This window comes from Pseudoalteromonas sp. XMcav1-K, from assembly GCF_044005875.1.
Classification (GTDB): domain Bacteria; phylum Pseudomonadota; class Gammaproteobacteria; order Enterobacterales; family Alteromonadaceae; genus Pseudoalteromonas; species Pseudoalteromonas spongiae.
In genome coordinates this window covers 1-57,671 of sequence record NZ_JBIPJE010000050.1, presented here as the reverse complement: position 1 = coordinate 57,671, position 57,671 = coordinate 1, and the positions used below count along the sequence as shown (strand labels likewise).

Sequence of the window (57,671 nt, the reverse complement as noted above, 5' to 3'; positions counted from 1 at the left end):
GAAAACCCATTAGCCGCAGTAATGATGGGCTTAATTTATGTTAACCCTGAAGGGGTTGACGGTAAGCCTGACCCACAAAAAACCGCCCACGATGTGCGTGAAACCTTCGCCCGTATGGCAATGAATGATGAAGAAACTGTGGCGCTTACCGCAGGTGGTCACACCGTAGGTAAATGTCATGGTAATGGTGATGCAGCGAAACTTGGCCCTGAACCAGAAGCAGCTGATATTAACGAACAAGGCCTTGGTTGGAATCATCAAGAAGGTAATGGCTTAGGTGCAGATGCAATAACCAGTGGCCTTGAAGGTGCATGGACAACTAATCCTACTCAGTGGGATAACGGCTATTTCGAATTACTACTTAACCATGAGTGGGAACTTAAAAAGAGCCCTGCAGGTGCATGGCAATGGGAACCTGTCGCGATTAAAGAAGAGGATAAGCCGCTCGCGGTTGATGGCAACGGCAAACGCAATAATCCCATTATGACCGATGCTGATATGGCCATGAAGGTTGACCCAGAATATCGCAAAATTTCAGAGCGATTTTATAACGACCCAGCTTATTTTTCTGAGGTGTTTGCACGTGCATGGTTTAAATTAACGCACCGTGATATGGGGCCAAAAGCGTGTTATATCGGCCCTGATGTACCAAAAGAAGATTTAACATGGCAAGATCCTATTCCAGCTGGCAATACGGCGTATGATGAGCAAGCGGTTAAAGCGGCAATTAAAGCCAGCGGTTTATCTATTGCTGAAATGGCGACAACCGCATGGGACAGCGCGCGCACTTTCCGTCACTCAGATAAACGCGGCGGCGCGAATGGCGCGCATATCTGCTTGCAGCCAGCTAAAGATTGGCAAGGCAACGAGCCTGAAAAACTTGCTAAGGTGCTAAGCGTGTATCAAGCAATTTCAGATGAGCACAATGTAAGCGTTGCTGATGTGATTGTGCTTGCGGGCAATGTTGCAATTGAACAGGCGGCAAGTGCAGCCGGCTTTACAGCAAGTCTAACCTTTAACAAAGGCCGTGGTGATGCATCTCAAGAGATGACCGAAGTAGACTCATTTGCTTATTTAGAGCCTGTACATGACGGTTTTAGAAATTGGCAGCAGCAAAAATTTGCAGCAAGCCCAGAAGAGTTATTACTTGAACGTGCTCAACTATTAGGATTAACAGCACCAGAAATGACGGTGTTGGTGGGCGGTTTACGGGTATTAGGCTGTAATTATGGTGGTTCTCAAGCCGGTGTGTTTACCGATCGCGTTGGGCAACTTACTACCGACTTTTTTGTCAATCTAACAGACATGCGTTATGAGTGGCAGCCAACAGGCGATAATCAATACGTACTGCGTGATAGAGCGACTAAAGAAGATGCTTGGCAAGCTACGCGCGTTGATTTAGTGTTTGGCTCAAACTCAATTTTGCGTGCGTATGCAGAAGTGTATGCACAAGATGATAATGGTCAGAAGTTTGTAGATGACTTTGTAGCGGCATGGAATAAGGTAATGAATGCCGATCGCTTTGATTTAGCAAGCTAGCATTTCGCCAAATAAAAAAGCCTTTCTATTTAATTGAATAGAAAGGCTATTTTAATTGTTTTTTGAAGATATAAATTAACTTTTTTGTTTTTACCATAGGCATGTTTCCTTAAATTTTGGTTTCACTTCATCTTATTTAAATAATAAGTAACTACCACCTACAGCAACACCCGTTACAATCGCCGCTGTCATACCTGCAGTTACTAAACCAACTACCACAAACGCGGTTAAAGCTGCTGTCATTACAATATCAAATACGTTGTTCATTTTTTTATCTCCGAGTAGTTTTAAAGTTATTTAGTTAACATGTATGTGCCGCCAATTGCTGCACCTGCCATAATTGCGGTTGTCATGCCTGCTGTTACAAGACCAGCTACTACAAATGTTGTTAAACCAGCTGCCATTAAAATCTCGATTGCGTTTGATGTATTCATTGTTCAATTTCCTTTAAGTTTGAGTAAAGCGTGTTGCTTGAGTTAAATAATAGGCAATTGAGGAGAGGATTCTTTTGCTTTGTGATGTTTGGTCAATCGCGGTGATATTTGGTTTTATTAAGTGATGAATGATTTTGAATTGAAGGAGAGTTGCTATGTTGCGATACTTTTTCAAAAGGTAAGTCACAATAAAAAGGTGCTCTAAAGCACCTTGTTGCGTTTTATAATTGCGCTAAACGTAGTTAGTTTTAGGTTTATTCAAGCATGCTCGCCAGCCACGGAGGTTGTGAGTGCCAGTGATATGTTATTTTTATGTGGCGTTAGGCCGCTTTTATGTTTTTTGTTTATTAACGCATTGCAAAGTTTACAAACACGGCTGTTAGCATAAACCCCACACCGACAAAAAAGCCTATTAACGTAGCTTTTACTAAGGTCGACTTTTTGTTTTCTTCTGTTTTATCGCTCATAGTTACATTCCCTATTTAAATTAAAAATGTAGTGTTAGGTGTTTTAGTATTTATTTGAGTGTAAAGATCAACACGTTCTAAAAATCATCAATATTTTGTACACGATTTTGTGTGTTTTGTAACCTAGCATATGCTGCTTTTTCAACTTTTTTTATCGGGTTTTAAAGCGAATGAAGGTTAAGTTTTGCTTTATGGAAGTGAGACAACTCTTATGGTTAAAAACAGGCCGTCTGCAGTTTAGTTAACGTGATACCTTACGAAATCGCATCCGTGTATTTAAATTAACAATGATAAAACAATTGCGCAGTGAATCATCTCACATGGTTTCACTTATCAGCTTGCGCTTTTACGTTCGGAAAAAGCAAACAAAATAGCCTTTCTATGTAATTGTATAGAAAGGCTATTTTGTTTGCTTTTTGAAGGTATAGAACATTATTTGGGTTTTTGTCATAGGCAAATATCCTTTAATTATTATGGCTTAGATTAAATTACTTAAATAATAAGTAACTACCACCCACAGCAACACCCGTTACAATCGCCGCTGTCATACCTGCGGTTACTAAACCAACTACCACAAACGCGGTTAAAGCTGCTGTCATTACAATATCAAATACGTTGTTCATTTTTTATCTCCGAGTCGTTTTAAAGTTATTTAGTTAACATGTATGTGCCGCCAATTGCTGCACCTGCCATAATTGCGGTTGTCATGCCTGCTGTTACAAGACCAGTTACTACAAATGTTGTTAAACCAGCTGCCATTAAAATCTCGATTGCGTTTGATGTATTCATTGTTCAGTTTCCTAGTTAATACCAATTCACTTAAGTAGTTGATCATCCTAGCGGACTAAATATCATGCTAACAGCGTTAGAATTTATCAATGTAGAACAACTACATAAGAAAAATTCCGCCTTGTTATCATTTCATTTATCCAGCGCTATCCCTGATCACATACTTAACAGAATTGGTATAAGTTTGAGTAAAGTGTGTTGCTTGAGTTAAATAATAGGCAATTGAGATGAGGATTCTTTTGCTTTGTGATGTTTGGTCAATCGCGGTGATTTTTGGCGTTATTTAGGGATAAAGGAATTGTGTTAGTGGCTAACGGTTAGTTTTCGTCTTGTATAAACAAAAAACCGATGCGGGTGCATCGGTTTTTTAGCGTTTATTTATTCGCGTCGTTATTCTTCGACTAACACTTGCTTGCCTTCGCTATTTACAACCAGCAGGTAAGACTCACCAAAGTCGCCGGTGCATAAATCGATTGCCCGGCCATTAATGGTTAAATCAAGGGCGCAATTATCGAGGGTTAAAAAGTCAGATACTTTGCCGCGTTCAGTGGTCATCACTTGGCTACCTTTTAATGTAACGGGGTAAACACCATTAGCGAAAATGCGTACGTTGAAGGTGTTGGCGTTATCACGTTCTTTTTTCTTAAGTAAGGTGATGTGTTTTTCAACACCATTTTGCCAAGCGATTACCCAATGTTCGTCATCGTCGCTTAGCGTTGTATGCATTTTTACTTCATTTTGACTGCTCATAGCTGAGCGCATACCAATGTTTACCATGTTCATTACCGCTGGGAAGTCATAGTTGTATTCGCTTGAATAACCATTAACTTGAACATTACCAGCCACGCGGTTTTTACTATCAAATAAGCCGCTTGAACCTGCGGTGATGGTGCGTTTTTGCAAATGAAAGTCGACACTGTAATCCATTGCATTGATAAACGAAAACTCTGCTTCATGGGTTAATGCATCGTCTAAATCATCTGTGATTGAATCACTACAGCCAATTGCCCCAAAACACAGCGCACTGACAATAAGTGCTACCTTCCCTGAATTTTTAATCATAATATCCTACTTTCAATGTACCCCAAAAAAATCTAGCGCGATAATAACATAGTGCTAGTTTAAAAAGCGTGAAGATGGCAATAAACACGTTAGTCTTGTGTAAGAAAGTATTTAAATTTATTACAGATTCTTACGTTTATAGGCTAGGCGCAAAGATGCCCTCAATAGAGGGCATAGCATATTTATAGTTAGTCCTTGTTATGCAATATGCGATAAAGCGCTGGCAAAACAAAAAGTGTTAGCAAGGTGGATGAAATCACCCCGCCAATAACCACAGTCGCAAGCGGCCTTTGCACTTCTGAGCCAATGCCAGTGTTTAGAGCCATTGGAATAAAGCCAAGTGAGGCAACAAGGGCGGTGGTAAGTACTGGGCGCAATCGCGTTAGCGCCCCAGTTATAATGGCGTCATTTAAACCAAGTTGATTTGCTCTTAACTCGCGAATAAACGATACCATTACTAAGCCATTTAAAATCGCAATACCAGACAGGGCAATAAAGCCCACAGCAGCCGAGATTGAAAACGGAATATCTCTAAGGAATAGCGCGAAAATACCGCCCGTAAGCGCCAGTGGTACACCGCTGAAGATAATCATTGAGTCTTTAAATGATCCAAGAGCGATTAACAACAGCGCCACAATAATCGCTAAGGTTAAGGGTACAACTAAGGTTAAACGCTTGGTTGCTGATTGCAGTTTTTGGTATGTACCGCCGTATTCTACCCAGTAACCTGCGGGAATATCGGCATTTTGTTCAATCGCCATTTGCACATCTTTAACAAATCCGCCCAAATCGCGGCCACGCACATTGGCTGTTACCACAATGCGGCGTTTACCATTTTCACGGTTAACCTGATTTGCCGAGTTTACTTTTTCAATGCTCGCGACTTCTGACAACGGCACATAATCGCCATTAGCTAAGGTAATGGGGAGGTGTTTTAGGTTATCGATATCTCGGCGTTTATCATCGGGTAAACGCACAACAATATCAAAGCGACGGTCTCCTTGATAAAACTTACCAACATCCACCCCGCCCATGCTAATGGCGATTTGCTGTTGTAAATCGGCTTTGGTTAGAGCGTATCGCGCTAACATGTGATCAGTTGGATTGATGGTTAAAATGGGCAAGCCTTTAATTTTTTCCACTTGCACATCGCGAATACCAGCAACGTTTTCAATTGCACTTTCAATGCGCTGGCCAACAATCGCAAGGGTATCAAAATCATCGCCAAAAACCTTAATCGCAAGCTCAGAGCGCACACCCGAGAGCAGTTCATTAAAGCGCATTTGGATCGGTTGTAAAAACTCATAACGGTTACCTGGAATGGTTTCAACTAGTTGCTCAAGCTCCGCTACCAGTTGGGTTTTTGGCTTAGTTGGGTTAGGCCATTCTGCACGCGGTTTTAGCATAATGAAGACATCTGCAACGCTAGGCGGCATCGGATCGGTGGCCACATCGGGTGTACCAATTTTTGAAAAGACACTTAACACTTCGGCTTTTTCAGCAATTTTTTGCTCTAACAGTTCTTGCATTTTAATCGACTGAGTAAGCGAGGTGCCCGGTATGCGCATGGCATGCATCGCAATGTCACCTTCATCTAAATTTGGCACAAATTCGCTGCCGAGTTTGGTACTCATAACGCCAGCAAATGCCATAAGAGCAAGAGCGCTGCCAACAACTACCCAACGCATTTTTAACACAAAGGTTAAGATTGGCTGATAAAGCGCAGTGCTTGCCTTCATTACGATATTTTCTTTTTCTTGTACTGGCTTTTTAAATAACAGGGCAATACATGCAGGTACAAACGTAATTGATAAAACCATGGCACTCACTAGAGCAATTACCACTGTCATTGCCATCGGGTGGAACATTTTGCCTTCTACGCCGGTTAGGGCAAAAATAGGTAAATACACTGCGGTAATAATAAACACACCAAACAGGGCTGGGCGGATCACTTCACGGGTGGCATCAAATACCAAGGCCAAACGCTTGTTTAATGGCAAGGGCTGCGCTTGGTTTTGACCATTGTGAGCTTGGCTTAAGCGGCGCATACAGTTTTCTACGATAATAATTGCGCCATCAACCAGTAGGCCAAAATCGAGCGCGCCTAAACTCATTAAGTTAGCACTTACTTTACTTTGTACCATGCCTGTAATAGTCATTAACATGGCAAATGGGATCACCATCGCGGTGATAAGTGCTGCTCTAAAATTACCGAGTAATAGAAACAAAATCACAATGACCAGCAGTGCGCCTTCAAGCAAATTGGTTTTAACGGTATCGAGGGTTTTATTCACCAGTTTTGTGCGATCGTACGCAGGGTTAATCACCACCCCTTGCGGTAAACTTTTACTTATTTCTGTTAAGCGTTCGCCTACCTCTTTTGCCACTTTTTGACTGTTTTCACCAATTAACATAAAGACGGTGCTGAGCACCACTTCATGGCCATTTTGCGTTGCTGCACCTGAGCGTAGCTCTTTACCTTCAATCACATCGGCAACATCTTTAATGCGAACTACCGCACCTTGCAAATTCGTAACGGGTACATTTTCAAGCTGGGCTAAATCGCTTAATTGACCTGGAATGCGCACTAGCCACTGCGAACCATCACGTTCAATAAAACCTGCTCCACGGTTTTGGTTATGGCTGCCAATAGCATCAATTACATCTTGTTGCGACAAGCCAAATGCCAACAGTTTTTCAGGTTTTATGGCAATTTGAATTTCGCGCTCAAAGCCGCCAATGGGGTTTACTTCAACAACGCCTTCTACTTGCACAAGTTGTGGGCGAATGATCCAGTCGTGCACGGTGCGTAAATCGGTTGCGGTGATTGGGCTACCATCGGGGTTAGTTGCACCTGGCAAGGCATCAACCGTAAACATAAAAATTTCACCTAGCCCAGTCGAAATAGGGCCAAGCTCTGGCTCTACACCAAAAGGCAACTCAGATTTTGCCGAAACCAAACGCTCATTTACTAATTGGCGGGCAAAATAGATATCGGTGTCATCACTGAATATGGCAACCACTTGCGATAAACCATAACGTGAAATAGAACGTGTGTAACTTAAGTTGGGAACACCAGCCAATGCGGTTTCAAGCACGTAAGTAACGCGTTGCTCTACTTCCAGCGGGGTGTAACCGGGCACTTCGGTATTGATAACGACCTGCACATTGGTAATGTCGGGCACGGCATCGATGGGTAGTTTGGTAAACTGCCAAGCCCCCAGTGCTGCAACTAACATTACCATGGCAAGTACTAACTTACTTCGCTCAATCGCGAATTTTAAAATGGACTCTAGCATAAGTAATTACTCACTTTTAGTGGTCGTGCGATGCGCCTGACTTTTCAATGTCGGCTTTTAAGATATAACTGTTGTCGGTGGCATATTCGCTGCCTACATCAATGCCACTTAACACTTCAACCCACTCATCGCTGCTGCGTCCAAGGGTCAACATGCGAACCTCAAATTGGTCGCCAAATTTGGCAAATACCACATTAAAATCACGAAATGCATGCAGTGCTTTTTTCTCAATTGCCATTGGTACCGTAAAGCTTTCAAGGGTGATGTCGGCGCTAACAAATTGGCCTACTTGCAGTTGGTTATTGGGGTTGGGAATGAAGGCGCGATAGGTTTTTGCTTGATTGCCAGCAACTGAAAATAGACTGTCTTTAATAGTGGTATTTATTGGCGTATTTAAGCCATTTACATTAACGCTTACTGCTGCGCCTTGGCTGATTTTTGCTGCGTCGTTTGGAAAAACTTGAAGCTCGGCAACAAGCTCAGTCATATCGGTAATTTCTATTAAGCTGCGCCCAGCCGTTTGCTCACCAAGCCCAACGTTTTGTTTAGTTACAATGCCATTAATCGGGGAAATAACGCGGTAGCTTTGTAAGCTGTCGTTACTTTGAATGGTCATTATGTGCTGACCTTTTTTCACCTGCATACCCAATAGCGCAGTGAGTTTGGTAATTTCACCATCAAAACGCGCGCTTATTTGGCGTTTTGCGCCTGCTGGCAGGGCGAGTTTGCCATACACCGGCAAAGTTTTTGTCAGGGTTTTTGCTTGCACGGTATTGGTGTTAATGCCCAGTTGCTTAACAATGGGGGCAGCAATTTGAGTGCGTCCTTCAAAATTATCAAAATGCCATTCATAGACTTCACCTTGATAAGTGGCGCTTATTTCAACGCTAAATGAGTGAGGTTCGTTAATCGGTGACGTACCCTTTAAAAAGGCGCCATTTGGTTTAAATGAAATGGTGTCTTTTTTGCCACCTAGTCGACTAAGGGTAACGGTAACGTCCGCATCAACGGGTGCGACTGTTTTTTCGCGATCTTTTACAAATACTCGGTATTCGGGTGCTTTTCCTTGTTCAACGAGTTGTATCTCCAAAGAGAAGTCACCCGTTTTGAAAAGTCGTCCACCGTTTGGCCCTGTAACTTCATCGCTGTGCTCGCTATCATCTTGCTGGTGGTCGTGGTCGCTTCCGGCAAGCGCATCAAAATTTGGCACAATGAGTAATATGCTCACTAAAAATGCATTTAATAGATTTGATAATTTCATCGCAATCTCACTTAATTGTTAGGCTAGCGCCGGTTAAGCGCTCAAGTTCAACATTGAATCGTTGAATATTGGTATAGGCTTGTATCAGCTCCAATCGGGCTTGTAATAACTCTTGTTTTACTGCATACCAATCTGTGTATCGGTAGCGCCCTTGCTGATAGGCAAGCTCGGCTTGTTTACTTGCGGTTTCGAGGGCGGGAAGTGATTCTTTTAAAAGCGCATTGGCAATATGGGTATTGTGGGTGAGCTTGTGGTTGAGTAGCAGCGCTTGGGTTTGGGCGCGCGCAAGCCAGGCTTTTGCCTCGGCTGCTTGCTGCTGTTTACTGGCGTTAAGCGATGCAATTTTCCCTTCGCTACGAGACGCACCCCCTAACGGAATTGAAACGCCAGCACTTAGTGAAAAGTCATTAAGCGCTTGATCGCGACTAATGCCTGTATTGATTTGCCAAGCGGGCTTACTCTCAGCTTGTGATAGTGCAATTTCTGATGAGATTACCCGTTGTTTTGATGCAAAGAGTGAAAAACGCGGCGTGTTTTTTAATTGCGCTTTGGCATCTTCCAGCGAAAGGGCATTTGGTAATTGGGTTAAATCGCCCGTGACATCAAATTCAGTAGTACCTTGCCACTGGGCTGCCAACTGTGATTTTGTTGCTTCAATTTCAAAGTAAAGATCTTCAACTACTAATGTTTGCTTTGCTAAATCAGCCTTTGCGCGGTATTTATCAATACTGTTTACGCGACCTGCTTCGACCCGTTTGGTAATCTCTGATAGGGCTTTTTTGGCTTGTTTTTCCGCCAGAGTTGCCAGTTTTAACTGGGCTTGCTGCGCTAATAAGGTAATAAATAAATTGGCCGTTTCGGCTGCTAAATCGAGCGCTTTGGCCTCTTTTTCAACAGCATAAATCAGCCCTTGTTGCTTGGCGAGACTCACTCTCGCATCCACTTGCTGACCATCGAGCAACCACGCAATACTCAAACTTGTTTGGCTATTGGAAAAGCCCTGATAATCGCCAGTGCCAAGCGCATCTTCAACGCTTACATCAAGGGTAACGGGGCTTGCAACCCCAGCTTGTTGAATAAGCCCCTGATTTGCTTGCTGCAAATACATTAGCGGCGTTAAATCAGGGTGGTTTTGTATGGTCTTACTGATGGCGGTTTTTAAGCTCACGACTTCGTTTGCGCTAGCACCCTTTGGTGCGAGTAATAGACTCGCAACGACAAGGTTTAACCCTATCAATAACCGACTGTTAATCGGTTTTCTTTGTGTGACAAATTTTATAAGCATACGCTCACTCCTAAAATTTAGGCTTTATACCGATTGTTAATCGGTTTTTTGAATTTGCAGAAATACCTTTAAAGTCCATGATATTAATGACTCGTAAAGGTTTCGATAAAGTGGTGGATGCTATCGACTGAGGTCAAGCATAGGAAAAATGCGGCAATTGCGAGCAGCATCATAAGCAAGTGATTAACCGGTTTTAGCGATAATTGCCCAAGTAAGAAATACACACGTTGCTCTAGCACATCAGCGCCAAAATTAGCCACCATGTCAGTGTTTTTAAGGGTACTGCCTTTGGCATTTAGTCTTGCTACTTTTACAAGAGTGCCCGCAATATCGAGTGATGAAGTAGTGTTTGATACCACGGCGTTATCTGCATCTTGCTCCATTGCTAAGGTCATATGTAGGACTAAACGCTGTTTAATGTTTGGTATAAAAAACGCCGCGAGCAGAGCAAATAACCACTTTTTAAATGGGTCACGCTTATTTGCATGGGCAAGTTCGTGTTGCATAACAATATGGTATTCAGCTTCGCTAATTTGCTCGCGCATGCCTTTAGTAACAAAGCACTTAGGGCTGATAAAACCTGCAGTAAATGCTGCGGCATCATTTGAATCGATTTCGAAGGTATTGTTATCAAGCTTACGGGAAAGCGCCATTAAGCTTTTAATTTCATGCTGATGGGCACGCAGTTTTAACAATCTTGAGCTAATTACATATGCCAAAAAGCAAAGTGCGCACGCTGTCACTGCCCCGTGCCAACTGAGCCATGAAAAACTGTCAATATGATGCCAATGTTCCATACTTGACGCACTTTCAAACGGTGACAGGCCATTGGCAGCGTAGACAAAATAGGCGGCGGTCGAAAATGCGCTAAACCAAGGTAAGGTCGCTAAAAACCACAAGGTGATTTTGCGAGATTTAACCTGCAGTTTTAAAAATCGCGTACTCAATAATGTGACAAACGCAGACACCGCAATGTTGTGTAGCACAAAGCACACAACGGCAATGGCTAATACATTTAACAATAAAGTGAGGGGTTCTGCGCTCATAACTTAGCCTTGTTGCTTAAGTTTTAATTTTTGTTGTTCGATCAGCGATTCTAATTTGTCCAGTTGTTCAACGTTGAACTCTGACGACATCGAACTAAATGCGGCAATTAGGCTACTGCCATCATCTTCACCAACAAAGTCAGTGGTTACTGATTTTATCAGTTGGCCTATTAACTCATGGCGCTCAACGCGGGCTTTATAATGAAATGCATGCCCCTCTTTATGACGCGATAACAAGCCTTTTTTGTAGAGGCGTTCAAGGGTACTTTGGTAGGTATTTAAACTGCCACCGCGGGTATTTTCAAAGTGAGCAAAAACGGTTTTTACGTCAGAGCAACCGTGTTGCCAAAGGTAGTGTAGAAGCAACTTTTCTAAATCGCCGAGTTTCATTGTGATCACCTTAAACTAAAAACCGATTAACAGTCGGTATAATAGGTTTAATAAAACCGATTTGCAATAGGTTTTAATTTTACCGCTAAAAAAGGGCAGCAATAAGTCTAACTAAAATGCCGTCAGGCTTTTTAATTCAAGCGAATCTATTAAATTTTATACGCTTTGGTGAGTGGAAGATTGAAAACGGTGCAGCGAAACAAAGCCTAATGCAAAACAGCAACCTACATAGAACCAAACGCTACTGGCAACGAGTTGCCATAGGTCGATTTGTGTTGCTTTAATGACTATTGTAAAACCGAGTAAACCACGCAGTATGCATATTATAGCAATAACAACTAACGCAGATTTTAAAAAAGGAACCCTGCGAATAATGCCCATTGCCGAGAATGCAAATATCGCGCATGCACTCATTAACAATGCAACTATTGTCGTTGCAATAGGTGCAAGCAGGGTGCTTTGTTTTGATGATGCGATTATAAATTCAGGCGCACGCGCAAACAGATACCAGCTTGGGCCGCCAACAATACAGAGCAAATGCCAAGCGGCAGCAGCTAATGCAATTATGCCAGCACTGAACAGTAATTTTGAGCTCACAGGAGCGTGTATAATCTGTTGATTTGATGACAGCAAATTAAGTTACCTATCTGCCCTAAATTGACAACATTTCGTTATTTTAATTTTGTTTGTTTTTTATACGCTAGTCAATACCGACACAGGCTGTGTAGCGTTTGGCGATTTTAACGACCTTGTCTTTGGATTCGATAATTTCATTATCGTTTTTGAAAATACGCTGTTCACACATGCCACGCATGTTCGCGTATGTTTTTAAGCACTCTTTTACGCTTTTTCCGCCCGATGTTTGGTATGACTCATCGTTGCAAAATTGTAATGCGAGTAAGTTAGAACCGAGTTTGATTTCACCTAAGCTAACATCGCTGGTTTCAGCTTTTGCCAAAAGGTCTTGGTAGTTGGCGATATGTTGTGAGCTTGCATTGCTATAAAAATACATTCCGCCTAAAAATAGGCCTAGAAGTACAATAAACTTCATAATCATTCCCTTGATATTGTTTTTATTGAATTTAAATCGGTGACGAAAAATTTAGCGCATTACGTTACCGCTTTTTTGGTTGAAAAGCGAACAGTTTTTAAAGCGCTTCAATTTAATTCACCTTAATAGTGTTATTTTATGCAATTGTTCTTATCTAAAGTATTCATCTTAATGAACTTATGGTTACGTTTTGTGTTCTGATTGGTATAAGCAGTAAAACCTCTATAACAACCTAGTAAGCATCTTATTAAAGCCAGGAGAAAAACGAGAGCGCAAAGGTAAACACGCTCTAGATGAGTTATGACGAAAACCAAAGTAAGCGTATTGATACTAGCCGGATTGTTTTTTGGCATTCTATTTATGCCCGTATCTCAAATAATCCCGGTTCAAGGTGCAACACACAATGATTGGCATGCAAAAACCTTTTGGTATGAGCCGTGGGGCAGCTCAGGGGTACACAAAGGTATCGATATTTTCGGCAAAAAAGGAACGCCCGTTATCGCGTCTACGGCAGGAATTGTGATTTATTCTGGCACTTTGCCTAAAGGCGGTAAGGTTGCTTTGATTTTAGGGCCTAAATGGCGAGTTCATTATTATGCGCATTTAGAGCAAAACCAAAGTAGAACAGGTCAGTTAGTCGTGAAGGGAGAGGTTATTGGTACTTTGGGCGATTCGGGAAATGCCAAAGGTAAGCCTGCACATATCCACTATTCGGTCGTTACATTAATACCTTACCCGTGGCGGTTTACCACAGAAACGCAGGGTTATAAGAAAATGTTTTACTTAAACCCTGCCGAATTATTCACACATCACTAAGTTAAATTATTAACAAGCTTTGAACTATGTTGTGACTGCTCTAATTTTTCCGCGGCAAAACTATTAAATAGCCAAAGTGCGAGCGCGGTAACAAATGCAATAGCGGCGCATAATAGCCAAAAATTCGCAGGTTCATTCGCTTCAACAGCCCATTTGTTGTAACCCCAACCAGAGAGCTTGCCTGCAAACAAAAAGCCAATGGCAGATGCTGTGTAAAGATAGCCTTGATACATCGCTGCTTTGTCTTTTGGCATTACTGAGGCTACATACTCTTGTTGTTTTGGCGATGCCATCATTTCACCGAGCGAAAAGATAAGTAAAGCCGCTACCGCAAGCGCGCCACTTACAATTGCTCCAGCCTCTGAATTTGCCAGTAATAAATAACTGCTGGCAATCATTAGAGCGCCAGCAATAATTACATAAAAGGTTTTAAAACGTGCGCTCAGTGCTGATACCAATACTTGTAATAGTACAATAGAGCCAAAGTTTACCGCAGCAATGTATTCAGGTTTAAACTGACGATAATCATTTGCCCACTGGGTTGCGAGTGTGCTGATTTCAGCTTGAGACAATGTGCTTAAGGTTGGTAAATGAGCCTGTAATACGTCTTTTGGAATGCGCACATTGTAGTTAGTCAATTCAAGGTAGGCTTTATGAAAGCTGTTTGCTTGGCTGTAATCAAATTGGCTTGCAAGCGCAGTGATTGCAGTTGTTAGCTGGGGCACATTAACAAACGAAGCGGCTTCGCCAAACCCCGCATGAATTGAATTCGCTAGCATCACAAGATCACTGCTATCAACGTAGTCGCGAATAAAAAGCGGAAGGGTAATAAAAATTTGCATATACACCAGCCAAAACCCGCTCAAAATCAAAATAAGTAACAAAAAAGGTTTATTGCCCATTTTTATTTTGCTGCTATACCAATGTGTTCCAGCTTTTGGCGCTAATATGTGCCAGACTAAGTTTAAACCTAGCCAACTTGCAATAAACCCATAAGCTAATGATTCAGAAATTAATTTTGTACCGGGTAACATAAACGCAATGAGGATTGGAAAAACAAGTAACGCAAAACGACCATTGCCCAGAACTTCACGCATCTCTATGAGAATATCTTTAAGTGGTTTGGCTGGGGTGTTTTTACGAATTTCGGCAGTTGGATCGCGATAAAATAAAGTGACAGGGATAAAGTTAATAGCAATCCACACTGCGGCCATAATAAACACCATATCCCAGCTTGTGTCTCGCATAATACCGGCAATAACTGGGCCTAAAAAGCCACCCACATTGACCATCATGTAAAAAACGCCAAAACCTAAACTGCGATTGCTATCGTTGGTAGCATGAGTCACCGTGCCGGTGATCAATGGTTTGAAAATGCCAGCACCAATAGCAACACCCATAAAGGCTAGGAAAAACGCGCTATAGCTTGATACTTGACCTAGCAAGTAATAACACGGGGTCATCATTGCAAAGGCAAGTAACAGCATTTTTTTGTAGCCGTAACGATCACCTAATGCCCCAGTTAATGCTGGCAACAAGTAGATGCAAAATGGCACAAGCCCTTGTAAAAAACCGCGTTGCTCATCACTAAACCCCATACCGCCTTGTAGCACTGGGCTGGTCATATAAAGGGACGATACGGTAAAAAAACCATACCATGCTAATCGTTCAAATATCTCCATGATATTGGCAATGTAAAAGCTGCTGCCAAATGGACTGCGCACAGGCTTGTGTGTTGTCATAACAATTTTTCTTTTTGCTTTTGAATATTGTATGCAATATATCAGGGGTGGTTTTTTTAGCAACAATGATGCGATTTTCTGTGTTGAATATGGGATTTTTGGTTAGTTAAATTTAAATTAAATATGTGCTAACTCATTAATAAAATGAAATATATTTCGCAAAAGTGAGCGGTTTATGTAAAAAGTCTGTATAACAGAAACATTGTTTATTAATTGAGTAATTTAAAATGAATTATAAAAACACATTACTACCTCTTTCACTTATCGCTGCCGCGGTTTTCTCTTTCTCTACCGTTGCCAGTGCACCTGCAGGTATTGATAACAGCCACCGTAGTGAAACAAATCAAGCACGCGATACATTTCGTAAGCCATACCAAACACTTGATTTTTTTGGTGTGAAAGCTAATTCAAAAGTGGTTGAGATTATGCCTGGTGGCGGCTGGTACACTGAAGTATTAGCGCCAATGCTTGCAGCAGAGGGACAACTTGTCGCAGCTCACTACCCAATTACAACAGGCTCAAAATACCGTAAACGCTCACGCGAAAACTTTGAGGAAAAATTAAGCGATAACAAAAAAGTTTACGGCAATGTTGTTATCGCTGATTTTGATCCAAATGCATCAATCGATGAGAAAACAAAAAACGCAGATGTAGTGTTAACCTTTAGAGGTTTGCACGGATTGCAAAATGGCAATCAGTTAGCGGCTGCATTTAGTCAGTTTAATCAGATGCTTAAACAAGGTGGCAAATTGGGTATTGTACAGCATCAAGCACCTGAAGGCTTTGACCCAGTAGCAACAGCGAAAAAAGGCTACTTGCCAAAATCTCATGTAATTGCAGTGGCAAAAGCCGCTGGATTCGACTTAGAAGCCGAAGCGTATTTCCATAACAATGCAAAAGACCGCATTATTATTGATAATGTTGAAGCAGGTGTATGGGCGCTGCCGCCTTCGCTTAATGCAAAAGAAAATAAAGAGCAGTACCAAGCAATTGGCGAATCTAACCGTATGACGTTACTTTTCAAAAAGCGTTAATCGAATAAGCCCTAAACCTTTAAAACGAGTTGGAGCCTAATACAAATCACGCATTTAGGGCTTGAAAATTGGCCACTATCGGCTTAGTTTTTCAAGCCCGTTTAGTTTATATTGAAAACAATAAAAATAAGCATAAGAAGACGAAACGTGGCACAAGCAGTTAAAAAAATCGTTATTGTTGGTGGGGGCACAACGGGGTGGATGGCAGCGGCGAGTTTATCGCGCTACATTCAAGACAAAGACATGTCGCTCACGCTAATCGAATCACCCAACATTAATACGGTTGGAGTAGGCGAAGCAACCATTCCTAATTTTGTCGATTTTAACCGCAATTTAGGCATTAACGATGCTGATTTAATTAAAGCCACACAAGCGACATTTAAGCTTGGTATTGAATTTGAAGAATGGTCGCAAAAAGGCGAGCGTTTTTTCCATCCTTTTGCAGCCTATGGCGCACCCATCGAAAACTTAGATTTTCACCAATATATCAACAAGCTCAATGCTGAAGGCAAACAGCTTGATATTGAAGATTATAGCTTCCCAATTCAGCTTGCTAAAAAAGGCGGATTTGCTCAGTCAAATCCCAATCAAAACAACCCACTAGCACAATATTCTTACGCCTATCATATTGATGCTGTGTTGTATGCGAAGTTTTTAATGGAGTTTTCAGTAAAACGCGGTGTTAACCATATTTTAGCGAATGTGAACGAAGTCAAACTCAATGCTGATAACGGGTTTATCCAAGCACTCACCCTTGATAATGGCACGTATATCGAGGGCGATTTATTTATTGATTGCTCTGGTTTTAAAGGTGTATTAATTGAAGGGGCAATGGGTATTGGCCTTGATGATTTGAGTCATTTGCTACCATGTGACAGCGCTGTCGCAGTGCAAACAGAACTGGTGGGTGAACCTACACCTTATACCCGCGCAATTGCAAAAGAAGCAGGATGGCAATGGTGTATTCCGCTGCAGCACCGAATGGGCAATGGCTATATTTATTCAAGTAAATTCACGACAGATGAAGAAGCGAAACAAAGCCTGCTCGATAGTGTAAAAGGGCGCACAATTACGGATGTAAAAACCTTTAAGTTCCCACTTGGCAGGCGCAAAGTAAGTTGGCATAAAAACTGTTTTGCCCTTGGTTTAGCTGCTGGCTTTTTAGAGCCGTTAGAGTCACTTGGCATTTCGTTAATTCAAACAGCGCTTGCTAAGCTGATGACTTTCTTCCCAGATATGTCTTTTAATCAAGCTGATATTGATGAAGTTAACCGTTTGCATAATGATGAGTTAGATCGCATTGTTGATTTTTTACTAGTGCATTACAAATTAACGCAGCGCACCGACACCGCTTTTTGGCGCTATTGCCAAGAGATGCCCATTCCAAAAACACTTGAGCACAAAATTGCCATGTATAAAAATCGCGGTCATGTGGTGATGTATGATAACGAGTCTTTCCAACAAGCAAGTTGGCTTTCAATGTTCTATGGCTTTAACGTTACTCCTTCACGTTACGATGTACGTTTGGACCACTTTAACTCAAGCGCTATTGCTGAAAACTTGGCACAAATGAAAGCGCAAATTGCTATGGCCGCGAATAATTGTTTGAGTCATCAGGCATTTATTGATAAACATTGTAAAGCAAATAATGATGTGAAAAATCGATAATGTTAGTACCGTTTACAAAAAACCACATAGAACCACTTACGAGTTGGTTTAAAGATGAAGTTAGCCTTTCGAAGTGGTCTGGTCCAGGATTCCGTTACCCTTTTACAGAAGACACTTTCTTTCAAGATTTAAACACAGAGAAGCTAGCTTCATTTTGCTTGCTTTGCGAACAAGGTGAGTTTGTTGCGTTTGGACAATTTTATAATCGCCTAGATCGAATTCACCTTGCGCGCTTGGTGGTAAACCCAGCGTTTCGTGGTAAAGGCATCGCAGAGCGTTTAATTAATAGTTTGATTCAAAAAGGGAAAGCTCAACTTCAGTTAAATAGCGCTTCATTGTTTGTTTTGTCGGATAATTTACCTGCAGTTGCGGCCTATCAAAAATCGGGTTTCATTAAAGCGCAGTACCCAACGCGTATACCGTTAGAAAACTGCGAATACATGGTTAAAACTTGCTAACTTAGCGATGTTTGTACTGGGTTTTGCAATATCCACGTGAAATGCTCGGGTTTCGCAGCTTTAAATGCTTAGTGTTGCGGCCAGTTACACGCGCTCGCCATAGTCGAAAGCTGGCTGGTTTTAACGTCTGCCTCATTAAACGAATTACGTTTTTCTCAGATAACCCATAGAGTGTTTCGATGGCTTCAAATGGGGTTCTATCCTCCCAGGCCATTTCGATAATGCGTGATTGATCAGATTCAGTCATTGGTGTGTAAATTAATAAAATGAATATTCTGAGTACGCAGACAAAAGCGTTTTTGATCAGTTGTTAAGGCAATTCGTTGTAAAGTCGTTTTATGATGAGATTAAAGGAAAAGTACTTCAGCAGCTCAAGCAAAGGCACTATGATGGGCATTATTCAAAGGCAACTAATGGCGCTCAATATACCGCAAAAAACCATGACTATTTCATTGCACACCTTGCGTAATTATACGGGGCTTTCGTTATGAACTCTTGGACACCCGCAGTGAGAGTTAACAAAATTGCCAATATGCAATTTTCACAGTCGCAAGCGTTGCAAAAGCTGCTGCATAACGCATATGAAAATGAACCGTTTACCTATCTCAACCGGTAAATGCGAAAGCAACGTGCTTAAGCTTAATTGCTTACGTTTTTATTGTGATAAATAGATGTAACGTATTTGTGGTGTTGTGCATATTAATTGTTCAAATGTTACTTGTGAGCAGTTATGTAATTTCACCCGATGCACAAACCTGTTACCCTACGCTCATTGATATTCTAGAGCAGCAAATATGATTAAAGATAACGAACTTATTAATACATTAGACGAGCTAGAAGCGTTTTTATTGTTAGTTGAAAATGGTGGTTTAGGCCTTAAAAATGTTGAAGGTGTGGCACTTGCTACAAATAACAGTGATGGTCGCCCATTTATTGCGGTGTTAGATGATAAGCATCAATTATTACTAGGTCGTTGGGTATCGCAAGATGTGTATGAAAATGGCAAAGATATGGTGCGTTACGGAGTGAAGAAAACGCATTAATACGCTTTACTATGATAAAAAAGCCAAACATGCGTTTGGCTTTTAACGATTCAACTTTAATTTTACTCTTTTTCTTCTGTTTGAGTATGCCAAGACCAAGGGCTTAACTCAAAAATCTTGTCTGAATCGGTATTGCCATTATCACATACATTGTCATAGCCAATTATCCTTACAGGTAACTGATCGACAAATGACTTTTTAATGATGTCATATTGGAATGTGGCAACAGGCGATGACAAATCTAACGCCCAAGTAAGGGTGTTGCCATCCACTACACAGCTTTCAAATGATGAATTCTCGCTGATTACGTTTAAGCGAAAATAAAGTGATGTATCACCATTATCACCAGAACGGGTGATTAACTCACTTACCGTACCGTATACGTCATTTGCTGCATTAGCTGACACTGATAGTAGCGATAATGCGCCAAGTACTAAACTTTTAACTCTCATTGCTATTCCTTTTATGAGATGAGTAAATAATCTAAATTTATGCGTTTAAACGCAAAGTTATAGTTTAATCAGCGTAATTATTGTCTAATTTTCTTGTTAAGTAAATTGGTACAATCAGTTGGCGTATTGCTTATTGGAGCTATATTGTATTGAAATGTAAACAAATTGAACGGTGATGTCTGCTCGCTGTGGCGAGACTGTTTATATACATTACGATAGAAGCGAAAATAAAGCAGCTATTCGCGCTTTTGTATTGAGCCAGTCACGGATAATTGAACGAATGGGGCCTAAATTAGCGCCAAAGCGTCAATGGCCAAGCGTAATTGCTACTTACTCTTTTGTCGCTCTATTATTTATGGCACCATCCAAGATTACTTAACCTAATTTAAAGCCTTGTTATGAATCTTAATTTTTCTGACTTTTCACCAGTGCAAATTTACCACTTAATGACGCAAACCATTATTCCGCGTCCAATTGCATGGGTTATGACTGATTCGGGCGAAGCTAATTTTAATTTAGCGCCATTTTCTTATTTTACGGCAGTATCGAGTAACCCACCTTTAATGATGTTTTCAGTTGGCAAAAAGCCGACAGGTGAAGTAAAAGATACCGTTAAAAACATTATCGAAACGGGGCAGTGTGTGATCCATATTGCGTCAGTAGATGATGCTAATTTGGTAACGCAAACCGCAGCAACTTTAGATCATGGACAGTCAGAAGTCGCAATTAATGATATTGCGCTATGTGAATTTGAAGGCTTTTCTATGCCGCGCGTGGCAGGTTGCAATATTGCTTATGGTTGCGAGCTTTATAAAATTAAAGAAATGGGCGAAGTGCCTCAAACGTTAGTGTTTGTTGAAATTAAAACCCTATTTTTAGGCGATGAAGTTGTATCGCTTGATCATAAGAAGCGCATTAAAGTTGACGCCGATAAGGTAAATCCATTGGCGCGTTTAGGGGGCGGCGAATACTCAGGCATTACATCAGCATTTGGCATTGAGCGCCCAGAATAACATGAACGTTTACAGTGAGCGTACGTCCGCTCACTGTGATGTTAGGCTAAGTTGATTGAGTTTTTGCCTAAGCTCGGTATTTTCTTTTTGTAACTGACGTGCGTTCAGTACTAAGCGCAGTACGTTTTTTAGCTCAAAGTTATCCCATGGTTTTGCCAAAATAATTGATGCGATTTCATCGGTTATCGCGCGTTGGCAAAGCTCCATATCCGAATACCCCGAGAGCAGCACACGGCCTATATCAGGATCATATGCTTTTACTTGTGACAGTAGCTCTACGCCATCAATCACTGGCATACGAATATCAGACAGCACTAAATCAATGTCATTTTGCTTTACAATTTCAAGTGCGTTTTCTGGCTCGCTACATTTTGTGATGGTGTAGTCTTTACGCAGTAAACGCGCAATTGCATTGGTTACTTCTGGTTCATCGTCTACCAGTAAAATATGGGCCATACGTCACTCCTTCTTATTAAGAATAAAACATTTTTTATACTTGGCACAATGCATTCACGCGTAAAACCGCCAACCGTTTTAGATCAGAACACAGATGTTTTAAATGGCGCTTATTTGGATACTGTTTAAACGCCTTATACGAAAATGAAATCGCAGTGGTTAAATCGCCATTCTCTCGATGCATTTCACCGTAAGACTCCAGTAAGCGGGCATTGGCTTTACGGCGAACGGTTTGGCTGACATTTCCTAATGTGCAGATGCGTTCGGTGATTTCGGCCATTGCATCAATACGATTTTGTTTATTGGCGGTTATTGAGTTGGGTCGCATCAGGTAATCCATCGTGATGTCTTCACTAAATCCAACCTCGCTAATCAGTGCGATACGAAGCCAACAACCCCAATCACTGGCGCTACGAAGACTCGGGTCAAACCCGCCTGCACGTTCGATAATGTCTTTATTAACCATGACACATGATGTACCAATTACGTTGGCAATTAAGAGCAATCCAAGGGCATCGTGCAAAGGCTGATAATCACCGTTGTTTTGAGTACGATGGGCTGCAAATTCAGGCCAATACGAATAACAATCAATGATTTCTTGGTATTGAGTATCAACGTGTTGATAGTTGGTGAAAGTTAGCCCGCAGTTGGGATTTGCTAGCATATAGTCTACTTGCTTGCGCAGCTTGTTGGGGGACCAGTAATCGTCTGCGTCTAAAAACGCGATAAATTGACCATTCGCTTTTTTAATTGCCCGATTACGTGCAGCGATAACACCCTGATTAGGCTGGGTTAAAACGCGTAACTGATTGTATTTTTGCTCAGCTGCTTTTAACCATTCAAGCGAACCATCAGTCGAACCGTCATCCACCACAATCAGTTCAAATCGCACATCTTGCTGTTGTAATACACTGTCTATGGCTTTTGGTAAATAGTCTAAACAGTTGTAGTTAGGCATGATAATCGACACTTCTTTACACATAACAAATCCTCCATAGTCTGGAGTACTTACGCAAAGTGTGTGCCGCGCTAAACAGGGTCAAAATGCACGCAAAAAGCAAAATTGCTTTGCAAAATGCGAATGGTTGATTGCAAATCGGCAATTTAGTGGGGTTAACATGGTATTTTTATCGGCATAAAGATTGCGATGTGCTCTTTACATAGATGTGAGGAGAGCGTTATGAAACATATTGCTATTTATGTCCCACAGTTTCCGGTCGCGTCCGAAACCTTTGTGGTCACCGAAATTGAGGCGTTGCGTGCTGCAGGTCACAAAGTTAGCGTGATCACGATGGAGCATTTAGACCATGAAAGTGACTTTGATTTTGATGTATTCGAACTAAAACGCGAGCGCATTACAACCACACTTAAAGGGTTATGCTGCACCAGTATTCAAGGGGTGGCGAATGCGTACAAAGCCGCATCAAGTCAGCATGCGATACGTAATTTATCACTGCTTTACTTTGGTCTTCAGATTAACTATCTGATTAAAAAACAGAAAATCTCACATATTCATTGCCATTTTATGCACAGCAGTTTGGCGTACGGCATTGTTGCTGCCAAGTACGCAGGAATTAGTGTGTCGAGTGTCGGACATGGACATGATGTATATGTAAACGCGAACGACCTGAACGCTAAGCTGGCGTTTTGCGATTTTAATGTGGCGGTTTGCCAAGATATGTACAACCTGCTGCAAAATATTAAAACCCATTCTGTGCATTTGTTGCATTGCGGTGTAGACGTTAACAAGTTTCAGCATTATGACAATCCAAACAACAGCACGGTAAAGCTGCTATTTGTTGGCCGCTTGGTTGATAAAAAAGGCATTGAGTTTGCACTTAATGCGCTCTCTGATATTTCACCTTCGAAACGACCACAACTTGATATTATCGGCAGCGGGCCCAAGCTCGCGGAGTTAGTTGATTTGGTGAATCAATTGCATCTTAACAATTGGGTGCGTTTTTTAGGGCAGCGTACATCAAGCGAAATTATTGCGCTTTCAAAGCAATATGATGCGTTTATCGCGCCTTTTTGTATTGCTGATAACGGCGATAAAGATACCGGCCCGGTCGTGCTCAAAGAAGCCATGGCTATGGGGTTACCTGCAATTACAACCAATATTATGGGATGTACTGAAATTGTCGATGGTAGCTGTGGCTACACTGTACCAAGTAGAGATAGCGATGCGTTAAAACAAGTCATCTTAACATTTTGCCAACTGCCTGAAAACGAACGTATAAAAATGCGCAACGCTGCACGAGACCGTGTTAACAGGCATTTTAATGCAATAAAGCAAGGTGTTAAGTTATCGCGCTTAATTGAGCAGGTGGCGTATGAACGTTAATGCTGCATTTGTCCATTACGGTATCGCCATTGCTGGGCTAAAAGGGATCAGCCTATTGATGTTGCCGATAGTGACGCGCTTTTTGGCGCCAGAAAGCTACGGCATGCTTAACTTTCTCGTCAGCATTGGCGCCATGTTGAGTATTTTCTTAGGTTTTGGCATGGCTGAAGTGATTTTTCGCTTTGCGGTAAAGCTGCCAAACGAGATGCTCGACTCATTCATTGCCAGTAGTATTAAGTTTACGTTTTTGGTGAGTTGTGTGTTTTTGTTCTTTGCAATCTTTGGCGCGGATATCTGGTTGGCTCTAGTGCCGCTGCCAATTGAAAAGTCGTACTTTTGCCTGTTGATGTTTAATTTGGCGCTCACTACATTGCAGGCCATCTATTTAACACGCTATCGCGTATTGCAACAATCAAAACCCTACATGTGTGTTGCCCTTGCTCAAGGCGTAGTGCAAGCACTGCTTACTTACACCTTATTGTTAAATGATTACGGTATTTTAGGTGTGCTAATAAGTGGTTGTGTCACCAGTTTTATTATTACCTTAGCTTTAGTGATTTACCATCGTTCGCTGTTATTGCTAAAACAGCAGCCATTAACCAGAGAGCATGTTCGTTACGGCGGCTTTATTGCGTTGTCAGCGCTATGTTTATACGGGCTTGGTGGCGCTGAAAATTGGTTTATTGCGAGCTATTTAGGATCATCGCAGCTGGCATATTATTTTATTGCAACGCAATTTTCATTGGCATTGTCGTTAGCGTTTGAGCCATTTCGCTTATGGTGGTTCCCAATCCGCTTCAAACGTTACTTTGAAAATACAGAATTAGCAGCGAGTGGTGCTGTTACAGGGTGCTTTATCATCACTATGCTGGCACTAGCAATGATGATAATCGCCCCTTACCTTATTAGTTGGTTGTTACCTCAAAGCTATCACAACAGTAGCCAATACATTGGGTTGCTGTGCGTTTTATTGGTTATTAAAAGTTATGCGGAGTTGCTGAATTTAGGCTGTTATCTCGATAAAAACGCGCAATACGTACCACTTATAAACGGCATATGTGCCACGGTAGCAATATTAATTATAGCGTTTTTGACCCCAAGCCAAGGCATTAGCGGCGTGTTTGCGGGGCTTTTTGTTGGGCATACAGTGCGATTTTTAGCGTTCTATATAATTAGTCAGCGTATCGCGCCGCTCACATATCATCTCGGTACGGTGTTATTTGGCTTTGGCTTATTGCTACTGCAAATCGGTATTGTGGGCAATGTGATTTGGCTAAATGTAATCTTGCTAATCGTCGCATTACTGCTGTCATTTAAATACGCAATAAAATGTGGCGCGATAAAACCTAATAAAGTGGGAGGTAAGTATGGATACTCTTAGCCAACAGCACTTATCGAAATCGCCGATTAAACTTGCACTGCTCGGTATTCTAATCAGTGTAACTATTATCGGGCTGTTTAAAGTTGCGGGGCCTGCAGCGCCTTTTGCTCTATTGATGCTGCCGTATGCGCTGTATTTCACCGTGCGATTTAGCGTTATTTTTGTCATTTTATTTATTCTTTTTAGTTATTTCCGTATTCACGAAGCATTTCCCGTATTAATGCCGCTTAAGATCCCAAAATTATTGGCTTTGGCGTCACTGTTCGGCATTGCGTGGCATTTGTTTTTAAGTAAAAAGCTCACACCGTTTTGGCACCCAGCGCACAGTGCGTTTATGTTCTTTTTTGCTTGGTTAACCTTATGCGTAATGATGGCGACAAATCGTGGTATGGCCATTGAGTATTGGAGTTCGACCCTAACCAAAGTACTGATTATGGTGTTTGTTATAAGCTGGTGGATCAATACGCCAAAAGCGTTCGGCATTGCCCGGCTTGGTATTATGGTGAGTGGGGCGTTAATTGCCTGTGTTGCAGTCTTTAACAAGCTTAATGGTATTGGGTTAGTGGAAGGTTCACGGGTCACGATTTCGCGCCACTTACAATCGCAAATTGGCGATCCAAACGATCTTTCCTTGGTGCTATTGTTTCCGGTCTCGTTTTTGTGTGCCGAGCTTTTTAACAAAGAAAGCAAAACGATTTACCGTGTATTTGCGTTTATTGCACTGTGCTTGGTGGTGTACGGCATTATTGCAACACAAAGCCGAGGCGGATTATTAGGCGTAATGGCAATTGTTGCGTACTTTTTGGCGCGCACCATCAAAAACCCCGTGGTATTGGTGTCTATTTTAGGGTTTGGTTTAGCGGTGCTCTTGGTGGCAGCGGGGATCAGTGACAGACAAAGTGGCGGTGCAGCAGAAAGCGGTATTGATGAATCTGCAATGGGGCGAATTTATGCGTGGCAGGCGGCAATTAACATGGCGCTATCAAATCCACTCACAGGTGTGGGGGTCAACAACTTTTACGTTAACTACTTCTTTTACAGCCCGCATTGGGATGGCAAAAATCATGCAGTGCACAGTACCTGGTTCCAAGTGCTTGGTGAAACCGGGTTTGTCGGAATTTCGCTTTTTGCAACGCTAATCGCAACGATTTATCGCACATTGAAGCGCAGTGGTTCAAAAGTAAAGTTTTGTCATCAAGCTAATTTGCTTGTCAACGTACAAGCGCTAAAGGCGGGATTAATTGGCTTTGTGGTGTCTGGCACCTTTTTAACTCAGGCGTTTACCTGGCCTATCTACATTATTTTATCGCTCAGTATTGCCTTGGAACAAATGCTGCAAACGTTAAGTAAAGATACGCAGGAGAATCGTCATGATAGCTGATGTTAAAAATTGGGTGAAAAGCAGTGATTCGGGCTTTGGCAAATTTTGTCGCGGTAGCTTTTATGCAATTAAGCATATTGAAATGCCGGTTGTGCCAGTACTTTACAAAATATTGTTCGCACTTCATCGAAGTAGTAAAACGATTTGGCACAATACACTGCAGTTTATTTATTTTACGCCCATGTTTAAAAGCCAAGTAAGCGGCAGTAAAAAGCGCTTAACCTTACAGTGCGGTATGCCACAAGTTATTGGTGCACTTGCAATTAGCCTAGGTGACGATGTCAGAATGTCGGGCATTGCAACCTTTTGTGGGCGCTATCACTCAGAACGCATAGCAAAGCTAATTATTGGCAATAACGTGGACGTGGGCTGGCAAAATGCATTTTCTGTCGGCACAAAAATAGAGCTACAAGATGATGTGCGTTTAGCTGGAAAAGTATTTTTAGCAGGCTTTCCTGGTCACCCGTTAAATTGCGCCGAGCGCGCCAAAGGTAAACCCGATTTACCAGAGCAAGCGGGCGATATCATTATTAAACAAGGTGCTTGGATAGGCACAGGTGCAACGGTTTTGGCAGGCGTTACTGTTGGTAAAGGGGCGATAGTTGCTGCAAATACGGTTGTCACTAAAGATGTGGCCGACTTTACACTTGTTGCTGGCAATCCGGCCAAAGTGATTAAGCGTTTAGATTAAGGAGTAAGCTATGAAATTTGTCGTATTTGCAGAAGACTGGGGGCGTCACCCAAGCAGTACCCAGCATATTTTTAAAGTGATCGCCAAGCGATACGATGTAACTTGGTTTAACTCCGTAGGCATGCGCAAACCTAAAATTAATTTTACCGATATTAAGCGTGTGTTGAGTAAGGTTAAATTGATGATGGCTGGAAACGTTAAGTCACCGGGCGATAAATTGCCAGTTGAAGCATGTAACCCCCTAATTTTCCCTTGGCATGACAACAAGTTGGCGACGCTTTTTAATAAGCGTCAAGTTGCCAAAACTCTCGACTTGTCGTCCCATGAGCCGATTATCTATTGGGTGAGTGTACCAACCGCCATCAATATGATTCAACTACGCCCACAAGACCGCTTAATTTATTATTGTGGCGATGATTTTTCCAGCTTGGCTGGAGTTGACTACGACTTGGTTAAGGCAAGTGAACAGCGCCTAATTCATATGGCACATAATATTTATGTGGTGAGTAAGGTGCTACTCGATAAAATGCCAGCGCACAAAACTCAAATGCTTGAACACGGCGTTGACTATGACTTGTTTTGTGATATGACAAAGCCTCATATGCACCTTCATAATCTTAGTAACGTGGTTGGTTTTTATGGCTCAATATCACAATGGTTAGATGTCGATTTGTTAATAAAGCTTGCCAAGGCGCGCCCACATTATCATTTGGTACTGATTGGAAAAGCCGATATTGATATTAGTGCGCTCGTTGCATTGCCGAATGTGATTTATATTTCGCAAATTGCTCATCATCAATTGGCGAGTTTTTCTCAGCACTGGCAAGTCTCGTTGTTACCGTTTTTAGATAATGGTCAAATAAAAGCGTGTAACCCACTAAAACTAAAAGAATATTTAGCCGCCGGTAAACCTATTGTGTCAACCCATTTTCCTGCGGTTGAACGTTATAAAGACATGGTGCTCATCGCAAGAGACCACGCAGGCTTTATCGCCCGAGTTGACCATGCCATGGTAATTTCTAAGAGTCCGTTCCTTGATTGGAAAACGCCATCTAAACAGCATGTTGTACGACACAGCTGGCAACAAAAAGCTGCGTTTGTGTTGGAACAACTGGATTAAAGCGTTGCATATTGCAACGCTTTTTGTTTTGGACTTTTTTTTGCCTTAATAATCAATGATTTATTTTTGGTTTCTAACTTGCAGCACTAATGTTAATAGGCTCAAAGTTAGGAGAGTTAGATGAAAAGCTCAATTGTTAGTTTATTATTTATTGCTGCAGGCAGCAGTGCTGCGCCGTTCGATACCTGCCCGTCTAAAGCATTTTTGGTTCAAGGGAGCAGCGCCACAATTTTTGGCGTTAACCTTGTGTCTGGTTCATACGATCAGTTTGCTGCTAATGTCGGCACTAACCAAAAAGTAAATGGATTTGGTTTTAGTGTGCATGACAGATATTTATACGGCTGGGATTATAGCCGGGGCAATATCGGTCGCATTGGCAAAGACTACGTGTTAGAGCCACTTAATGCATCTGGTTTACCAAATACAAACTTTTATGTAGGTGATGTATCTGTACAACAAAATGCTTACTACGTCTATCGAAAAGGCGCAGATTACGGTTTATATCGAATTGCACTTGATGAAAACGAAGCTGATTATCTGGTTGCCTCAAAGGTTATTGACGGTGGTAGCCTTAATCTAAATATTTTTGATTTAGCGTTCCACCCTGATGAAAATCTCGCCTACAGCGTTGATAACAGGGGTAATTTAATTGCTATTGATGTGATTTCTGGTAATAGCACTAACCTGGGATTTACTGGCGTAATAGGCACATTTGGAGCGGTTTATTTTGATGTAGAAGGTTACCTATATATTAGCCGAAATAGTGATGGACATATCTTTCGTGTTGAAATTAACGACCCGACTTCAACAACCTTATTTGCATACGGACCAAGCTCGGGCAATAACGATGGTGCCCGTTGTGCTACTGCACCAATCATTGACGAAAGCGAAGCACCAACCCTTGATTATGGTGATGCACCTGATAGTTACGCTACGTCTATAAGTGCCAATGGAGCACGTCATGGAAAAGGAAACCTGTACTTCGGTAATAGCGTGAGTGCCGAGCATACTCCAAAATCGTTTGATGACGACGACGGCATAAGTTTCTTAACAGGTTTAGAAACAGGACTGGACACCCTAGTGTCATTTACGCTCTCTGCTCCAGGCTATGTAAATGCATGGGTTGATTGGAACGGTAATGGCCAATTTGATGAATCTGAACAGATTATTGCAGAACATCTCGGTAGCGCCGGCGAAAACCGCATGCTGATAGAAGTCCCTATCGATGCGAAAGAGGGGGCAACATGGGCACGTTTTAGAGTGTCAAATACGCCATCGATCGCACCAATTGGAGGTGTGGACAGTGGTGAAGTAGAAGACGTTAATGTATCAGTTATTGCGAATGGTTTAGTGGAAGTTGCTACCGCGTGGCAAACAGCTGCATTTGAAGATTTATGGCCGCAACAAGGCGACTATGACTTTAATGATGTTGTTGTGAGATATCGCGTGTTTAAAAGTCAGATAGGCAATCAGATCGTGCGTTTTAAATTCGAGGGTGAATTACTTGCAGTCGGTGCCAGTTATCACAATGCTTTTGCATTTCGTATTGCCAACATGCCACGAAGCGCCGTAAATGAATCCCTGGTTAGGTTAACGATTGATGGAAAACAGGTTGCCAAAAATCCATTAGAGGCAGGTCGTAGCGAAGCAATTTTAGTCGCTTTGGATGACACAAAGGTGATTGCGACAGCAAAATCAAATTGTAATTACTTTAGAACTGAGTCGAACTGTTTAAGTCAACAGCCCATCTCGTTTTCTGCAACGTTGCCGTTGCTCAACAGCATTGCTGACAATGCAAGTATATTAAACGATATTTCTCCGTTTATCTTTGCCGTAAACGGATTCGATCATGGGCCGTACGTTGATAGTGCGAATGCTAGAGGCTGGGAAGTACACCTTAAAAACCACTCACCTACAGAAGCATTCGATTCAACCTATTTTGATAAGGGAGATGATGCATCGACCACAAATGGTAATTTTCAAACAGTAAACGGTCTGCCATGGGCGCTTATTATTGGTACCCGTTGGGATCATCCAACAGAAGGTACCGACATGTTGTTTGCTTACCCCCAATTTAAAGCGTTTGCGCAAAGCGCTGGCAGCACAAACACCACCTGGTTTAACAATCCGGTTAACCGTTATTCGGTTCAGAATTAGGAGACAATTTATGAAACAGTTTTTTATAACATTATTTGCTCTGTCTACGATTGCATGTGGTGGTGGAGGCGGCGAAAGTACACCTCAAAAAACGCCAGACGTTGTTACTGATGGCGGAAATGGTAGCGACAATTCAGGCACTGCGGGTTTAAATGTGGCACCAGAGTTCGACTTTAAAACAGACGTAACTGTAATTGTTGATGTGGCAGCAAACTTAGTTAACGAGCGAGCCTTTATCAATATATGCCAAGTTGAGGCTATATTAACTCATGAAGATAATTGCTTCTTAAGAGCACCGTTAACTTCAGATGGGTTACAAATTTCGTTGACTTTGCCACATGCAGGGCAAAAGATAAAAGCGGATATTTGGTATTACGATACCTCAATGTCACCAATGCGTTATGAATGGCAGTACGATGTCAGCCAAGACCAACAAAAGTGGTTAATTAACTGACCACATTGTTAACTTGGAATTTAAAGCACTTGCTTAAACTAGCCCAGCGTAATACCCCTGTTAAATTGAATTTAAAAAGCGCCTCTTTAGGCGTTTTTTATATGTTGATGATTCTAAATCCCAACGGATTATGCCGTTAGCCATCACTTTAAATAACATAACCATCTAATTTTAAGTAAAAATTTTACGTTTTATGAGTCAGTTTTAGTTAAAAAACCCTACAGTTCCAATAGTTGGCGCTGAACTTGCGATAGTTATATCAAAGGGGTGAAAAAACGGTGTTTTTCACATTTTGATATAGCAAATCGCTAAATTGCGTTGCAATTTGCGAATTAGGATTAGAAATGGTTTTTACGATTGCGCAAATTAAAAAGCTTATCTACCTAGCCTTATACACCATGTATGAGCGCTGGCAGCTTATTGCGTTACCGATGATCATTGTGCCGATTGCTGTGATTGCAATTTCACTTAGCAGTGAAAAGCAATATACCAATCACGCGACTATTTTGATTGAAGAGTCTGCGTTGTTAAATCCTTTCTTAGATGAGCTTGAATTCTCATTTGAATTATCGGCCCGTATGGATGCGCTACGCACTTTGGTACTGAGTCGTAAAAATTTAACTGAAGTAGTAAAAGAGGTTGGTTTAGTGGATGACTTAACCAATCAACTTGAAGTTGAAAAAATGCAGCAAAAATTAGCCAGTGCCATTTCAATTTCACTGGTGGGCGATGAGTTAGTGCGCATTCACTTTAAATGGAACAAACGCGAACAAATGAAGCCAGTGCTTGAAGCACTGGTTGAGAAATTTATTGAGCGTTTGTTAGCGCCAACCAAAGCATCCCTTGATACGTCAGAAACATTTTTGAAAAACCAACTTGAAGAGCTGCGCCTGCAACTAGAACTTGCTGAAGATAAATTAGCAAAGTTTAAGCGTGATAACCGTGAAGCGCTGCCTGAGTTATTAAATGTGAACCAAGATACCCTGGCGCGTTTAGAGCAAGAAAAACAGCAAAAACTAGTTGATCTAAGTGGCGCAAAAGCACGCCTAGCAACACTTAAAAAGCAACTTGCCAAAGCGAATCCAGTTAAGGGGCGCTTAGTTGATAGCATTATGCGTATTGAGGCAGATATTGCGCTATTGCGTACCCGTTACACAGATCAGCATAGCAAGGTTCAGGCTAAATTACGCGAACTCGAAACCTTACAAATTCGCAAGCAAGAAATGGAAAGTCAAGCAAAGCCATTTGAAGAGGCTGATTTAGATTCACTGTGGCAAATCGCCAACAGTTTACCGTTAGGTGCTAACGCCAAAGACAGCGCATTACTGGTTGCGCAACTTATTACTTTGGAAGAAGCTGAAAATAATGTCGCACAGCTAAATAATGAAATTGAGATGCTAAGCGAACAGTTATCGGTTGTGTCAACACGTCTTTCAAGTTCAAGCGAAATTGATAAAGCACTGCGCCAACTGCAACGGGATTATCAAGTGAAACAAACCTTGTATTCTGAAATGCTTGAGCGTTATGAAATGTCAAAAGTGACAGGGCAATTAGTACGCTATGAGGGCCCTGATAAAGTAAAAACCATTGAACGCGCATACAGCCCAACATCACCGATTAATCAATCGTTGGTGGTAAGCATCATTTTGGGCATTGTACTTGGCCTATTTAGCGCTGCGGCACTCACATTTGTTGCCATGATCACCGACTTACGTGTACGCGATGAAGCAACGATAGAAACGATTGCAGGGCAACGCGTATTAACCAAATTACCCATTGTGAACGATGTCACTGTACATCGAATCGACTAATTGGAGGCATTATGAATAACATTATTCAACTAATTCAGCACCCACAAGTGGGCGGGCTTGAAAAAATGGCATTTGGCCTGTGCTGTAGTGAAATAACAAATTCAAAAATGTTTTTAGTAGCGATGGAAGGCACTAAAAAAGGGGCGATTAAAGCATGGCCTCAGCTGGAAGAATTAAACAACTTTTACTGTTTAAATAAAGCGCCGGGCGTGAGTTGGCAAACAGTTAAAAAGCTCGTTGCTCTTATTGATAAGTTTGATATTAACGTAATTCACAGCCACCATATTGGCCCCATGTTGTACGCCAGTTTAGCCAAAATGCTAAGACCCAAAATACAGCATATTCATACCTTGCATGATGCGTGGTATTTAACGGATTTCAAATACCGTATGTTCACTAAAGCGATTGGCAAATGTACTCCAATTACTATAGTGGCAGATGCAAAAGCGGTCGCAGAGCTTGCTCAAAAACAGGCCAAAATTAAGCCAGATCATGTGGTGCACAATGGTATTGATACAGACTACTTTACGCCAATCTCACGTTACAGCGCTCGTAACAAATTAGGGCTACCACATAATTACACGCTAATTGGCTGTGCCGCCCGTGTTGAAGAGGGCAAAGGTCATAAGTCCATGTTGCGAACGCTCACAACACTCCCTTATAAGGTACATATGGTGTTTGCCGGTAGCGGCAGTCAACTTGAGAAAATGAAAGCGTATGCGGAACAACTTGGTGTTGCGGATAGGGTTTACTGGCTTGGGTGTGTATCAGATATGCCAAGTTTTTACTCGGCCATTGATGTGTTTTGCTTGTACTCAGAGCGGGAAGGGTTACCACTATCGATTTTAGAAGCGATGGCTTGTAATCGCCCCGTCGTTGCCAGTGATGTGGGGGGAATTAGCGAAGTTGTAAATACACCACATGGGTTTGTATTACCTATAAATGAAGAACAGTTACTTGCTCCAAATTTAATAAAAGCACTTTCACTGAATTATGGCACTCGTATTCGTCAATATGCGTTATCACAAGCAACACTAAAAGTGATGGCAAATCGTTATAACAAAATCTATCAACACGCGATGGTATAAGGAGTTCATTATGCTTTGGTTTATCATAATATTTGTTGCTGTTTTATTTGTTTATCATCATTTTATTTATCCAAAGTTGCTGGCGATATTGGCTGCAAAAACGCCACGAAAAGTGATTGACGACACGCCGCTTAGCCATCGAGAAACGCCATCAATTGGGGTTTTTATCGCGGCATACAATGAAGCAAATTACATCGAAGAAAAGCTGCATAATTTAGCGTCGCAGCTTTATCCAAATGATAAAATGGGTATTCACATTGTCGGTGATGGCTGTACTGATGCAACTGCTGATGTTGTAAAACGTGTTAGCGCGCATCTACATGATCAATTTATTTATTGCACATACGATGAGATTGCTGTTAACGCGGGCAAAGTAAACGCGCTCAATACACTAATAAAACGTTATCGCGATGAGTACGATATAATTGTGTTTACAGATGTCAGTGCATTGATGAGTGTAAATTGCCTTGAGCAAGTGGCTAAATCAATGGTTAATAAAGACATTGTTGCTGTTTCAGGTAACTATTTACCAAATAGTTCTGCTCATGGCTGTTTAGATAAATATTGGCAATACCAAAACGCCGTGCGTCGACTAGAAGGGCAGCTTGGTGCAGTAAACGGGTTCGCAGGTGCCATGTTTGCTATGCGTGCAGAAAAAGTAACACCACTTTTATCAAACACTATTAACGATGACTTTGTGCAGTTGGTATCAGCGCTTGGCAAAGAGCAGTGTGCCAGTTTCAACGATGAAATTGCCATAATCGAATGCGAACAAGACAATCAAACACAAGATTTCAGCCGTCGTATTCGCATCGGTGCAGGAAATTGGCAGCAATTAAACACTATATTTAAGCGCGTAAACCAGTTTAGTTTGGCGCAAATTTTCAGCTTTTTTTCTAACAAAGTACTGCGTGGAGTAATGCCCGTAATGCTGTTTAGCGCATTTGCCGCATTAACTATGTTAGCTGTTTTAGGTGATATCGCGGCGCAGCTACTGCTGGGCAGTATGCTGCTTATAAACCTAATTGGGGTGATAAAAGCGATGTTTAAATGGCATACAGACTTGCCATTAATTGATTCTGTAAACTATGTAATCACCAGTTACCTAGCGGGCTTAATTGGCATTGTGTCACTGTCTCGATACAAAACAGCTTGGCGCAGAGTGTCGTCATCTAATCCGGGAGTTTCAATGATTGCGTTTTGCAAACGCAGTATTGATATTATCGGTGCAGTGGTTGGTTTAACCTTATTCTCGCCAATTATATTGCTTGCTGGTATTGCAATTAAACTTGATTCAAAAGGAGGCGTAATTTACAAGCAATTACGTGTCGGGCGGATTAACGAAGATAGAACCGATTTAATTTACGTTTACAAGCTGCGTAGCATGCGTTTTGACGCCGAAAAAGCAACAGGTGCCGTTTGGGCACAAGGTAACGATCCTCGCATTACGCGTGTTGGTCGCTTTTTAAGAAAAACGCGCATTGATGAATTACCACAGTTTTGGAATGTACTTAGAGGTGATATGTCGCTAATTGGCCCGCGTCCAGAACGCCCTAGCTTTTACACTAAATTAGAACGTGAAATTCCGTATTTTATTCAGCGTACCTATGGTATTAAGCCAGGTATTTCGGGGCTTGCTCAAGTGATGAATGGCTATGATGAAAGCGTGGAAGATGTACGCAATAAAATTGCGTGGGATTATTCGTACGTATTATCAATGTCGCGCTTTTCAACTTGGCTTAAAATGGAATGTGATATCTTATTCAAAACCATTAAGGTAGTGGTACTTGGTAAAGGACAATAGCATTGCAAAATGCAACGGGCTGGATCTAGCTTGTTGCATTTTGCTATTTCAAACATTTTTTAAAATATAAATAACTGAAATATAAGTAAATAAATTTTGGCACTCTATTTGGTTGTTATTAGTCATAGTCTCAAAAGAGGATATGATTATGAACAACTTACTTCCCACTAAAGAGCAAAACAACACGTTAACGGTTGAGCTTCCGCATGACTTTTCGGGCTTAAATGTAGATAAATATCGCGAGCATTTTGAGTGTTTTGCTGCGACACAGCATGATTCAGTAGTGCTTGATTTTGGCAATACCGAATTTATCGATTCATCAGGTATTGGTGCCATGGTGTTTTTGTTTAAACGCATTGAACAGCGCGGTATTCCAATGTCTTTACTTGATGTGTCAGGTCAACCGGAAAAGCTAATGAAGCTGTTACGTGTTGACGCAACCATTCCATTTATTAGCTCTACAGAAACTGCTTAAGAAGGAATTGTCGCTATGGATAAGTTACTGCCTATCGCATGTATTATCGGTGTGTGCTCTGGTTGTTCCACGTGGCCTGAAGAAGGTCGCGGCGGTTGGGCAGAGCAATATCATCCAGATGCCCCGCAAAGCACTAATGGCTTTGAGAATGCCTTACCATTTCAGGTGATGAACGAGTTCGAGCACCTTTCACTGAAACTTGATTGGCTAAAAAGTCGTGGTATCAAAAACTGTATGCCGGGGCAGTTATATCAAGCCGAGTTAATGTTGACACGAATCAACCGCACATTAGCTGCTGAGATGTATTCGCAAGCGCAATTAGATATGCGTACTTTCTACCATCAGTTACAGCAGTTAGAGAATCACTTTGAGCGCGTGATCAGTAATACACATTGCATTGCGGATACGCGAAAAAACGATTCAATGTTGTTTGAAAAGTTGGAAAACTTGCTTAATAGCGACAACCAATTTGCGTTTGATAGTTTCGAAGTAACACCTAAGTATCGCGTGCGATTGGCGCAAAGCGCTGAGCTGCTTAAAATGTCGCCTGCTACCAAAATTTTGTTAGTTGGACACACAGATCAACGTGGCAGCAAAGTGAGTAACTTTGAATTGGCGTATAAACGCGCTGAAAGCGTTAAAAGTTGGCTTACCCTTTACGGTGTCAATCCCGAACAGGTCAATACGTTAGCGCAAGGTGCACAAGTACCATTTAGTAACGAGGGTGAATCAGTACAAAAGCAGCATTCAGACCGCCGTGTAAATGCGTATATTCTTGCAAATTCTGCAAAAGCCGCAGAGCTCACTAAAGTAAAGCCTTTGTCCGAGTGGACAAGTGCTTTGGAAGATAAGGAGTGATCGTCATGAAATCAATCATCTATTTATTGCTAATGTGTTGGTTAGTAAGCTTTTCGCTCCATGCCAATGATGACGAGGCGGTGATTGAAGTAGGTAACAAAGTCTACTTCAATGTACCGGGGGAAGTTGAATTTGAGAGCACCTTTGAAGTTGATGATAAAGGATTTGTTGAACTGCCTGAAATTGGCAAGGTAAAACTTGCAGGTAAAACGCCTAAACGTGCTGAATCAGAAGTGAAACTTAAGCTTGCTGGTGTGTATAAAGCGCTCGGTAAGTTTTATTTAGAAGTGCGTTCACGCGACTTACTGGTTACGGTACTTGGTTATGTAAACAATCCGTCGCAAGTAAGTATTCCAGCTAATGGTAATATTCAAATGGTGATAGCGAAAGCCGATGGCATTAAACCAGGTGCCCAGCTGAATAAATTACAAATTCGCCGTGATAAAAACACTACTACGTTCGATTACAAAGCCTATCTCGATAGCGGAGATGTAGCCTTATTACCTAAATTACGCTCAGGCGATACCGTGTTTGTACCTGTTTCACCGCTTTTAGGTAATGTGCAAATAGACTTTGATGCGCAAACACTTTCAAGCGCAGGCGATGCCGACGGTCAAGGTCAAGCAGTAACATTATTTGGAGAACTGCACAGCCCTGGTAGTTTTTCGTATAAACCAGATATGAATATTATTGATGCGTTAATGCGTGCTGAAGGCGTAACACGTTACGCCGATGTAACTAAAATTCGCGTTATTCAAAACAACACGCCAACTATCTTTGATTTGAAGCAGTACTTGGATTCAGGTGATACCAGCTTGCTGCCAAAAATTGGCGCGGGCACCACGATTTTTGTGCCGATTATGGTAGATGATGTTAACACCACAGCGCGCACTGTCTACATTATGGGCGAAGTGCAAAAACCCGGTGCTTATGAGGCAAGTAATCAAATTGGCTTTTTAGATATTCTCGCCAATGCTGGTGGTCCAACGCGGTTTGCGGAAACCCGCCAAATCAAAATATTAACCCCAGCAGGTAATAATATTCTGTTCGACTTACAAGCTTATAGCGAAGGCTACCAGTCTATGTCGATCCCTGAAATTGCGCCTGGTGATGTGATTTTTGTTCCCGAGAAAACCGATTTAAATGAAAAAAGCTGGCTTAAAGTAGCGCCGACTCGTGCAGTTAAAATTATGGGCGCAATCCATCATCCTGGTCGTTACGAGTGGAGTGACGAAATGGACTTTACCGATTTATTTGCACATGCGGGAGGCCCGACAAAAGGTGCTAATGTGAACGATATTAAGATCATTCGCCAAGGTCAGCTATTACAGCGTTTTAGTTTGGATGAATATGCCAATAGCGACAGTGATAGCTACCCACTACCAACCATTATTGCTGGCGATACCATCATTGTTGAAGAACTGCCACACGATCCAAAAGACAACAAGTCGCAGTGGGTGCGTCAAGATGCAAAAAGCTCTATTTATGTATTGGGGCAGGTTGGCGCGCCGGGTCGTTATGCATTTGATAAGTCACTACATTTTCTTGATATTATCTCAGCAGCTGATGGTCCTACGGATGATGCTGACTTGCGCAATATTCGCATTACTCACCGTAACGGCACACAATCACGCGTGAGCAAACTTAACTTAGCGCTATACTTTGAAACAGGTGATGAAACTTTATTCCCAAGAGTACTACCAGGCGATACGATTTTTGTTCCAGAAAAAAGTAAAGATTGGTTACGTCAACCTAAAGATCAGGTAGTGCGTGTTATGGGGGCCATCAAGCAACCTGGTCGCTATAGCTTTGATGACTCCATGTCACTGCTTGATGTATTAGCCGAAGCCGGTGGTCCGTCATCGAATGCGCTTATCAGTAAAATTGTGGTGATTAATCATGGCTGTTGTAAAGAACAATCGCGCCGCTTCGATTTAGAGAAGTTTATCAAACAGCCAAATTCGGCGAATATCCCGTTATTGCGCGCAGGCGACACGGTATATATTCCAGATCAAGGACAAGATTTTACCCAGCGAGCGAAAGATTCACTCATTGATATTTTAACTATTGTGGCTATTGCGGTGGGCTTATGAAAATTATTCCAAAACAGTATCAAGAGCTTGAGCTTATTTTTGAATCTATCAATAGTGAAAACGCGCGTTGTATAGCATTTGCATCACCTAACGGAAACTCGGGCGCCACCTCTTTGGCCATTAGTGTGGCTAAGCGTTTGAGTGGGCGCAATGAACGCGTTTTAGTGATTGATTTAAACACCTGTAATCCGCTTACTGATAATGACTTAATTAGCATGCCAAATGCGCTTGCTAGGTGGTCATTTGGTGATATTAGCTGTCAGTTGAATGCGCAATCAATTGATGATTTTTACTTTTTAAGCATTACGCAACTGCAAGACTTAGCGCTAGTGCGCGAAAAAGACGTGTTTGATATGGCGATTCTGATGCTGAAACAAGAGTTCGACTATATTTTGTTTGATATGTCGCCAATTTGTAAACGCAATCATGCGAATTTTCCGCTTCACTTATTAATGTCGGTAACCGATTTATTGCTGTTAGATATTGCGCTTGGTAAAACAACACAAGAGACACTCGATGCGGTAATTAGTGAATTAAAATCAGCCCACTGCAGGCGCTTTGAAATAGTGGTGAGTCAAATGTATATGCCACCACTTGGGGAGCGTTTGATTGATAGCATTAATCGTCGCTTTAGACGATTACCTAAAGTGAAACATCGTTTGATCAATATCGTTAATCGTCAGCAGTGGCTGTTTCAAGGGGTGTAATAATGAATGTATTGTTTTATAGGCGCTTTAACTTAATTTGGTCGACCTTACATTCAGTGCGTGAAATTTTACTCACCTTGCTTGCAACTATGGATGTTGAAAACGACGATATTGATAACACCGGCCTTGTTGTCACCGAATATTTAACTAATCTTATTCGTCACAGTGAAGGGGAAGACGAAGCGGTTACTTTAGTCATAGGGCGCACGCTCAACAGCATTAAAATTGAGTTAATCGATCCAACAAGTTATTTTCACCCAACGACTTCAAAAGACCAACATACCGACCTCTCAGATGGCGAACTGCGCGAAGGGGGAATGGGACTTGCGTTAATCGAACATTACTTTCCTGATTTTCGTTATTTTGAAAAACACGGTAAAAATCATTTTAGCTTTGCCTTACCGCTTAAAAAAGTGAAAAACCGTGTCGTGATTATTGATGATGAACACGCCAGCTTACAGCTAGTAAACGCCTATTTAGAGCGTGATTATGACTGTCACGCTTTTACGGATGAGCATCAAGCGTATCAATATTTGATGGCGCATAATGTTGATTTGCTATTAATTGATATGAACTTAAACGCCATGTTGGCCGATGAATTTATCTCTAATATTAAACAGCTAAGCCACCTAAACAATATTGGTATTGTGGTGATTTCGGGCGATGGTAGTCGAGAGACCATGCTAAAGGCCCATTTATGTGGTGTTGATGACTATTTAGTTAAGCCTGTAAAAAAAGAGCAATTAGAAATTGTTTGTGAGCGAGTTAAAAGCCGTTGTGTCTCGCGTTCGGTTAATATTTCAAAAGGCGAGTTGGCAGCCCACAAAGATAAATTTGAGCTCGGAGCGCTATCGGCAATTTCATTTGGCAATGTTGCCGCGGGTAGTGGCGGTGATGTTTTAGTATCGGTAAACAAACAAGATCACAGCTATGTGTTCTTTGGCGATGTTATGGGCCATGGCGAAAGTGCAAACCGCGTTGCGCTGCAACTAAAAGGGTACATACTGGGTTTACTTCACTGCCCATTTGATTCACTTGCTGATTTTGTAAACGGATTGGCAAAGAGCTTACCTAACCAAGATTTTATGCAGCAGAGTCTTGTCACGTTTATCGCATTGGAGATTAGCGAGCGGCATATTTCACTGATTAACGCAGGGCATCCGCTACCGATTGTATTATCTCAGCAGCAAATAGTAGCAAACATCGGCAACAGCCAACCCTTACTTGGGCTCGACCGAGGCTATGAATATCACAGCGAATGTTATCAGCTCGAGCACGGCCATTCACTGGTAATGGCGACTGATGGTTTGTTTGAAAATCATGAAAATTGCTTTGAGCTACAGCAGTTAGTTGAGGCGATTAACACTGCCAATATAAGCGCAATAGGCACTGATTTAAGTCAACTTTGGTATAAATGTTTGCCAAGATTATCAAAAGAAATTGACGATTCGTCTCTACTAGTACTTAATTAGAATAAGGAAATACTTAAATGTGATCAGGAGTTTGCCTATGCCAAATAAGATCTTAATTGTCGAAGATACGGAATCGTTAGCGCTGTTGTATCAGTCATATCTTATTCCCACTGGCATGCACAGCGATGTAGCGTACACAGGACAAGAGGCCTTAGATTATTTAGCAAGCAACAAACCAGATCTGATCATGCTAGATGTGATGCTGCCCGATATGAGCGGTATGGACATTTTAGCGCAACTGCCCGTTAACGATAGACCAAAAGTCGTGGTACTAACCGCCCATGCCAGTAAAGAAATAGCAGTTGATGCTATTCGTTACGGCGCCGCCGATTTTATTGAAAAGCCCGTTGATGCTGAGCGTTTTCGCATCACAGTTAATAACGCATTAAAGCTTAACTCGCTAAGTGAAACCGTTGAAAAATACCAATCACGTTTTGAAAACGGTCGATTTTGCGAATTGATTGGCAGCTCAGCGCCAATGCAATCGGTTTATCAAATCATCAGCAATGCCGCTAACAGTAAAGCGACTGTATTTATCACAGGTGAAAGTGGTACTGGTAAAGAGCTGTGCGCGCGCGCGGTTCATCAATGCAGTGAACGCAGTAAAAAACCATTTATCGCGATAAACTGTGCGGCGATTCCAAAAGATTTGATTGAAAGTGAAATTTTTGGTCATGTAAAAGGCGCGTTTACCGGTGCAACAAACTCTCGTGAAGGTGCCGCAGGCATGGCCGACGGTGGCACCCTGTTTCTTGATGAATTGTGTGAAATGGACCTCAATTTACAAAGTAAATTGCTGCGTTTTATTCAAACGGGCTGCTTTCAAAAGGTCGGCAGTGAGCAACAACAACAGGTTGATGTACGATTTGTCTGCGCAACCAATCGCGACCCATGGCTCGAAGTGCAAGCAGGGCGGTTTCGCGAAGACTTGTATTATCGACTTTATGTGATCCCTGTTCAGTTGCCGCCATTGCGTCAGCGCGGTACTGATGTGATTCAAATAGCCGAGGCGTTGTTTTCACGTATTGCTAAAGAAGAAGGCCAAACGTTCGAAGGGCTAAGTGATGATGCTAAACAACATTTAATGGCCTACAGTTGGCCTGGCAATGTACGCCAGCTTGAAAATATGATCCGCAACACCGTGGTACTGAATAGCCAACCATGGATAGAAAAGCGTATGTTCCCGCCATTTCCACAAAGTAGTATGTCAACAGAGCCAGTGGTTGCTGCGCAGCCAATGGCAAATATGACGCCGCAATCAACTGCCGCGAGTATTGAAACCACTAACCTTTTACGCAGCTCCGATATTGAACCTTTGTGGATTGTCGAAAAGCGTTATATCGAAAAAGCGATAGCCTCGTGCAACGATAATGTGCCAAAAGCTGCAGCGCTTTTAGATATTAGCCCTTCCACCATCTACCGAAAAATGAAAACTTGGGAGCAAATGGAAGAGCAAGGTGTTATTAGTTGACGAGAGAGTGTTGACCTTTACGGTTTGAAATACAATTTACTGAGTTGAGTAAATTGCTCGCGACCTGAGTAAAAGCGGTGCAATTTGCTGGTGGCATTTTTAATTAAGTAATTACGTTCTTGCTGCGACATAAACAATAAGGTTTTTAAGCGATTAACCAGTGCGACTTGGGTTTGGTCATCGGTTAACAGCCCGGTTTGATTATGCGCAATTACGCTGTCGATGGCCCCTACTCGGTTAGCAATGCACACTATTTTATTGTCCATGGCTTCTAACAGCACCATTGGTAATCCTTCTTCACGTGAACAAATAACTAATACATCAATTGATTGCCAAAGTGACTTATTACTTTGATGACCGTGAAACTGTATGTTCTTTGGAGCATTACGTTTAAGCTCAGACGCCATATCGCCGTCACCATAGACATGAAATTGTAAACGCGGTTGCTGAGTGAAATGCTGCGCCAGCGCGACAAAACGGTCAGGCCCTTTTTCATATGATAGCCGGCCAACAAAGGCAATATTCAATACGCTATTGGGCTGTTTAAGTTTAGGGTTGTTTGGCACGATAAAATTAGCAATAAATTCACTGTTTTTAACCGTGTTTTTAAGATGCTGAGCAACAACTAGATTTTGCGAAAAGCCACTGGTGAGATGATCAAGCCAATTGTATAGCCTTACTCGGCCTGCGCCTTTCTCACCGGCGTGATATGTTGAAATACATAAGTTTCCGGTTACTTTGCATGTAAGTCTACCAATAATGCCCGCTTTGTAACCATGGGTATGCAATACTGTGTTGCTGTGCTGTTTTAAATATTGATGCAAGCTAAGTGGTTTGCCATCTAAACATTGGTAAGTGCAATTTAAGGCTTCAAGTAATTTATAGAGTTGCACATTCTGATGGTCTTGGTAAAACAGTACTGACACAGGTACGTTGTTACGCTGCATTAGTTTCACTAATTCAACAATATGCGATTCAATGCCGCCAAATAGGCTAGAATCTAAGAAGAGCACAAGATTTCGCATAAATACCTCCAATAAGGAATGCTATGTTTAATCAAACAACTGTAAAACAACTTGAAGCCGACGTTGGTAAAGATGTTTTAGGCCAACTTTTCGCTGTATTTAAAAGTGAAGCAACCAAACTCACCGAACAGATTATGGCCGTTACTACCCTCGATAACGACGCTGTGCGTTTTAGCCACAGTTTAAGAAGCTGTGCTCGTTCTTACGGTGCAGACCAACTTGGTGCCCTTGCAGAAACCCTTGAGGCCCATGCAAAAAATAATGACACTGCCTTTTTTACCGAGCGTGCATTACTACCCGAAATACATAGTGCCACCATGGCTGCAATACCCATTTCCTAATGCACTTTAATACTGTAGTTCGGCTGTGTGTCATCTTGATACGGCAGTAATTGCTCAATAATGTGTTTTAACTGCGACTTATTGTGCGTGCTACTGTGCTGTTCTTTTTCAATTGCTCTTAAGTCCATCGCTTCAAATGCGTCTGGGGTTAAGCACACATCAAAAAACTTATAACCAAGAATTTCCACGGCTTTCGTTACTTGTTCATTTGCCGGAATTGAGTCAACAGCGCTGTGTTCAGGTACCAAATTTTCAATAAAAATGCGACAGCCTGACGTGCGACATAACGCATCACGAATATCACTCAGTAAAAGCGGAGGCATAACACTTGTTAATAAGCTACCGGGGCCGAGTAAAATTAAATCTGCTTGAAGAATCGCCTCTACCGTTTGTTGATTGGCAACTACTGCTTTAGACAAACTTAAGTGCTTAGGAAATGTTGAAAGCGCATCGACGTGGCATTCGCCAAAAACACGCTCGCCACTTTCACTTGTCGCAACTAAATCTACTGGGCCGTTAGCCATGGGTAAAATAGTGTGTTTTACTCCGAGCATAGCGCAAAAAATCTTGATGGCATCGCTGGTGTTGTGCGTGACTTGGCTTAGCGCGCTCAATAATATATTGCCAAAACAGTGGCCGTTTAAGTCGTTGTTCTGTTCAAATCGTTGTTCGCTCAAAATGGTGAGCATATTTTCTGGGTTGCCAAGTGTTTCAGCGCAGCGACGAATGTCACCAAAGGCAATTTGGCTCGGGTCCTGACGCAGTCGGCCTGTGCTTCCACCGTTGTCTGTTGTGGTTACGATTGCCGTGAGCTCACATGGCATATTTTTAAGTGCGTCGAGCACCTGTGAAAGACCATGACCACCACCTATACATACAATTTTCATAATATACCCTCGACAAAATCTCTGAAGAGAGTGATACAAGTTATGTACCAGCAAAAAATGGGCAAAAAAGTGACTTAATTTGCATTTTGCAATGCAGCATGCAGGTACTTTCGCTAAACTGAATAACACTAAGCAAATTAATTTGTTTTTAAGAGGTGTCATGGAAAGACTAAATGCGAGCGCCATACTGCGAGTGGTTAACGACCTATTAAGTAGTAAAAACGCGGCTGAACTATTATTGAAACTACAACTAGGTTTAAGGCCAATCGCTGAAATTGGTGATATTTTGGTGCTTACCCAAGATGCAAACGAGTTATGCGCGTTAACCAGCACATTTGAACCATTAAGCGGCGTGTGCTTGCTTGACTCTTCTTTTGTTAACACGGTATTCGAGCGTAACATTTACGCCGCTAATATTTGTCAGCTTCCGGGTGATTGGATATTACCTAGCCACTGCCACGAAACCGTTATTTTTGTGGCTAATAACTTTGCAGAACGAAAAGGCGTTTTTGTTTTGTTTGTTAAGGGCGACGTTGATATTGGGCAAATCGAAAATGCGTTGAGTGCGGTCGATACTTTGTTTCGTCAAGCATTTTTACAACTTGATCAGCAGCATCAAATGTCACAAATGTTACTAGACCGTACATATGCGTTAACGCAAAGCCAGCAACGCTTTCAAGCCTACGCAGAGCTTGCATCAGATTGGTTTTGGGAAACAGATGAAAGTATGTGTTTCACTTATTTGTCGTTCGTGGAACAAAAAAAACCGACTAACTTTTCACACTTTTTACACAAAAGCCCAATAAACATTCGTAGTGACAGTGAAAGCACGCAATTTAAAAAGTGGGAGCATTTTCTGCACCTTGTAAGGCAGCACAGTGAAATTCACGAATTCGAGTTTGAAGCGATTGATAATCAGGGGCATCGTGTTTGGATATCAATTAGCGGCAAAGCGAAGTTTAACGCAGACAACAGCTTTGCAGGATATTTAGGCATTGCAAAAGACATTAGCTTTGCTAAGCAGCGTGAATATGATCTAAAACTTGCAAAAGAAAAAGCCGAGAGCGCCAATAAAGCAAAATCACACTTTTTAGCCGTGATGTCTCATGAAATTCGTACCCCAATGAATGCTATTTTAGGCATTTTAGAGTTGTTAGAAGATACTCAGCCGAATGAAAAACAGCTTGAGTTAATCGATTTTATGCGTGATAGCGCCAAGTTGTTGCAAGGGGTGATCAGCGATACCTTAGATTTTGCCAAAATTGAATCAGGCACCTTAGCCCTTGAGAATAGCAATATTAATTTGCATAAGCTGATTAAAAATTTAGTCCAACAATTTGAAACTCAGGCAGTTAAAAAAGGCATTCATTTTAACGCTATTTTAGGTGGTGGCGTGCCGGAGCAGATTAATACTGATGGTGTGCGCTTGTCGCAGGTTTTGCTTAACTTACTCGGTAATGCATTTAAGTTTACCTTAGAAGGCGAGGTAAGTTTGTTGGTAAACCGCAGTGATACTGAACTGTTTATCACAGTTAAAGATACTGGGGTAGGTATTGATGAAGCGCATATTCAAACCCTATTTGAGCCATTTTCACAATTGCATGATAAACAGGTAGGCAGGCAACAAGGTGTTGGGCTGGGGCTCAGCATTACCAAGCGTTTGTTGGAGTTAATGGAAGGTAAAATTGAATGCGCTAGTGAAATTGGTGTTGGCACCGAGTTTGTTGTCACTATTCCACTGATCCCACTAATCACCGCTGATGGACATGTGAAAGACGCGGAAATTGAAAATAGCATTCCCAGTTATCGCATTTTGGTGGCAGAAGATAACCCCGCAAACCAGTTTATAATTAAAGCGATTTTGGAAAAGCGAAATCATATGGTTGTACTTGCTGATAATGGTGAAAGTGCTGTTGCGGCAGTGAAAAAATCCCGCTTTGATTTAGTTTTAATGGATATGGTAATGCCCATAATGGATGGGGTTACTGCTGCGCGAACAATTCGCACTGAGCTTGGCGAATTAGCGCCGCCTATTATTGCACTAACCGCCAATGCAGGCCTTGCTGATAAAACCAAATGTTTAAATGCGGGTATGCAAGATGTGCTAACAAAGCCACTTAATAGTGCATTGCTCGATGAGAAGATCAAAGCCTTGTTTTCATAGTTACGCTGAGTTTGAGATAATAATTTACTTTTTGACAGCTACTTGTACTTATTAAAACGTTAAATTTGTTTGCAATAGGTGCTATAGACGCACAAATTTGCCTTGTTACTGTGAAAAACTATCAAGCTAGCAGGTATCAATTAACATAGCTTATATATTTCAGGTGTTTAGTTAACTTTTGAACCAAAGTACAGGTTAGTTAAAAAGCTCGGTTGGACGTTTTGAAACAGGGGACCAACCGAGTCAAGTTGCCAACATTAGTTGTACCCAAGAACACAGTCATAATCTTCACGTACGCTTGGCTCAGCAAATTCGTCTTTCAGTTGTTGCAGAGCGCGTTCTTGCTCTTTAAAGCTAAAAATCACTTTGCGGCGATAATCAATTGAGCGATTAAACAACTCGAGGTCAATATAAGGTCTCATCGCTTGCAGCTTTTGGTCAATTGAGAATGGTTGGTTACCGTTTCGCATAATGTTTCTCCAAATGTTTGCTCACTAACATTACAGCAAGATACAAACCAAATTTAATATATTGAAATTTATGCGAAAGTTAATACCATCTGGGTTGTTGATGAAAATTGCGTTGCAAAATGCGAAGTGGTTTGGCGTGAAATAAGTCGTATGCCTTAGCGCGTAATATAAACATTGACTCAAATTGATTCATAAAACGCAATTTCAAATTCAGTACCTACGCCAACTTCACTATGTACTTTCACTTTGGCATTGTGTTGTTGCAAAATGCCATAAGAGATAGCGAGGCCTAAGCCGGTACCTTCTCCGGGCGCTTTAGTGGTAAAAAATGGCGTAAAAATATCGGCGAGATGGTCTTTTTCAATCCCATGCCCCTGATCTTTCACCCGCACAATAATTTTATTACGGTCTTTCTCACAGCTAATGGTCAGTGCGCCGCCATTTGGCATGGCGTGTTTTGCGTTAACAAACAAGTTAATAAACACTTGCTGCAATTTACCGGCATTGCCAAGAATATTTGCTTCAGGTAGTAGGTGTTTTATTACTTCATGGTGATATTTGAACTCGTTACTGACCACGTTTAATGATTTCTCAATCACTACATTTAGGTCGATACTATCAAGCTCGTCGTTATCCATGCGTGAGAAGGTGCTAAGATCTGACACTATGTCTTTAACGCGCTCAAGTCCCTGCACTGACGACGTTAATATTTCTTGGCTGTCATCAAACAAGAAATCCCCATCTAATGACTGCCACTTGGCTTGCATCGCAACAACTTTTTCCTGTTCAGATATGTTGTCTGCGTTAAGTGGCGCTATAATTTCTGCAAAATCAGAAAAGTACTCACGCATTGTATCTAGGTTACTTAATACAAAGCCAACAGGGTTATTTATCTCGTGTGCAACGCCCGCTGCAAGCTGACCAAGTGACGCTAATTTTTCTTGTTGCACTAGTTGTTGCTGTGTTTGTTCCAACATTCTGTTACTGGTTTCAAGGTCAACAAGACGTTCTTGTAGCGCTTCTTCTGCGCGTTTACGCTCAATTGCAACTGATAACATACTGCGCGATGATTCTAATGTTTGCAGCTTAACGATATTGATATCGTCTTGTGATTCATACAATAAGATGGCAATACCCACGCCTTTACCCGAGGGCAAATCTAAGCTGTACAAGGGCACTAAAACGCAATCGCTAAATCGCTCGCTGGGGCTATTACTAATACTTTCAATTTCAAAAATTTGTGATTCGGACTCACTACTTACTTGCTGATACAGTTCATCACGCTTAAATTGACGCAATACTTGCTTATAAGAATCGGGCAACGAGGAAGCATGCTGTTTTGTGCTTTGGTAGTAGTACTGAAATTGGTGATATGACAAATCTGCGTGTATTTCGACAAATAGATTATGGGCGTTAGTCATAAAGTTATTGGTGCGCTCAAGGTAATTTGCGACAATTTTATTTAAGCTAGGTTGGCGCCAAGTTTCTGCTAATAAGCCCGTTAGAAATTCAAGCTGTCCTTGTTGGGTTGCCACTTCTTGTTGCGTTTGGTTAACCGCCTCTTCCTGCTGGTAGATCTCACGGGTGTAATCTTCCAACTGTTTTTCCGCTTCTTTTCGCGCCAAGCGCTCGCGGGCTAAAATACGTTCTAGCGCTGCCAATTTGGCAAGTGTTTCATTATTTTCCATTGAAAACGACTTCTATCTCGCAGTGCTCGCCACCTTGATGCATACACACCGGTTGAGAAAGGCTTACGGTTTCACCAAAATGTTGTGCCGCGCCTAAAATTAAGCCTTCTGATAAAAAACATAATTTGCGTGGTGATTGATAAATCATGGTTAGTTTGTCATCGATATGATCGTCGTAGCTAAATTCGGGTAGTTGCGCGTCTTTATAAAGCTTTTTAACTTCAACGTGAATGAGTTCGTCTACCATCATTAAAAATGCACGTAACGATGGCGCACTTTGCGCTTCTTGTGGCGCTTGCGGCATCAATAATGGAAATAAAAAAACGCCAAAAGCACGTACTAAGTCAGGAATTGGCACCTCTAAGCGCTCAGATAAGTAGCCTACTATCGTAAATAATTCGCTGTCATCATATTGCTTTGTGGACGTGTAAATACCGTGCGAGGGCAGAGTATTATTACTGAGTGCGTCGTCCCAAACTTGGTATCCGTGCCCTTGCTCAACAAATTCTTGTAATGCATTAAATATCGCGCCTTTCATAACCGCTTCCTTTTTTACACATAATCAGGTTGATCTATTTAAAAAATAGTGTCACTTTTTAGTTAAGGCAATGTTTTTAGAGTAAATAGCGTATTGGCTTCGTTCGAGGATTACTATGACAGATAAGTTAAAATTAATGATCGTCGATGATGAAATGGAAGTGCTTAATGCACTGAAAAGGCTATTCAGAAAAGACTTTGAGGTTGAGTCATTTAGTGATCCTGAAGCTGCAGCACAACAGTTATCTGAATCTACCTATAGCGTGATTATTTCAGATATGAAAATGCCTAAAATGAGTGGTGCTGAGCTGCTTTCTAAGGCGTTTGACGTTTGCCCCGACACCCCTCGCATTTTATTGACCGGTTATTCAGATATCGATTCTACTGCGATGGCGATAAACCAAGGTAAAATTAATAATTACGTGAGTAAGCCATGGAGCAACGACGAGCTTAAAAATGTGGTATTGCAAGCATCTGAGCAGTTTCAATTGAAGCAATCAGTAATGCGTTTGGAAAATGAGTTGCAACTTAAAAACGAATTACTACGTAAACAAAACCAAGATCTTGAAAGCAAAGTGCAAGCGCGCACACAATCACTATCAAAACTCAACGATAAGTTAAAATCAGCCAACAATCGTCAACGTAGCTTGTTTTATGATGTCATCGAAATGATCAACTTGATCATTGAAGACACAACCGGAGGCGGTGAAGGCCACGTAAAACGTGTTGCCAGTCACTGTCGTACGCTCGCAGCAGCCATGGGACTTGAGAAAAACCAGGTTACGCAAGTGTACCTTGCAGGCTTGATGCATGAGATTGGTAAGGTCTCGCTGTCAGATACGCTAGCAAAAAGTATTGAAAATGAATTATCTCGGGCAGAACTGGTAGAAAAACAAACCCATGCAGTGAAAGGCGCTGAAATATTGCAAACGGTACCGCATTTAAAAGCGATTGGCACGGCGGTAAAGCATCAGTACGAGCGCTTTGATGGCAGCGGGGTACCAGATCATTTAATTGGCACCAATATTCCGATTGCGTCGCGCATTCTAACCGTAGTAAATGAATTTGATAAGTTGGTGCTCGGGCGAATTAGTGAACAAAAACTTTCACAGCAGCAAGCTATTGATTACTTGAAACAAGAAAGTAAGACGTACTTTGATCCCGAAATTGTTAATGCGTATATCAAACTATTGAGCAGTGATACATTACTCGAACAGCACAATATTGATCTATGCCTCGGTGTCAATATGTTGGAACCGGGCATGCATTTGAGCCAAGACTTACTTAATAAACAAGGTGCAGTGGTATTAACACAAGGCACTGAAATTACCCCAACACTTATCGAGAAGTTAAAATCCTACGAAAAAGAATGGCGTTATATCTTTAACGTATTCGTTCACTGATCTTGTTGCGAAATATGTTGATGATAAAGCGCTTAAAAGAGCGCTTTATCGCAATTACTTGTTAGTTTACCTAATGTGATACATTTAAATTTCTTATGGTTAACAATTGAGTAACTTGGTGTGTCAAAATGTGACCAAAAACACACTTACTTACCTAAAAAGCCTATTTTGCAGCCCGTCTTGTTTCTTTGAGGGTTAAACTATTTCCCACTTTCTTGCGACTAATTTCTAACTATAGTCAAGCACGTTGTTTGCGAAAAAATAAAATAGGGAACGCAATGAACATTACAACTCGGGCTTTAAAAAATCCGGCGGGGGTGGCAATTTTTGTAACCCTGTGCTTGGTGTTAGGGGTAGTGAGCTTTACTAAACTGCCTATTCAACTCTTTCCAGATATTGAACGACCTCAAATTACTATTTTCACTAGCTGGCGACAGGCGTCACCAGCCGAAATGGAATCAGAAATCTTAGAACCTCAAGAAGACGTACTGCAGGGGCTACCAGGGCTCACCAGTTTACGCACCTTTGCAAATTCAGGGTCATCGTTTATTAATCTTACTTTTACGCTTGATACCGACATGGATAAAACCCTGATCGAAGTGATCAGCCGTATGAACCGTGTACCGCCATTACCACGCGATGTAAATCCACCGGTGATAAGTCTCGGTGGCTTTAATGGTGGGGCACCGGCACTGACCTATTTTTTCTTACAAGCATTGCCGGGCAATGAAAAACCGATCAGCGAATATGCAACATTTTTTGATGACACCATTCGCCCTCGGTTAGAGAGTATTCCCGGGGTTGCTCGCGTTCAATTGCAAACGGGTAACTCGCGTGAGCAATTACAAATCGAATTTGATGCTTACCGCGCAGCAGAACTTGGCATTAATTTAACACGGGTAAGCAATTTAATAGGTTCAGCAAATGATGCATCGGGTGGGTACGCTGATATTGGTCGCCGCCGTTATACGCTGCGCTTTGCTGGTCGTTTCGACCCTACTCAGCTCGGCAATTTGGTACTGGAATGGCGTGACGGCAAACCAATTAAACTTAGTGATATTGCCGAGATCAAAGTCACTCGCGATTCAGACAATGGTAGTGCGGTGCAAAATGGTAATCCGGCAATGTCGGTGCGCATAGACCGTGAAAGTGGCGCCAATGTGTTAGCAACGCTTGAGCGTGTTAAAGCTGAGGTCGACAAAATTCGCAGCCAAGTGCTTGAACCACAACAACTGACAATGCACCAATCGTTTGATGCCTCAGTATTTATTTATCGTGCAATTAACCTTGTCTCGAGCAACTTAGTGCTTGGGATCCTGCTTGCTGTTGGTGTACTTTGGTGGTTCTTACGCCAGCGCCGCGCGACCTTAATTGTGGCAATGGCGATACCTATTTCAATTATGACCACCTTTATTGTGTTGAATATCACAGGCCGTTCGCTTAACGTGATTTCACTTGCTGGATTGGCATTTGCCACAGGCATGGTGCTTGATGCGGCAATTGTGGTGCTTGAAAATATTGTTAGGCTGAAAACCCAGGGCTTGCGTGCTGATAAAGCAGCTGCGAAAGGCACACAGTTGGTGTCGGGGGCGTTAAAGGCCTCTACTGCCACGACCATTGCGATTTTTATTCCGGTGATATTTTTACGCGATGTGGCAGGGCAATTTTTTGCGGACTTAGCGCTGACCATCGCCATTGCAGTATTTATCTCCTTGCTGGTGGCTCTGACTATTTTACCTGTGGCTGCGAAAATGTGGCTAAACCAAACAGTTGAAGAAGATAGATTAGAGGGCCTTTGGCAAACAATCACGCGCAAAATTACGGTGTTGACTAACTCAGGTAAAAAACGCCTTGCGGTGATTTTCACCTTGATGGCGGCACCAGTTGCCTTGACTGTGTGGTTGTTACCCCCGCTTGACTACTTACCACCCGTAAAACGTGACGCAGTCGATGCATTTGTGCGTTTACCAACGGGCTCAAACCAAGAATTTGTTGAGCGCGAGTATATTAAGCCTTTGGTTGAGCGTTTACAGCCCTATATGGATGGCACGAAACAACCAGCGCTTAAAAATTACTATATTTTATCATTTCCTGGCAACGCAAACTTAGGCGTGCGCGCTAAAGATCAATCACAAGTGAAAGAACTTGAACGCGTAATGCGTGAAGAAATTTTGGTTGATTTACCAGATACCCGCGTGTTCTCGCAGCAAGGTAATTTATTTGGCGGCCTAGGCTCAGGCCGCAGCATTCAAATTCATTTACAAAGCCGCGACACGCGCGCTATGGCTGATGTGGCCGATAAAACACGTGAAATCTTACAAGCACGTTTTGAAGACAGTAACATTAATATTAACCCCGGCACCCAAGATGCAGAGCCAGAACTACGCTTATTGCCAAATGACCGCCGCATGATGGAAGTTGGCTTTAATCGCCGTGATTTAGCACAACTTACCCGAGCAATGGGCACAGGCCTATATGTTGGCGAATATTTCGATGGTAATAAACGTCTTGATATGATTTTTAAAGCTGAAGGATGGCAAAACCCTGAAGAATTGTCGGCAATGCCGATTACTACGCCAAGCGGCACTGTAGTGCAGTTAGGTGAGTTAGTTGATGTAACGCGAACGGTTGGTCCATCACGTATTCAGCGAATTGACCGTCGTAGAACTATTACAGTTAATGTGAACCCACCTGAGGGTATGTCGTTACAGCAAGCAATGGCTATCATTGAAACTGAGATTGAACCACAAATTCAGGCGCTTATGCCTGCCGATGGTTCGATTAATTATGGCGGCAGTGCCGACAGCTTAAAGCAATCGATTAAAACTATGGGGCAAAATTTTATTTTGGCGCTAGGGCTACTTTTTATTCTGATGGCCGGTCTTTTTAAATCGTTAAAAGACAGCTTAATGGTAACGCTATCCATACCACTGGCAACCGTTGGCGGTGTTGTGGCATTGCAGTTAATGAACCTTGTTCAATTTCAGCCGCTCGATTTGTTAACCATGATTGGCTTTATTATTTTACTTGGATTGGTTGTAAATAATGCGATTTTATTAGTCGACCAAACTCGCCAAGGTGAGCGCGAAGGGTTAAGCCGCGAAATGGCTGTCGAACAGGCACTTAAACTGCGCTTACGCCCTATTTTTATGAGTACATTAACCAGTATTTTTGGCATGTTGCCGCTACTTATTATGCCAGGTGAAGGCAGTATTATTTATCGCGGTCTTGCAGCGGTAATTGTTGGTGGCATGGTGTTTTCAACCTTATTTACTTTGGTACTGCTCCCGGCATTACTAAAACAATTTTCAACGCGTAAAAGTGTTCAACCAACCCCTGTTACTTCTACTCAAACGCAACTGGAAGGGAATTAGTTATGAGATACGTTATTTCGACAATTGTATGTGCTGTGCTGACATTACTTAGTTGTTTTGCAACAGCCAATGAACGCCCAGATCCTTTGGTTGCTCTAAGTGATGTAGAGCAAGCAGAAATCGCTGAACAAATGTGGGTGCCAGGTACTGTGGTGAGTCGTTTTGATTCGCGCTTAACCACTGAAGTTTCGGGCGTTGTAAAGCGCATTGCAGAAGTTGGTGAGCGCTTTAAAAAAGGCGACACGATTTTACTGCTGGACGATGCGTTTTTACAGCTAGAAAAACAGCAAGCCAGTGCCAGCATAAAAAGCTTTAGCACGCGTGTTAGCTTGCTTGAACGCCAACTTACGCGTATTGAAAAATTAGGAAAAAACGCATCGTTAGATGCCCTCGAAGCAAAAGAAGCGGAGTTAATGATGGCAATGCAAGAGCTTGAACAGGCAAAGATCAGTTTACAGCGCATTGTGTTGCAACTTGATAAAACAAAGTTAATCGCACCCTTTGATGGCACCATTGTTGAGCGCTACAAGCAAGTGGGAGAATTTAGCCAAACAAACTCACCCGCTGTACGGTTAGTGAGTTTAGATAACTTGGAAGTACGTGCAAATGCACCGCTATCCCATACGCAATTTAATAAAGTGGGTGATAGTGTGTTAATTGCCAATAAAGATATGCGTTTTAGTTCAACACTACGTGCTTTGGTACCTGTAGGGGACGAATTAAGCCGCACTATGGAAGTACGCGCGTCGTTAACTGAGCAATCTTTACCTATTGGCAGTGCGGTAAGAGTGAGCCTTGCAAGTAGCGCTAAGCATAATGCGTTAACGGTTCATCGCGATGCGTTAATTTTACGCCAAGACAAAGTATACGTGAATGTAGTAACCGATGACTTAACCGTAAAACAAGTGACGGTAGTCCCCGGCAGCGGTTTCAATGACTTTATTGAAGTGAAAGGTGAACTTGCGCTAGGTGAAAAAGTGGCAATACGCGGTAGTGAAATGCTAAAAGAAGGTGCAAAAGTACGTGTTAAACCATCTGAACATTTATTTGCAGTACGTTAGAAGAATTAGTTTAGAAAAAGCGCGCGACCAAGTTACTTGGTCGCGCGCTTTTTTATCTGATATTGATCTCTGGATTAACAGCAACATCGCCAAATTGGTCAATTGTTGCAAAGCTTTCGCCTTGGGTTAGTACCGCAAGTTTGCCTTGCGCTGTAGTACGTACAAACGCCAAATCATAGCCAAAGTTATAGAGATCATACATCGCGATCCGTTGTTCATCACTCAGTAAACTCATGTGCTCATTAAAGCTGGGTGTGTGATGTCTGCGTTCAAACATAACGAACTCCTGCAAAAATCCTGCATACTTTAACTATAGTTTGCCCTGTTGTTTGTGTAAAATTTGTACAGCTAAGGCGCGCCAAACGGTTGCTGTTTTGCACTTAATTGATTACAGTCTCGGCACTTTTTATCGCATGACTAAATCCATGTTTTCATCTCTTTTTCCGTTAGTCATAGTGGCCTTGCTTGGTTATGTTGCGCTTCGCAGCCATTATGTGTCTACCCAAACCATTGGTGATCTCAGTAAAATTACCTTTAGTTTGCTGTTTCCTTTATTTCTATTTATTAATATCGCGCAAGCCGATTTATCGGGGATTGTTTCGTATTCAGTGTTTTTAACGTTTTATGCCGTTGTTATATCGACCTTTATAATAACGACTTTGCTTGCACCGCGACTTTTCAAGATGCAGTCTACTGGTAGCGCTGTATTTGCGCTAGGCAGTACGTATTCAAATACCATTATTGTTGGCTTGCCAGTGTTAATCAGTGTGTTGTCGCCGTCCGTTGCGGCGCTGGTGTTTTTAATCATCAGTTTTCATAGTGCTGTTTTATTTGGCGCGACCAGTATTTTTTCGAGTTTTGCGACGGGTAATTCGTTTCAATTTAGGCGCTTTTGTGAGGGGTTGCTAAAAAATCCATTATTAGTCGGGATCTACAGTGGGTTAATGGTGAATATGCTGGGTGTTGATGTGCCTGGTTTTATCGCAAGTACCTTACATTTAATTACCCAAGGGGCGTTAGCGCTTGCGCTATTTATTTTGGGTGCCAATCTGTATCAATACCGCTTGGCTGGTAATTACCAACAAATTATCAGTGCCACAATTATTAAACTGATTTTATTACCTTTGGTGGTGTTGTTAGTAGCGCGCTTGGGTTTTCAGCTGAGTGATGAAATAACGTTAATTTTGGTTGTGCTAACAGCATGCCCAACTGGCGTAAATGCATATATCGTCGCTTGTCAGCAAAACAGTGGGCAAAGCTTAGTTGCAGGAACCGTGGTACTCAGCACATTAATGAGTGTTGTAACTATTCCGCTATGGATTTATGTCTTGCAAACCCACTTGTTTAGTTAGCTGCCAACTACACTCCCGCTTTTACATTTCTACTCATTTTATCTTTACTAAACCACGATTTGGCATGCGCCTTATCGTGCGTGGCTGCAATCTGCTGTTTGACAAATGCTCAGTTAATTGATTAGTGCTCTAACTAATGTTATATTAATTAGAATTCTAATTATTTTTGAAGTGGTTTGTTTTGTGTAGAACAATTAATCGTTCTAATAACTTGACTTTATTGAATCAGCCCCGTCTATGAAACGATATTTATATTGCTATCAACTCTAAATATACAGTGCCTTTTAGATTAAATTTTAATAACGCACAGATTGAATAATATTTTTATACGAATTAACAGCAAGGATATAAATCATGCAAGCGACGCAATTTGATAGTGAAACCACTCTAACAGGTAACACTATCCGTTTCGGAAAATTAAATGACCGTGTTTACATTACCGATGCAACAATTGAAGTGCCAAACACCTTTCACAATGAAGTAGAAAGCTTTGCTAAAGAAGGCGGTTACAGCAAGATAATCGCCAAAGTAAAAGACGCACAAGTATTGCCATTTCTAAAACGCGGATACCAAATTGAGGCGACTGTGCCTGGTTATTTTGGTTTGCAAGACGCTATTTTTATTTCTCGATTTTTCGACGAAGAGCGCGCTTCGTGCGATCACATGGATTTAAGCGACGGTATTATCAACGAAGTACAAAATGTTGATTCGTGGGAGCCTGGTTCGTTTGCTCAGCCAGTGTTGTTTCGCAAGTGTA

The 57,671-nt window shown here is 41.8% G+C and carries 53 protein-coding genes and 1 pseudogene (1 of these 54 running past the window's edge); 31 read left to right on the top strand and 23 right to left on the bottom strand.

Annotated elements, in window-relative coordinates; all coding sequences use genetic code 11:
• A protein-coding gene (katG, locus tag ACHSBP_RS17080) for a catalase/peroxidase HPI (protein WP_395389729.1) crosses the window boundary here: on the top strand, positions 1 to 1,539 show its 3' portion. The gene continues 621 nt to the left of window position 1, outside the view; 1,539 of the gene's 2,160 nt are visible here — the last part of the coding sequence; its start codon lies off the left edge, out of view; its stop codon occupies positions 1,537 to 1,539.
• 132 nt (positions 1,540 to 1,671) lie between these two features.
• Here the strand turns inward: katG and ACHSBP_RS17075 are convergent, their stop codons facing one another.
• The 12 genes from ACHSBP_RS17075 to ACHSBP_RS17020 form a co-directional block, all read right to left on the bottom strand.
• On the bottom strand, positions 1,672 to 1,806 hold the full coding sequence (locus tag ACHSBP_RS17075; RefSeq protein WP_267884436.1) for a hypothetical protein: 135 nt from the start codon (positions 1,804 to 1,806) through the stop codon (positions 1,672 to 1,674).
• A 26-nt stretch (positions 1,807 to 1,832) separates the two neighbouring features.
• On the bottom strand, positions 1,833 to 1,973 hold the full coding sequence (locus tag ACHSBP_RS17070; protein WP_157813533.1) for a hypothetical protein: 141 nt from the start codon (positions 1,971 to 1,973) through the stop codon (positions 1,833 to 1,835).
• A gap of 955 nt (positions 1,974 to 2,928) precedes the next feature.
• Positions 2,929 to 3,063 (bottom strand): hypothetical protein, encoded by a 135-nt coding sequence (locus ACHSBP_RS17065; RefSeq protein WP_267884436.1) that lies wholly within the window; start codon positions 3,061 to 3,063, stop codon positions 2,929 to 2,931.
• Positions 3,064 to 3,088: 25 nt separating this feature from the next.
• A complete protein-coding gene (locus tag ACHSBP_RS17060) occupies positions 3,089 to 3,229 on the bottom strand; it encodes a hypothetical protein (protein ID WP_395389726.1) in 141 nt (46 codons plus the stop codon).
• Positions 3,230 to 3,619: 390 nt separating this feature from the next.
• Entirely contained in the window at positions 3,620 to 4,291 is a 672-nt protein-coding gene (locus ACHSBP_RS17055; RefSeq protein WP_395389724.1) for a hypothetical protein, read from the bottom strand.
• Positions 4,292 to 4,479: 188 nt separating this feature from the next.
• Positions 4,480 to 7,590 carry an efflux RND transporter permease subunit gene (locus ACHSBP_RS17050; protein WP_395389723.1) on the bottom strand — a complete coding sequence of 1,037 codons (3,111 nt, stop codon included), beginning with the start codon at positions 7,588 to 7,590 and terminating at the stop codon, positions 4,480 to 4,482.
• A 16-nt stretch (positions 7,591 to 7,606) separates the two neighbouring features.
• The gene (locus ACHSBP_RS17045) at positions 7,607 to 8,851 is read right to left on the bottom strand and encodes an efflux RND transporter periplasmic adaptor subunit (protein WP_395389722.1); all 1,245 of its coding nucleotides are present in this window, start codon (positions 8,849 to 8,851) and stop codon (positions 7,607 to 7,609) included.
• 7 nt (positions 8,852 to 8,858) lie between these two features.
• Positions 8,859 to 10,136, bottom strand: a complete 1,278-nt coding sequence (locus ACHSBP_RS17040; RefSeq protein ID WP_395389721.1) for a TolC family protein — start codon at positions 10,134 to 10,136, stop codon at positions 8,859 to 8,861.
• A gap of 83 nt (positions 10,137 to 10,219) precedes the next feature.
• Positions 10,220 to 11,182 (bottom strand): M56 family metallopeptidase, encoded by a 963-nt coding sequence (locus ACHSBP_RS17035; RefSeq protein WP_395389720.1) that lies wholly within the window; start codon positions 11,180 to 11,182, stop codon positions 10,220 to 10,222.
• Between the two features lie 3 nt (positions 11,183 to 11,185).
• Complete coding sequence (locus tag ACHSBP_RS17030; protein ID WP_010558239.1) at positions 11,186 to 11,572, bottom strand: BlaI/MecI/CopY family transcriptional regulator; 387 nt, start codon at positions 11,570 to 11,572, stop codon at positions 11,186 to 11,188.
• A gap of 156 nt (positions 11,573 to 11,728) precedes the next feature.
• Complete coding sequence (locus ACHSBP_RS17025; protein WP_395389718.1) at positions 11,729 to 12,169, bottom strand: hypothetical protein; 441 nt, start codon at positions 12,167 to 12,169, stop codon at positions 11,729 to 11,731.
• 103 nt (positions 12,170 to 12,272) lie between these two features.
• Positions 12,273 to 12,623, bottom strand: a complete 351-nt coding sequence (locus tag ACHSBP_RS17020; RefSeq protein WP_054981094.1) for a hypothetical protein — start codon at positions 12,621 to 12,623, stop codon at positions 12,273 to 12,275.
• Positions 12,624 to 12,923: 300 nt separating this feature from the next.
• Here ACHSBP_RS17020 and ACHSBP_RS17015 point away from each other — a divergent pair, with 300 nt between their 5' ends.
• Positions 12,924 to 13,439 carry a M23 family metallopeptidase gene (locus tag ACHSBP_RS17015; protein ID WP_395389717.1) on the top strand — a complete coding sequence of 172 codons (516 nt, stop codon included), beginning with the start codon at positions 12,924 to 12,926 and terminating at the stop codon, positions 13,437 to 13,439.
• Here the strand turns inward: ACHSBP_RS17015 and ACHSBP_RS17010 are convergent.
• Positions 13,436 to 15,181, bottom strand: coding sequence for an MFS transporter (locus ACHSBP_RS17010; protein WP_395389715.1), 1,746 nt, complete (start codon positions 15,179 to 15,181; stop codon positions 13,436 to 13,438). The two genes, ACHSBP_RS17015 and ACHSBP_RS17010, sit on opposite strands and share 4 nt — an antisense overlap.
• Positions 15,182 to 15,408: 227 nt before the next feature.
• Between ACHSBP_RS17010 and ACHSBP_RS17005 the strand changes: the two genes are divergently transcribed.
• The 3 genes from ACHSBP_RS17005 to ACHSBP_RS16995 all read left to right on the top strand — a co-directional run bounded on the left by ACHSBP_RS17005 (position 15,409) and on the right by ACHSBP_RS16995 (position 18,341).
• Complete coding sequence (locus tag ACHSBP_RS17005) at positions 15,409 to 16,215, top strand: class I SAM-dependent methyltransferase (protein ID WP_395389713.1); 807 nt, start codon at positions 15,409 to 15,411, stop codon at positions 16,213 to 16,215.
• A gap of 147 nt (positions 16,216 to 16,362) precedes the next feature.
• Positions 16,363 to 17,883 (top strand): tryptophan halogenase family protein, encoded by a 1,521-nt coding sequence (locus ACHSBP_RS17000; protein ID WP_395389712.1) that lies wholly within the window; start codon positions 16,363 to 16,365, stop codon positions 17,881 to 17,883.
• Positions 17,883 to 18,341, top strand: a complete 459-nt coding sequence (locus ACHSBP_RS16995; RefSeq protein WP_010558232.1) for a GNAT family N-acetyltransferase — start codon at positions 17,883 to 17,885, stop codon at positions 18,339 to 18,341. Before ACHSBP_RS17000 ends, ACHSBP_RS16995 begins: the two co-directional genes overlap by 1 nt.
• Position 18,342: 1 nt before the next feature.
• Here the strand turns inward: ACHSBP_RS16995 and ACHSBP_RS16990 are convergent, their stop codons facing one another.
• Positions 18,343 to 18,588 (bottom strand): TIGR03643 family protein, encoded by a 246-nt coding sequence (locus tag ACHSBP_RS16990; protein WP_010558231.1) that lies wholly within the window; start codon positions 18,586 to 18,588, stop codon positions 18,343 to 18,345.
• Positions 18,589 to 18,679: 91 nt separating this feature from the next.
• Between ACHSBP_RS16990 and ACHSBP_RS16985 the strand changes: the two genes are divergently transcribed.
• Both ACHSBP_RS16985 and ACHSBP_RS16980 read left to right on the top strand, forming a co-directional pair.
• On the top strand, positions 18,680 to 18,832 hold the full coding sequence (locus ACHSBP_RS16985; RefSeq protein ID WP_158523456.1) for a hypothetical protein: 153 nt from the start codon (positions 18,680 to 18,682) through the stop codon (positions 18,830 to 18,832).
• A 303-nt stretch (positions 18,833 to 19,135) separates the two neighbouring features.
• A complete protein-coding gene (locus ACHSBP_RS16980; RefSeq protein ID WP_010558230.1) occupies positions 19,136 to 19,384 on the top strand; it encodes a hypothetical protein in 249 nt (82 codons plus the stop codon).
• Positions 19,385 to 19,446: 62 nt separating this feature from the next.
• Here ACHSBP_RS16980 and ACHSBP_RS16975 read toward each other — a convergent pair whose 3' ends face one another.
• Positions 19,447 to 19,836 (bottom strand): hypothetical protein, encoded by a 390-nt coding sequence (locus tag ACHSBP_RS16975; RefSeq protein WP_010558229.1) that lies wholly within the window; start codon positions 19,834 to 19,836, stop codon positions 19,447 to 19,449.
• Positions 19,837 to 20,234: 398 nt separating this feature from the next.
• Between ACHSBP_RS16975 and ACHSBP_RS16970 the strand changes: the two genes are divergently transcribed.
• Positions 20,235 to 20,849: a flavin reductase family protein gene (locus tag ACHSBP_RS16970; RefSeq protein WP_010558228.1), complete on the top strand. Its 615-nt coding sequence runs from the start codon at positions 20,235 to 20,237 to the stop codon at positions 20,847 to 20,849.
• 30 nt (positions 20,850 to 20,879) lie between these two features.
• On the opposite strand, the gene ACHSBP_RS16965 is transcribed toward ACHSBP_RS16970, so the two are convergent.
• A complete protein-coding gene (locus ACHSBP_RS16965; protein WP_395389710.1) occupies positions 20,880 to 21,305 on the bottom strand; it encodes a response regulator in 426 nt (141 codons plus the stop codon).
• Between the two features lie 34 nt (positions 21,306 to 21,339).
• Positions 21,340 to 22,287, bottom strand: coding sequence for a glycosyltransferase family 2 protein (locus ACHSBP_RS16960; protein ID WP_395389709.1), 948 nt, complete (start codon positions 22,285 to 22,287; stop codon positions 21,340 to 21,342).
• Between the two features lie 198 nt (positions 22,288 to 22,485).
• Between ACHSBP_RS16960 and ACHSBP_RS16955 the strand changes: the two genes are divergently transcribed.
• The 16 genes from ACHSBP_RS16955 (at position 22,486) to ACHSBP_RS16880 (ending at position 42,612) form a co-directional block, all read left to right on the top strand.
• A complete protein-coding gene (locus tag ACHSBP_RS16955; protein WP_010558225.1) occupies positions 22,486 to 23,649 on the top strand; it encodes a glycosyltransferase in 1,164 nt (387 codons plus the stop codon).
• The gene (locus ACHSBP_RS16950) at positions 23,639 to 25,030 is read left to right on the top strand and encodes a lipopolysaccharide biosynthesis protein (RefSeq protein WP_010558224.1); all 1,392 of its coding nucleotides are present in this window, start codon (positions 23,639 to 23,641) and stop codon (positions 25,028 to 25,030) included. The genes ACHSBP_RS16955 and ACHSBP_RS16950 overlap by 11 nt, the downstream gene beginning before the upstream one ends.
• Entirely contained in the window at positions 25,017 to 26,411 is a 1,395-nt protein-coding gene (locus tag ACHSBP_RS16945) for an O-antigen ligase (RefSeq protein WP_010558223.1), read from the top strand. Before ACHSBP_RS16950 ends, ACHSBP_RS16945 begins: the two co-directional genes overlap by 14 nt.
• Positions 26,401 to 27,102 (top strand): acyltransferase, encoded by a 702-nt coding sequence (locus ACHSBP_RS16940; protein ID WP_010558222.1) that lies wholly within the window; start codon positions 26,401 to 26,403, stop codon positions 27,100 to 27,102. Before ACHSBP_RS16945 ends, ACHSBP_RS16940 begins: the two co-directional genes overlap by 11 nt.
• A gap of 10 nt (positions 27,103 to 27,112) precedes the next feature.
• Positions 27,113 to 28,222 (top strand): glycosyltransferase, encoded by a 1,110-nt coding sequence (locus tag ACHSBP_RS16935; RefSeq protein WP_010558221.1) that lies wholly within the window; start codon positions 27,113 to 27,115, stop codon positions 28,220 to 28,222.
• A gap of 120 nt (positions 28,223 to 28,342) precedes the next feature.
• Complete coding sequence (locus tag ACHSBP_RS16930) at positions 28,343 to 30,379, top strand: LruC domain-containing protein (RefSeq protein WP_010558220.1); 2,037 nt, start codon at positions 28,343 to 28,345, stop codon at positions 30,377 to 30,379.
• Between the two features lie 10 nt (positions 30,380 to 30,389).
• Entirely contained in the window at positions 30,390 to 30,833 is a 444-nt protein-coding gene (locus ACHSBP_RS16925; protein ID WP_010558219.1) for a hypothetical protein, read from the top strand.
• A gap of 344 nt (positions 30,834 to 31,177) precedes the next feature.
• Entirely contained in the window at positions 31,178 to 32,644 is a 1,467-nt protein-coding gene (locus ACHSBP_RS16920; protein ID WP_010558218.1) for a GNVR domain-containing protein, read from the top strand.
• Positions 32,645 to 32,655: 11 nt separating this feature from the next.
• Positions 32,656 to 33,732, top strand: coding sequence for a glycosyltransferase (locus ACHSBP_RS16915; protein ID WP_010558217.1), 1,077 nt, complete (start codon positions 32,656 to 32,658; stop codon positions 33,730 to 33,732).
• Positions 33,733 to 33,742: 10 nt separating this feature from the next.
• Complete coding sequence (locus ACHSBP_RS16910) at positions 33,743 to 35,536, top strand: sugar transferase (protein ID WP_395389708.1); 1,794 nt, start codon at positions 33,743 to 33,745, stop codon at positions 35,534 to 35,536.
• 148 nt (positions 35,537 to 35,684) lie between these two features.
• Positions 35,685 to 36,011, top strand: coding sequence for an STAS domain-containing protein (locus tag ACHSBP_RS16905; RefSeq protein ID WP_010558215.1), 327 nt, complete (start codon positions 35,685 to 35,687; stop codon positions 36,009 to 36,011).
• Positions 36,012 to 36,026: 15 nt separating this feature from the next.
• Positions 36,027 to 36,869, top strand: a complete 843-nt coding sequence (locus ACHSBP_RS16900) for an OmpA family protein (protein ID WP_010558214.1) — start codon at positions 36,027 to 36,029, stop codon at positions 36,867 to 36,869.
• Positions 36,870 to 36,874: 5 nt separating this feature from the next.
• Positions 36,875 to 38,962 carry an SLBB domain-containing protein gene (locus ACHSBP_RS16895; RefSeq protein ID WP_395389707.1) on the top strand — a complete coding sequence of 696 codons (2,088 nt, stop codon included), beginning with the start codon at positions 36,875 to 36,877 and terminating at the stop codon, positions 38,960 to 38,962.
• Positions 38,959 to 39,669 carry a capsular biosynthesis protein gene (locus ACHSBP_RS16890; protein WP_395389706.1) on the top strand — a complete coding sequence of 237 codons (711 nt, stop codon included), beginning with the start codon at positions 38,959 to 38,961 and terminating at the stop codon, positions 39,667 to 39,669. The genes ACHSBP_RS16895 and ACHSBP_RS16890 overlap by 4 nt, the downstream gene beginning before the upstream one ends.
• A 2-nt stretch (positions 39,670 to 39,671) precedes the next feature.
• Positions 39,672 to 41,141 carry a SpoIIE family protein phosphatase gene (locus ACHSBP_RS16885; protein ID WP_395389704.1) on the top strand — a complete coding sequence of 490 codons (1,470 nt, stop codon included), beginning with the start codon at positions 39,672 to 39,674 and terminating at the stop codon, positions 41,139 to 41,141.
• Positions 41,142 to 41,178: 37 nt separating this feature from the next.
• A complete protein-coding gene (locus ACHSBP_RS16880) occupies positions 41,179 to 42,612 on the top strand; it encodes a sigma-54-dependent transcriptional regulator (RefSeq protein ID WP_395389703.1) in 1,434 nt (477 codons plus the stop codon).
• A 17-nt stretch (positions 42,613 to 42,629) separates the two neighbouring features.
• Here the strand turns inward: ACHSBP_RS16880 and ACHSBP_RS16875 are convergent, their stop codons facing one another.
• Positions 42,630 to 43,637, bottom strand: coding sequence for a glycosyltransferase family 4 protein (locus tag ACHSBP_RS16875; RefSeq protein WP_395389702.1), 1,008 nt, complete (start codon positions 43,635 to 43,637; stop codon positions 42,630 to 42,632).
• A gap of 23 nt (positions 43,638 to 43,660) precedes the next feature.
• Here ACHSBP_RS16875 and ACHSBP_RS16870 point away from each other — a divergent pair, with 23 nt between their 5' ends.
• Complete coding sequence (locus tag ACHSBP_RS16870; protein WP_395389701.1) at positions 43,661 to 43,978, top strand: Hpt domain-containing protein; 318 nt, start codon at positions 43,661 to 43,663, stop codon at positions 43,976 to 43,978.
• Here the strand turns inward: ACHSBP_RS16870 and yvcK are convergent.
• Entirely contained in the window at positions 43,975 to 44,865 is an 891-nt protein-coding gene (gene yvcK, locus ACHSBP_RS16865; protein ID WP_395389699.1) for a uridine diphosphate-N-acetylglucosamine-binding protein YvcK, read from the bottom strand. The genes ACHSBP_RS16870 and yvcK overlap by 4 nt on opposite strands.
• A 160-nt stretch (positions 44,866 to 45,025) precedes the next feature.
• On the opposite strand from yvcK, the gene ACHSBP_RS16860 reads away from it, so the two are divergent.
• Positions 45,026 to 47,029: an ATP-binding protein gene (locus ACHSBP_RS16860; RefSeq protein ID WP_395389698.1), complete on the top strand. Its 2,004-nt coding sequence runs from the start codon at positions 45,026 to 45,028 to the stop codon at positions 47,027 to 47,029.
• Positions 47,030 to 47,286: 257 nt separating this feature from the next.
• Here the strand turns inward: ACHSBP_RS16860 and ACHSBP_RS16855 are convergent, their stop codons facing one another.
• The 3 genes from ACHSBP_RS16855 to ACHSBP_RS16845 form a co-directional block, all read right to left on the bottom strand.
• Positions 47,287 to 47,499 carry a hypothetical protein gene (locus tag ACHSBP_RS16855; RefSeq protein ID WP_054980830.1) on the bottom strand — a complete coding sequence of 71 codons (213 nt, stop codon included), beginning with the start codon at positions 47,497 to 47,499 and terminating at the stop codon, positions 47,287 to 47,289.
• 179 nt (positions 47,500 to 47,678) lie between these two features.
• Positions 47,679 to 49,187, bottom strand: coding sequence for an ATP-binding protein (locus ACHSBP_RS16850; protein ID WP_395389697.1), 1,509 nt, complete (start codon positions 49,185 to 49,187; stop codon positions 47,679 to 47,681).
• A complete protein-coding gene (locus tag ACHSBP_RS16845) occupies positions 49,177 to 49,725 on the bottom strand; it encodes a heme NO-binding domain-containing protein (protein ID WP_395389696.1) in 549 nt (182 codons plus the stop codon). Before ACHSBP_RS16845 ends, ACHSBP_RS16850 begins: the two co-directional genes overlap by 11 nt.
• A gap of 115 nt (positions 49,726 to 49,840) precedes the next feature.
• Between ACHSBP_RS16845 and ACHSBP_RS16840 the strand changes: the two genes are divergently transcribed.
• From ACHSBP_RS16840 to ACHSBP_RS16830, 3 genes are all read left to right on the top strand, one after another.
• Positions 49,841 to 51,127: an HD domain-containing phosphohydrolase gene (locus tag ACHSBP_RS16840; RefSeq protein WP_395389695.1), complete on the top strand. Its 1,287-nt coding sequence runs from the start codon at positions 49,841 to 49,843 to the stop codon at positions 51,125 to 51,127.
• A gap of 278 nt (positions 51,128 to 51,405) precedes the next feature.
• Complete coding sequence (locus tag ACHSBP_RS16835; protein WP_395389694.1) at positions 51,406 to 54,501, top strand: efflux RND transporter permease subunit; 3,096 nt, start codon at positions 51,406 to 51,408, stop codon at positions 54,499 to 54,501.
• A 2-nt stretch (positions 54,502 to 54,503) separates the two neighbouring features.
• Positions 54,504 to 55,562, top strand: coding sequence for an efflux RND transporter periplasmic adaptor subunit (locus ACHSBP_RS16830; protein ID WP_010558200.1), 1,059 nt, complete (start codon positions 54,504 to 54,506; stop codon positions 55,560 to 55,562).
• A gap of 52 nt (positions 55,563 to 55,614) precedes the next feature.
• Here ACHSBP_RS16830 and ACHSBP_RS16825 read toward each other — a convergent pair whose 3' ends face one another.
• The gene (locus ACHSBP_RS16825; RefSeq protein WP_010558199.1) at positions 55,615 to 55,839 is read right to left on the bottom strand and encodes a hypothetical protein; all 225 of its coding nucleotides are present in this window, start codon (positions 55,837 to 55,839) and stop codon (positions 55,615 to 55,617) included.
• A 148-nt stretch (positions 55,840 to 55,987) separates the two neighbouring features.
• Between ACHSBP_RS16825 and ACHSBP_RS16820 the strand changes: the two genes are divergently transcribed.
• Entirely contained in the window at positions 55,988 to 56,914 is a 927-nt protein-coding gene (locus ACHSBP_RS16820) for an AEC family transporter (protein WP_010558198.1), read from the top strand.
• Between the two features lie 354 nt (positions 56,915 to 57,268).
• Positions 57,269 to 57,671 (top strand): annotated as a pseudogene (locus ACHSBP_RS16815) (hypothetical protein); the annotation flags it as partial.

Bases quoted from the DNA above. Each gene is read 5' to 3' on its own strand.
- ACHSBP_RS17075 (WP_267884436.1), bottom strand. From the start codon at position 1,806: ATGAACAACGTATTTGATATTGTAATGACAGCAGCTTTAACCGCGTTT.
- ACHSBP_RS17070 (WP_157813533.1), bottom strand. From the start codon at position 1,973: ATGAATACATCAAACGCAATCGAGATTTTAATGGCAGCTGGTTTAACA.
- ACHSBP_RS17065 (WP_267884436.1), bottom strand. From the start codon at position 3,063: ATGAACAACGTATTTGATATTGTAATGACAGCAGCTTTAACCGCGTTT.
- ACHSBP_RS17060 (WP_395389726.1), bottom strand. From the start codon at position 3,229: ATGAATACATCAAACGCAATCGAGATTTTAATGGCAGCTGGTTTAACA.
- ACHSBP_RS17055 (WP_395389724.1), bottom strand. From the start codon at position 4,291: ATGATTAAAAATTCAGGGAAGGTAGCACTTATTGTCAGTGCGCTGTGT.
- ACHSBP_RS17050 (WP_395389723.1), bottom strand. From the start codon at position 7,590: ATGCTAGAGTCCATTTTAAAATTCGCGATTGAGCGAAGTAAGTTAGTA.
- ACHSBP_RS17045 (WP_395389722.1), bottom strand. From the start codon at position 8,851: ATGAAATTATCAAATCTATTAAATGCATTTTTAGTGAGCATATTACTC.
- ACHSBP_RS17040 (WP_395389721.1), bottom strand. From the start codon at position 10,136: ATGCTTATAAAATTTGTCACACAAAGAAAACCGATTAACAGTCGGTTA.
- ACHSBP_RS17035 (WP_395389720.1), bottom strand. From the start codon at position 11,182: ATGAGCGCAGAACCCCTCACTTTATTGTTAAATGTATTAGCCATTGCC.
- ACHSBP_RS17030 (WP_010558239.1), bottom strand. From the start codon at position 11,572: ATGAAACTCGGCGATTTAGAAAAGTTGCTTCTACACTACCTTTGGCAA.
- ACHSBP_RS17020 (WP_054981094.1), bottom strand. From the start codon at position 12,623: ATGAAGTTTATTGTACTTCTAGGCCTATTTTTAGGCGGAATGTATTTT.
- ACHSBP_RS17015 (WP_395389717.1), top strand. From the start codon at position 12,924: ATGACGAAAACCAAAGTAAGCGTATTGATACTAGCCGGATTGTTTTTT.
- ACHSBP_RS17010 (WP_395389715.1), bottom strand. From the start codon at position 15,181: ATGACAACACACAAGCCTGTGCGCAGTCCATTTGGCAGCAGCTTTTAC.
- ACHSBP_RS17005 (WP_395389713.1), top strand. From the start codon at position 15,409: ATGAATTATAAAAACACATTACTACCTCTTTCACTTATCGCTGCCGCG.
- ACHSBP_RS16995 (WP_010558232.1), top strand. From the start codon at position 17,883: ATGTTAGTACCGTTTACAAAAAACCACATAGAACCACTTACGAGTTGG.
- ACHSBP_RS16990 (WP_010558231.1), bottom strand. From the start codon at position 18,588: ATGACTGAATCTGATCAATCACGCATTATCGAAATGGCCTGGGAGGAT.
- ACHSBP_RS16985 (WP_158523456.1), top strand. From the start codon at position 18,680: ATGATGAGATTAAAGGAAAAGTACTTCAGCAGCTCAAGCAAAGGCACT.
- ACHSBP_RS16980 (WP_010558230.1), top strand. From the start codon at position 19,136: ATGATTAAAGATAACGAACTTATTAATACATTAGACGAGCTAGAAGCG.
- ACHSBP_RS16975 (WP_010558229.1), bottom strand. From the start codon at position 19,836: ATGAGAGTTAAAAGTTTAGTACTTGGCGCATTATCGCTACTATCAGTG.
- ACHSBP_RS16970 (WP_010558228.1), top strand. From the start codon at position 20,235: ATGAATCTTAATTTTTCTGACTTTTCACCAGTGCAAATTTACCACTTA.
- ACHSBP_RS16965 (WP_395389710.1), bottom strand. From the start codon at position 21,305: ATGGCCCATATTTTACTGGTAGACGATGAACCAGAAGTAACCAATGCA.
- ACHSBP_RS16960 (WP_395389709.1), bottom strand. From the start codon at position 22,287: ATGTGTAAAGAAGTGTCGATTATCATGCCTAACTACAACTGTTTAGAC.
- ACHSBP_RS16955 (WP_010558225.1), top strand. From the start codon at position 22,486: ATGAAACATATTGCTATTTATGTCCCACAGTTTCCGGTCGCGTCCGAA.
- ACHSBP_RS16950 (WP_010558224.1), top strand. From the start codon at position 23,639: ATGAACGTTAATGCTGCATTTGTCCATTACGGTATCGCCATTGCTGGG.
- ACHSBP_RS16945 (WP_010558223.1), top strand. From the start codon at position 25,017: ATGGATACTCTTAGCCAACAGCACTTATCGAAATCGCCGATTAAACTT.
- ACHSBP_RS16940 (WP_010558222.1), top strand. From the start codon at position 26,401: ATGATAGCTGATGTTAAAAATTGGGTGAAAAGCAGTGATTCGGGCTTT.
- ACHSBP_RS16935 (WP_010558221.1), top strand. From the start codon at position 27,113: ATGAAATTTGTCGTATTTGCAGAAGACTGGGGGCGTCACCCAAGCAGT.
- ACHSBP_RS16930 (WP_010558220.1), top strand. From the start codon at position 28,343: ATGAAAAGCTCAATTGTTAGTTTATTATTTATTGCTGCAGGCAGCAGT.
- ACHSBP_RS16925 (WP_010558219.1), top strand. From the start codon at position 30,390: ATGAAACAGTTTTTTATAACATTATTTGCTCTGTCTACGATTGCATGT.
- ACHSBP_RS16920 (WP_010558218.1), top strand. From the start codon at position 31,178: ATGGTTTTTACGATTGCGCAAATTAAAAAGCTTATCTACCTAGCCTTA.
- ACHSBP_RS16915 (WP_010558217.1), top strand. From the start codon at position 32,656: ATGAATAACATTATTCAACTAATTCAGCACCCACAAGTGGGCGGGCTT.
- ACHSBP_RS16910 (WP_395389708.1), top strand. From the start codon at position 33,743: ATGCTTTGGTTTATCATAATATTTGTTGCTGTTTTATTTGTTTATCAT.
- ACHSBP_RS16905 (WP_010558215.1), top strand. From the start codon at position 35,685: ATGAACAACTTACTTCCCACTAAAGAGCAAAACAACACGTTAACGGTT.
- ACHSBP_RS16900 (WP_010558214.1), top strand. From the start codon at position 36,027: ATGGATAAGTTACTGCCTATCGCATGTATTATCGGTGTGTGCTCTGGT.
- ACHSBP_RS16895 (WP_395389707.1), top strand. From the start codon at position 36,875: ATGAAATCAATCATCTATTTATTGCTAATGTGTTGGTTAGTAAGCTTT.
- ACHSBP_RS16890 (WP_395389706.1), top strand. From the start codon at position 38,959: ATGAAAATTATTCCAAAACAGTATCAAGAGCTTGAGCTTATTTTTGAA.
- ACHSBP_RS16885 (WP_395389704.1), top strand. From the start codon at position 39,672: ATGAATGTATTGTTTTATAGGCGCTTTAACTTAATTTGGTCGACCTTA.
- ACHSBP_RS16880 (WP_395389703.1), top strand. From the start codon at position 41,179: ATGCCAAATAAGATCTTAATTGTCGAAGATACGGAATCGTTAGCGCTG.
- ACHSBP_RS16875 (WP_395389702.1), bottom strand. From the start codon at position 43,637: ATGCGAAATCTTGTGCTCTTCTTAGATTCTAGCCTATTTGGCGGCATT.
- ACHSBP_RS16870 (WP_395389701.1), top strand. From the start codon at position 43,661: ATGTTTAATCAAACAACTGTAAAACAACTTGAAGCCGACGTTGGTAAA.
- yvcK (WP_395389699.1), bottom strand. From the start codon at position 44,865: ATGAAAATTGTATGTATAGGTGGTGGTCATGGTCTTTCACAGGTGCTC.
- ACHSBP_RS16860 (WP_395389698.1), top strand. From the start codon at position 45,026: ATGGAAAGACTAAATGCGAGCGCCATACTGCGAGTGGTTAACGACCTA.
- ACHSBP_RS16855 (WP_054980830.1), bottom strand. From the start codon at position 47,499: ATGCGAAACGGTAACCAACCATTCTCAATTGACCAAAAGCTGCAAGCG.
- ACHSBP_RS16850 (WP_395389697.1), bottom strand. From the start codon at position 49,187: ATGGAAAATAATGAAACACTTGCCAAATTGGCAGCGCTAGAACGTATT.
- ACHSBP_RS16845 (WP_395389696.1), bottom strand. From the start codon at position 49,725: ATGAAAGGCGCGATATTTAATGCATTACAAGAATTTGTTGAGCAAGGG.
- ACHSBP_RS16840 (WP_395389695.1), top strand. From the start codon at position 49,841: ATGACAGATAAGTTAAAATTAATGATCGTCGATGATGAAATGGAAGTG.
- ACHSBP_RS16835 (WP_395389694.1), top strand. From the start codon at position 51,406: ATGAACATTACAACTCGGGCTTTAAAAAATCCGGCGGGGGTGGCAATT.
- ACHSBP_RS16830 (WP_010558200.1), top strand. From the start codon at position 54,504: ATGAGATACGTTATTTCGACAATTGTATGTGCTGTGCTGACATTACTT.
- ACHSBP_RS16825 (WP_010558199.1), bottom strand. From the start codon at position 55,839: ATGTTTGAACGCAGACATCACACACCCAGCTTTAATGAGCACATGAGT.
- ACHSBP_RS16820 (WP_010558198.1), top strand. From the start codon at position 55,988: ATGTTTTCATCTCTTTTTCCGTTAGTCATAGTGGCCTTGCTTGGTTAT.